59 protein-coding genes (1 of these 59 only partly in view) are annotated in these 55,470 nt (G+C 73.7%); 25 read left to right on the top strand and 34 right to left on the bottom strand.

Annotated elements, in window-relative coordinates:
• The 3 genes from PKE99_RS31305 to PKE99_RS31295 all read left to right on the top strand — a co-directional run.
• Positions 1–32, top strand: partial view of an SDR family NAD(P)-dependent oxidoreductase gene (locus PKE99_RS31305; protein ID WP_037051720.1) — the 3' portion only. Its footprint begins 766 nt before the window's first position; 32 of the gene's 798 nt are visible here — the last part of the coding sequence; its start codon lies beyond the left edge, outside the window; it ends in the stop codon at positions 30–32.
• 24 nt (positions 33–56) lie between these two features.
• Complete coding sequence (locus PKE99_RS31300; RefSeq protein ID WP_037051722.1) at positions 57–854, top strand: SDR family NAD(P)-dependent oxidoreductase; 798 nt, start codon at positions 57–59, stop codon at positions 852–854.
• Between the two features lie 150 nt (positions 855–1,004).
• Positions 1,005–1,178 carry a hypothetical protein gene (locus PKE99_RS31295; protein WP_156068028.1) on the top strand — a complete coding sequence of 58 codons (174 nt, stop codon included), beginning with the start codon at positions 1,005–1,007 and terminating at the stop codon, positions 1,176–1,178.
• A 39-nt stretch (positions 1,179–1,217) separates the two neighbouring features.
• Here PKE99_RS31295 and PKE99_RS31290 read toward each other — a convergent pair whose 3' ends face one another.
• The 3 genes from PKE99_RS31290 to PKE99_RS31280 all read right to left on the bottom strand — a co-directional run bounded on the left by PKE99_RS31290 (position 1,218) and on the right by PKE99_RS31280 (position 4,038).
• Positions 1,218–1,604: a group I truncated hemoglobin gene (locus PKE99_RS31290; RefSeq protein WP_037051725.1), complete on the bottom strand. Its 387-nt coding sequence runs from the start codon at positions 1,602–1,604 to the stop codon at positions 1,218–1,220.
• Positions 1,605–1,702: 98 nt separating this feature from the next.
• On the bottom strand, positions 1,703–2,281 hold the full coding sequence (locus PKE99_RS31285; RefSeq protein WP_037051727.1) for a helix-turn-helix domain-containing protein: 579 nt from the start codon (positions 2,279–2,281) through the stop codon (positions 1,703–1,705).
• 92 nt (positions 2,282–2,373) lie between these two features.
• A complete protein-coding gene (locus PKE99_RS31280) occupies positions 2,374–4,038 on the bottom strand; it encodes a CocE/NonD family hydrolase (RefSeq protein WP_231498389.1) in 1,665 nt (554 codons plus the stop codon).
• Positions 4,039–4,159: 121 nt separating this feature from the next.
• On the opposite strand from PKE99_RS31280, the gene PKE99_RS31275 reads away from it, so the two are divergent.
• Complete coding sequence (locus PKE99_RS31275; protein ID WP_037051730.1) at positions 4,160–4,558, top strand: hypothetical protein; 399 nt, start codon at positions 4,160–4,162, stop codon at positions 4,556–4,558.
• Positions 4,559–4,597: 39 nt separating this feature from the next.
• Here the strand turns inward: PKE99_RS31275 and PKE99_RS31270 are convergent, their stop codons facing one another.
• Positions 4,598–5,626 carry an AraC family transcriptional regulator gene (locus PKE99_RS31270; protein WP_037051732.1) on the bottom strand — a complete coding sequence of 343 codons (1,029 nt, stop codon included), beginning with the start codon at positions 5,624–5,626 and terminating at the stop codon, positions 4,598–4,600.
• A 97-nt stretch (positions 5,627–5,723) separates the two neighbouring features.
• Between PKE99_RS31270 and PKE99_RS31265 the strand changes: the two genes are divergently transcribed.
• Together PKE99_RS31265 and PKE99_RS31260 are read left to right on the top strand one after the other, a co-directional pair.
• A complete protein-coding gene (locus PKE99_RS31265; protein WP_037051734.1) occupies positions 5,724–7,175 on the top strand; it encodes a flavin-containing monooxygenase in 1,452 nt (483 codons plus the stop codon).
• Entirely contained in the window at positions 7,175–8,032 is an 858-nt protein-coding gene (locus tag PKE99_RS31260; protein WP_051738098.1) for an SDR family NAD(P)-dependent oxidoreductase, read from the top strand. Before PKE99_RS31265 ends, PKE99_RS31260 begins: the two co-directional genes overlap by 1 nt.
• Here PKE99_RS31260 and PKE99_RS31255 read toward each other — a convergent pair.
• The 4 genes from PKE99_RS31255 to PKE99_RS31240 form a co-directional block, all read right to left on the bottom strand.
• The gene (locus PKE99_RS31255) at positions 8,029–8,511 is read right to left on the bottom strand and encodes an SRPBCC family protein (RefSeq protein ID WP_037051737.1); all 483 of its coding nucleotides are present in this window, start codon (positions 8,509–8,511) and stop codon (positions 8,029–8,031) included. The genes PKE99_RS31260 and PKE99_RS31255 overlap by 4 nt on opposite strands.
• Positions 8,489–8,842 (bottom strand): ArsR/SmtB family transcription factor, encoded by a 354-nt coding sequence (locus tag PKE99_RS31250; protein WP_037051739.1) that lies wholly within the window; start codon positions 8,840–8,842, stop codon positions 8,489–8,491. Before PKE99_RS31250 ends, PKE99_RS31255 begins: the two co-directional genes overlap by 23 nt.
• Before the next feature lie 68 nt (positions 8,843–8,910).
• Positions 8,911–10,068 carry a globin domain-containing protein gene (locus PKE99_RS31245; protein ID WP_037051741.1) on the bottom strand — a complete coding sequence of 386 codons (1,158 nt, stop codon included), beginning with the start codon at positions 10,066–10,068 and terminating at the stop codon, positions 8,911–8,913.
• Positions 10,069–10,360: 292 nt separating this feature from the next.
• Positions 10,361–10,981 carry a carboxymuconolactone decarboxylase family protein gene (locus PKE99_RS31240; protein ID WP_271214949.1) on the bottom strand — a complete coding sequence of 207 codons (621 nt, stop codon included), beginning with the start codon at positions 10,979–10,981 and terminating at the stop codon, positions 10,361–10,363.
• A gap of 126 nt (positions 10,982–11,107) precedes the next feature.
• On the opposite strand from PKE99_RS31240, the gene PKE99_RS31235 reads away from it, so the two are divergent.
• Complete coding sequence (locus tag PKE99_RS31235) at positions 11,108–11,695, top strand: acid phosphatase (RefSeq protein ID WP_037051745.1); 588 nt, start codon at positions 11,108–11,110, stop codon at positions 11,693–11,695.
• Positions 11,696–11,718: 23 nt separating this feature from the next.
• On the opposite strand, the gene PKE99_RS31230 is transcribed toward PKE99_RS31235, so the two are convergent.
• On the bottom strand, positions 11,719–12,231 hold the full coding sequence (locus PKE99_RS31230) for a L,D-transpeptidase (RefSeq protein WP_081924621.1): 513 nt from the start codon (positions 12,229–12,231) through the stop codon (positions 11,719–11,721).
• 110 nt (positions 12,232–12,341) lie between these two features.
• Between PKE99_RS31230 and PKE99_RS31225 the strand changes: the two genes are divergently transcribed.
• Positions 12,342–12,830, top strand: a complete 489-nt coding sequence (locus PKE99_RS31225) for a GNAT family N-acetyltransferase (RefSeq protein ID WP_037051747.1) — start codon at positions 12,342–12,344, stop codon at positions 12,828–12,830.
• On the opposite strand, the gene PKE99_RS31220 is transcribed toward PKE99_RS31225, so the two are convergent.
• A complete protein-coding gene (locus PKE99_RS31220; protein WP_037051749.1) occupies positions 12,816–13,253 on the bottom strand; it encodes a hypothetical protein in 438 nt (145 codons plus the stop codon). The two genes, PKE99_RS31225 and PKE99_RS31220, sit on opposite strands and share 15 nt — an antisense overlap.
• 36 nt (positions 13,254–13,289) lie before the next feature.
• On the opposite strand from PKE99_RS31220, the gene PKE99_RS31215 reads away from it, so the two are divergent.
• Both PKE99_RS31215 and PKE99_RS31210 read left to right on the top strand, forming a co-directional pair.
• Positions 13,290–14,240, top strand: coding sequence for a diacylglycerol/lipid kinase family protein (locus PKE99_RS31215; protein WP_037051751.1), 951 nt, complete (start codon positions 13,290–13,292; stop codon positions 14,238–14,240).
• A 437-nt stretch (positions 14,241–14,677) separates the two neighbouring features.
• Positions 14,678–14,929 (top strand): WhiB family transcriptional regulator, encoded by a 252-nt coding sequence (locus PKE99_RS31210; protein WP_037051753.1) that lies wholly within the window; start codon positions 14,678–14,680, stop codon positions 14,927–14,929.
• Positions 14,930–15,158: 229 nt separating this feature from the next.
• On the opposite strand, the gene PKE99_RS31205 is transcribed toward PKE99_RS31210, so the two are convergent.
• Positions 15,159–16,658 carry a sensor histidine kinase gene (locus PKE99_RS31205; protein ID WP_037051756.1) on the bottom strand — a complete coding sequence of 500 codons (1,500 nt, stop codon included), beginning with the start codon at positions 16,656–16,658 and terminating at the stop codon, positions 15,159–15,161.
• Between the two features lie 63 nt (positions 16,659–16,721).
• On the opposite strand from PKE99_RS31205, the gene PKE99_RS39655 reads away from it, so the two are divergent.
• Positions 16,722–16,796 carry a 50S ribosomal protein bL37 gene (locus PKE99_RS39655; RefSeq protein WP_370467464.1) on the top strand — a complete coding sequence of 25 codons (75 nt, stop codon included), beginning with the start codon at positions 16,722–16,724 and terminating at the stop codon, positions 16,794–16,796.
• A 71-nt stretch (positions 16,797–16,867) separates the two neighbouring features.
• Here the strand turns inward: PKE99_RS39655 and rsrA are convergent, their stop codons facing one another.
• Both rsrA and PKE99_RS31195 read right to left on the bottom strand, forming a co-directional pair.
• Positions 16,868–17,203, bottom strand: a complete 336-nt coding sequence (rsrA, locus tag PKE99_RS31200) for a mycothiol system anti-sigma-R factor (RefSeq protein ID WP_037051758.1) — start codon at positions 17,201–17,203, stop codon at positions 16,868–16,870.
• Positions 17,200–17,823, bottom strand: coding sequence for a sigma-70 family RNA polymerase sigma factor (locus PKE99_RS31195; protein WP_037051817.1), 624 nt, complete (start codon positions 17,821–17,823; stop codon positions 17,200–17,202). The genes rsrA and PKE99_RS31195 overlap by 4 nt, the downstream gene beginning before the upstream one ends.
• A 256-nt stretch (positions 17,824–18,079) precedes the next feature.
• On the opposite strand from PKE99_RS31195, the gene ybaK reads away from it, so the two are divergent.
• Positions 18,080–18,559 (top strand): Cys-tRNA(Pro) deacylase, encoded by a 480-nt coding sequence (ybaK, locus tag PKE99_RS31190; protein ID WP_037051761.1) that lies wholly within the window; start codon positions 18,080–18,082, stop codon positions 18,557–18,559.
• A gap of 75 nt (positions 18,560–18,634) precedes the next feature.
• On the opposite strand, the gene PKE99_RS31185 is transcribed toward ybaK, so the two are convergent.
• The gene (locus tag PKE99_RS31185; protein ID WP_197040832.1) at positions 18,635–19,327 is read right to left on the bottom strand and encodes an alpha/beta family hydrolase; all 693 of its coding nucleotides are present in this window, start codon (positions 19,325–19,327) and stop codon (positions 18,635–18,637) included.
• Positions 19,324–20,136, bottom strand: a complete 813-nt coding sequence (locus PKE99_RS31180) for an SOS response-associated peptidase (RefSeq protein ID WP_037051764.1) — start codon at positions 20,134–20,136, stop codon at positions 19,324–19,326. The genes PKE99_RS31185 and PKE99_RS31180 overlap by 4 nt, the downstream gene beginning before the upstream one ends.
• A 184-nt stretch (positions 20,137–20,320) precedes the next feature.
• Here PKE99_RS31180 and aroA point away from each other — a divergent pair, with 184 nt between their 5' ends.
• The 5 genes from aroA (at position 20,321) to PKE99_RS31155 (ending at position 25,496) form a co-directional block, all read left to right on the top strand.
• Positions 20,321–21,532, top strand: coding sequence for a 3-phosphoshikimate 1-carboxyvinyltransferase (aroA, locus tag PKE99_RS31175; RefSeq protein ID WP_425566526.1), 1,212 nt, complete (start codon positions 20,321–20,323; stop codon positions 21,530–21,532).
• The gene (rsgA, locus tag PKE99_RS31170) at positions 21,529–22,554 is read left to right on the top strand and encodes a ribosome small subunit-dependent GTPase A (protein WP_037051766.1); all 1,026 of its coding nucleotides are present in this window, start codon (positions 21,529–21,531) and stop codon (positions 22,552–22,554) included. The genes aroA and rsgA overlap by 4 nt, the downstream gene beginning before the upstream one ends.
• A gap of 35 nt (positions 22,555–22,589) precedes the next feature.
• Positions 22,590–23,429, top strand: coding sequence for an SCO4651 family lipoprotein (locus PKE99_RS31165; RefSeq protein ID WP_037051768.1), 840 nt, complete (start codon positions 22,590–22,592; stop codon positions 23,427–23,429).
• 37 nt (positions 23,430–23,466) lie between these two features.
• Positions 23,467–24,888 (top strand): serine/threonine-protein kinase, encoded by a 1,422-nt coding sequence (locus PKE99_RS31160; protein ID WP_051738100.1) that lies wholly within the window; start codon positions 23,467–23,469, stop codon positions 24,886–24,888.
• Positions 24,889–24,977: 89 nt separating this feature from the next.
• A complete protein-coding gene (locus tag PKE99_RS31155) occupies positions 24,978–25,496 on the top strand; it encodes a DUF1707 SHOCT-like domain-containing protein (RefSeq protein ID WP_051738101.1) in 519 nt (172 codons plus the stop codon).
• A gap of 19 nt (positions 25,497–25,515) precedes the next feature.
• Here the strand turns inward: PKE99_RS31155 and PKE99_RS31150 are convergent, their stop codons facing one another.
• Genes PKE99_RS31150 through PKE99_RS31135 form a run of 4 tightly spaced genes read right to left on the bottom strand, consistent with a single transcriptional unit; the run spans position 25,516 to position 29,553 of the window.
• Positions 25,516–26,412, bottom strand: a complete 897-nt coding sequence (locus PKE99_RS31150) for a crotonase/enoyl-CoA hydratase family protein (RefSeq protein WP_037051829.1) — start codon at positions 26,410–26,412, stop codon at positions 25,516–25,518.
• A gap of 17 nt (positions 26,413–26,429) precedes the next feature.
• Positions 26,430–27,227, bottom strand: a complete 798-nt coding sequence (locus PKE99_RS31145; RefSeq protein ID WP_037051770.1) for an enoyl-CoA hydratase/isomerase family protein — start codon at positions 27,225–27,227, stop codon at positions 26,430–26,432.
• 11 nt (positions 27,228–27,238) lie between these two features.
• Positions 27,239–28,339 carry an acyl-CoA dehydrogenase family protein gene (locus PKE99_RS31140; protein WP_037051772.1) on the bottom strand — a complete coding sequence of 367 codons (1,101 nt, stop codon included), beginning with the start codon at positions 28,337–28,339 and terminating at the stop codon, positions 27,239–27,241.
• Complete coding sequence (locus PKE99_RS31135; RefSeq protein ID WP_051738102.1) at positions 28,336–29,553, bottom strand: acyl-CoA dehydrogenase family protein; 1,218 nt, start codon at positions 29,551–29,553, stop codon at positions 28,336–28,338. The genes PKE99_RS31140 and PKE99_RS31135 overlap by 4 nt, the downstream gene beginning before the upstream one ends.
• A 105-nt stretch (positions 29,554–29,658) precedes the next feature.
• Here PKE99_RS31135 and PKE99_RS31130 point away from each other — a divergent pair, with 105 nt between their 5' ends.
• Positions 29,659–30,279: a TetR/AcrR family transcriptional regulator gene (locus PKE99_RS31130; protein WP_051738103.1), complete on the top strand. Its 621-nt coding sequence runs from the start codon at positions 29,659–29,661 to the stop codon at positions 30,277–30,279.
• A 105-nt stretch (positions 30,280–30,384) separates the two neighbouring features.
• Positions 30,385–31,527 carry an acetyl-CoA C-acetyltransferase gene (locus PKE99_RS31125; RefSeq protein ID WP_037051774.1) on the top strand — a complete coding sequence of 381 codons (1,143 nt, stop codon included), beginning with the start codon at positions 30,385–30,387 and terminating at the stop codon, positions 31,525–31,527.
• A 122-nt stretch (positions 31,528–31,649) separates the two neighbouring features.
• On the opposite strand, the gene PKE99_RS31120 is transcribed toward PKE99_RS31125, so the two are convergent.
• From PKE99_RS31120 to PKE99_RS31105, 4 genes are read right to left on the bottom strand one after another with little or no spacing between them, the layout of a single operon-like run.
• Positions 31,650–32,681: an ABC transporter ATP-binding protein gene (locus tag PKE99_RS31120; protein ID WP_037051775.1), complete on the bottom strand. Its 1,032-nt coding sequence runs from the start codon at positions 32,679–32,681 to the stop codon at positions 31,650–31,652.
• Entirely contained in the window at positions 32,678–33,670 is a 993-nt protein-coding gene (locus PKE99_RS31115) for an ABC transporter ATP-binding protein (RefSeq protein WP_037051777.1), read from the bottom strand. The genes PKE99_RS31120 and PKE99_RS31115 overlap by 4 nt, the downstream gene beginning before the upstream one ends.
• The gene (locus PKE99_RS31110) at positions 33,667–34,560 is read right to left on the bottom strand and encodes an ABC transporter permease (protein WP_037051791.1); all 894 of its coding nucleotides are present in this window, start codon (positions 34,558–34,560) and stop codon (positions 33,667–33,669) included. The genes PKE99_RS31115 and PKE99_RS31110 overlap by 4 nt, the downstream gene beginning before the upstream one ends.
• Positions 34,557–35,501 carry an ABC transporter permease gene (locus PKE99_RS31105; protein WP_037051794.1) on the bottom strand — a complete coding sequence of 315 codons (945 nt, stop codon included), beginning with the start codon at positions 35,499–35,501 and terminating at the stop codon, positions 34,557–34,559. Before PKE99_RS31105 ends, PKE99_RS31110 begins: the two co-directional genes overlap by 4 nt.
• A 438-nt stretch (positions 35,502–35,939) precedes the next feature.
• Between PKE99_RS31105 and PKE99_RS31100 the strand changes: the two genes are divergently transcribed.
• From PKE99_RS31100 to PKE99_RS31085, 4 genes are read left to right on the top strand one after another with little or no spacing between them, the layout of a single operon-like run.
• Positions 35,940–37,523, top strand: a complete 1,584-nt coding sequence (locus PKE99_RS31100; protein WP_051738104.1) for an ABC transporter substrate-binding protein — start codon at positions 35,940–35,942, stop codon at positions 37,521–37,523.
• Positions 37,520–39,046 (top strand): ABC transporter substrate-binding protein, encoded by a 1,527-nt coding sequence (locus PKE99_RS31095; RefSeq protein WP_037051796.1) that lies wholly within the window; start codon positions 37,520–37,522, stop codon positions 39,044–39,046. Before PKE99_RS31100 ends, PKE99_RS31095 begins: the two co-directional genes overlap by 4 nt.
• A complete protein-coding gene (locus tag PKE99_RS31090) occupies positions 39,043–40,590 on the top strand; it encodes an ABC transporter substrate-binding protein (protein ID WP_051738105.1) in 1,548 nt (515 codons plus the stop codon). The genes PKE99_RS31095 and PKE99_RS31090 overlap by 4 nt, the downstream gene beginning before the upstream one ends.
• Positions 40,587–42,143, top strand: coding sequence for an ABC transporter substrate-binding protein (locus PKE99_RS31085; protein WP_051738106.1), 1,557 nt, complete (start codon positions 40,587–40,589; stop codon positions 42,141–42,143). Before PKE99_RS31090 ends, PKE99_RS31085 begins: the two co-directional genes overlap by 4 nt.
• Before the next feature lie 49 nt (positions 42,144–42,192).
• Here the strand turns inward: PKE99_RS31085 and PKE99_RS31080 are convergent, their stop codons facing one another.
• The 11 genes from PKE99_RS31080 to PKE99_RS31030 form a co-directional block, all read right to left on the bottom strand.
• Positions 42,193–42,810: a GNAT family N-acetyltransferase gene (locus PKE99_RS31080; RefSeq protein WP_037051797.1), complete on the bottom strand. Its 618-nt coding sequence runs from the start codon at positions 42,808–42,810 to the stop codon at positions 42,193–42,195.
• Between the two features lie 55 nt (positions 42,811–42,865).
• Positions 42,866–43,156: a DUF7661 family protein gene (locus PKE99_RS31075; protein WP_051738107.1), complete on the bottom strand. Its 291-nt coding sequence runs from the start codon at positions 43,154–43,156 to the stop codon at positions 42,866–42,868.
• Positions 43,157–43,245: 89 nt separating this feature from the next.
• Positions 43,246–44,295, bottom strand: coding sequence for a phosphotransferase family protein (locus PKE99_RS31070; protein WP_231498390.1), 1,050 nt, complete (start codon positions 44,293–44,295; stop codon positions 43,246–43,248).
• Entirely contained in the window at positions 44,292–45,083 is a 792-nt protein-coding gene (locus tag PKE99_RS31065) for an enoyl-CoA hydratase/isomerase family protein (protein ID WP_037051798.1), read from the bottom strand. The genes PKE99_RS31070 and PKE99_RS31065 overlap by 4 nt, the downstream gene beginning before the upstream one ends.
• The gene (locus PKE99_RS31060; protein WP_051738108.1) at positions 45,080–46,756 is read right to left on the bottom strand and encodes a class I adenylate-forming enzyme family protein; all 1,677 of its coding nucleotides are present in this window, start codon (positions 46,754–46,756) and stop codon (positions 45,080–45,082) included. The genes PKE99_RS31065 and PKE99_RS31060 overlap by 4 nt, the downstream gene beginning before the upstream one ends.
• On the bottom strand, positions 46,753–47,715 hold the full coding sequence (locus PKE99_RS31055; protein ID WP_051738109.1) for an SMP-30/gluconolactonase/LRE family protein: 963 nt from the start codon (positions 47,713–47,715) through the stop codon (positions 46,753–46,755). Before PKE99_RS31055 ends, PKE99_RS31060 begins: the two co-directional genes overlap by 4 nt.
• A gap of 64 nt (positions 47,716–47,779) precedes the next feature.
• The gene (locus PKE99_RS31050) at positions 47,780–49,330 is read right to left on the bottom strand and encodes a class I adenylate-forming enzyme family protein (RefSeq protein ID WP_037051799.1); all 1,551 of its coding nucleotides are present in this window, start codon (positions 49,328–49,330) and stop codon (positions 47,780–47,782) included.
• Between the two features lie 65 nt (positions 49,331–49,395).
• Positions 49,396–50,793, bottom strand: coding sequence for a phosphotransferase family protein (locus PKE99_RS31045; protein WP_081924626.1), 1,398 nt, complete (start codon positions 50,791–50,793; stop codon positions 49,396–49,398).
• Positions 50,794–50,809: 16 nt separating this feature from the next.
• Positions 50,810–51,451 (bottom strand): TetR/AcrR family transcriptional regulator, encoded by a 642-nt coding sequence (locus tag PKE99_RS31040; protein WP_037051800.1) that lies wholly within the window; start codon positions 51,449–51,451, stop codon positions 50,810–50,812.
• A gap of 87 nt (positions 51,452–51,538) precedes the next feature.
• Positions 51,539–52,465, bottom strand: a complete 927-nt coding sequence (locus PKE99_RS31035; protein WP_037051801.1) for a cyclase family protein — start codon at positions 52,463–52,465, stop codon at positions 51,539–51,541.
• The gene (locus PKE99_RS31030) at positions 52,465–53,721 is read right to left on the bottom strand and encodes an acyl-CoA dehydrogenase family protein (RefSeq protein WP_037051803.1); all 1,257 of its coding nucleotides are present in this window, start codon (positions 53,719–53,721) and stop codon (positions 52,465–52,467) included. The genes PKE99_RS31035 and PKE99_RS31030 overlap by 1 nt, the downstream gene beginning before the upstream one ends.
• 63 nt (positions 53,722–53,784) lie before the next feature.
• Between PKE99_RS31030 and PKE99_RS31025 the strand changes: the two genes are divergently transcribed.
• Both PKE99_RS31025 and PKE99_RS31020 read left to right on the top strand, forming a co-directional pair.
• The gene (locus tag PKE99_RS31025) at positions 53,785–54,552 is read left to right on the top strand and encodes an enoyl-CoA hydratase/isomerase family protein (RefSeq protein ID WP_037051804.1); all 768 of its coding nucleotides are present in this window, start codon (positions 53,785–53,787) and stop codon (positions 54,550–54,552) included.
• A gap of 12 nt (positions 54,553–54,564) precedes the next feature.
• Entirely contained in the window at positions 54,565–55,377 is an 813-nt protein-coding gene (locus PKE99_RS31020) for a crotonase/enoyl-CoA hydratase family protein (RefSeq protein WP_081924629.1), read from the top strand.
• The last annotated feature ends 93 nt before the right edge of the window (positions 55,378–55,470 follow it).

The raw sequence follows: 55,470 nt of genomic DNA, 5'->3' as shown, positions 1-55,470 counted from the left end.
TCACCATCGACGGCGGCTACACGGCGCCCTGATCCGTTCGGAGAGGAAGGCACGACATGGCTCGTCTGCAGGACAAGGTCGTCATCGTCACCGGCTCCGCGTCCGGGTTCGGCCGCGGCATCGCCGTCGCCTGTGCCCGGGAGGGCGCGAAGGTCGTGGTCTCGGACGTCCACGAGAAGCCCAACACCGGCGGGTTCGAGACCGACGGGAACCTCACCACGGTCGAGGCCGTCGAGAAGGCCGGCGGCCGGGCCGTCTACGTGGGTGCCGACGTCACGAAGTCGGACCAGGTCGCGAACCTCGTCGCCCGGACCGTCGAGACGTTCGGCCGGCTCGACGTCATGGTCAACAACGCCGGCGTCTACCGGAACGGGAAGCGCCTGCACGAGTTCAGCGAGGAGGACCTCGACGTCTGCTTCGACGTCAACGCCAAGGGCACCTTCTTCGGTGCGCAGGAGGCGATCAAGCAGTTCCTCGCGCAGGGCGACGGCGGCGTGATCATCAACCTCGTCTCCACCGCCGGCCTGCAGGGCCACCCCAACCAGTCGGTCTACAACATCTCCAAGGGGGCCCAGGCCAACCTGACCCGGTGCCTGGCGATCGAGTACGGCCAGGACAAGATCCGGGTCAACGGCATCTGCCCCACCTACGCGAAGACCTCGCTGACCCGCGAGCTGTTCGACGACAAGGACTTCGACCAGGTCTTCACCGAGTCCATCCCGCTCAAGCGGTGGGGCGAGGTCGAGGACATCGCGAACCTCGCGGTGTTCCTGGCCAGCGACGAGTCCAGCTACATCCACGGCGACCTGATCAAGGTCGACGGCGGGGAGACCCTCTGCCGCTACTCCGTCTGACCTGATCCGCTCCTCGCCGGCCGGTCGGTGCCGCTCCCCGTTCCCGGGACGCCACCGATCGGCCGGCACCCGCGGTCGACGGTCTGGTGCACCCGGACGAGGTGGACGAGACTGACGACGGCGGGGCCCTGCGAGTGGTCGGAGGTCGTCATGGCGCGCGAACCCGGCGAGCCGCCCCGCGACACCGTGCCGGAGCCCGATCCCCCACGGCCACCGCTGATCCGCCGGGCGTTCGGCGGCGGGTGGCGGGAGATCGGCGCGCTGCTGTTCGTGCTGGCCCTCGTCGCCGTCTCGGTGGCGATGTGCCGGTACGTCCCGGGGTGAGACGGGGCCGGGCTCGCTGCTGAACCCGGCCGGGCCGGGTCAGGAGGCGAGCGCGTTCTCCGGCGGGGCGATGTCCGCCTTGAGCGGGGCGAGGGTCTCGCCGATGGTGCCGATGGTCTCCGCCGGCACGCCGAGCTCGGTCAGCGTGGCCACGAGGTGGCCGACGACCAGGTCGAAGTGCGCCGGCTGGATGCGGAAGCGGGCGTGCGCCTCCTTCATCGGGCGCCCCGCGTAGAGCTCGGGGCCGCCGATCGCGGCCGCGATGAAGCTGCGCTGGTGGGCCTTGAGCCGCTTCATGTCGATGTCGGTGAAGTAGCCGACGAGCGCGGGGTCGCCCAGCACGCGCTCGTAGAACCGGTCGACGGCGGCGGCGACCGCGTCCGCGCCGCCGAGGGACTCGTAGATGGTGGTTCGGGAAGAAGTCACGTGCGGTGTTCTACGGACCAGCCGTTGCCTCCGAATGACGCATCGGAGAGCCGGCCGTCACCGACTCCTCACCGCGTGAGGGAGTCCGCTGTGAGGAGTCAACGGCCCGCGCGGGCGCGGACGTGGGCGCGCTCGCCCTGCGTCCCGAAGAGCGACAACAGCTCGACGGGCCGCTCGTCGGCGCTGCCGAACCAGTGCGGCACGTGCGTGTCGAACTCGGCGGCCTCACCCGGCTTCAGCACCAGGTCGCGGTCGCCGAGCACGAGCCGCAACCGGCCCTCCAGCACGTAGAGCCACTCGTAGCCCTCGTGCGTCCGCGGGTCCGGCTGCTCGTCCCGGCTCGGCGGACAGATCATCTTGAACGCCTGCAGGCCGCCCGCCCGGCGGGTCAGCGGCACGAAGGTGCGCCCTGAGCGGTGCACCGGCTTGAGGTGCACCCGCGGGTCGCCGGTCTGCGGCGCGCCGACCAGCTCGTCGAGCGGCACGCCGTACGCCCGGGCGAGCGGGAGCAGCAGCTCCAGGTTGGGCCGCCGCCCGCCGCTCTCCAGCCGGGACAGGGTGCTCTCGGAGATGCCGGTCTCGCCGGACAGCTCGGCCAGGGTCATCTGCCGGTGCGTGCGCAGCGCGCGCAGCCGGGGGCCGACCCCGGCGAGCACCGCCTCCAGCTCGTCGTCCATTCCACCAGCATGCCGGACCGGCACGAGAACGTGCCGGTCCGGCAGGGATGTGGCTCGTGAGTGGCAATAGTCGCCAGAGCGACTATTGCCACTCACAGGACGGGCAGGACGATCCGCGACGGGTGGGCGGCGTCGTGCAGCACCTCGACGGCGCCGGGCTTGCCGCGGGTCGCGACGCCGAACGGCTCGCCGGTGCCGACGTTGCGGGCGAACCGCGGGAAGGCGCCACCGGCGACCTGCACCCGCAGCCGGTGCCCGGCCCGGAACCGGTACGCCGTGGGGAACAGCTCGATCCCGACGGCGAGCACGCCGTCCTCCCCCGCCGTGACGTCCGGGGCGGGCACGGTCCGCGGGTCCAGCCGCCGGATGCCGTCGACGACGTTGCGGGAGACGCCGCGCTCGTCGACGTCGCAGACCCGGACGAAGACGTCCGCGTGGTCCAGCTCGGGCCGGACGTGCACGACCGCCGTGACCGGCCCGACCACGTCGAGATCGGCGGGCAGCGGGTCCCCGGTGAACACCAGCACGTCCGCCCGGGCCTCGACCGGGGACTGGTCGATCTGCTCGCCCGGCGGCTGCAGCAGCGGCCCGCCGATGCTCGGCGTGGGGTCCGCCGGGTCGTAGACGTAGGTGCTCACGCCCGTCCCCGGCTCCTCCCCCAGCCGGCCCGCGGCCTGCAGGTGGACCTCCCGGGCGGTCGCGGGCGGCGGCCACTCCTCGAACTCCAGCCACTGGTCGGCCTGCTGGAGGAACAGCCGCACCGGCGCGCCCTCGGGCTCGGGGCCGCCGCGCAGGTGGTGGTCCAGCCACGCGACGTCCGTCCGCAGGCTGGTCCGGACCTCCTCGAGGGCCCCGTGCAGCCAGGGCCCGACGACGATCCGCGCCGGCACCCCGGCCGCGCGCAGCGCCCGGTAGTCCCGCATCTGCTCCGCGACGAACAGGTCCCACCAGCCGGTGACCATGCTGACCGGGGGCATGTTCGCGAGGGAGCCCGGGCCCTCGCGGTCGAAGGCCGGCGACTCGCCGTAGGTGGCGTCCCAGTAGCCGTCGCCGGGCTCGGCGTGCTCCACGAAGTCCCGCCAGTAGGGCACGGGAGCCCCGGCGACCTCGACGTCCGCGGCCTGCAGCGGGACCCGGCGCAGGGCCTTGCCGAGCTTCGCCGCCCGGATCGGGTGCGGCAGCAGCGGGATCCCGCCGCGCTCCTGGGTCCCGATCATGGCGGTCCACGCGAGCGCGTTGAGCAGCGCCGGAGCGCCCTGCGCGTAGAAGGTGTCGGTCATGCGGGCGGCCGTGATGTGCGGGGACATCGCGGTGAGCGGCGGGTCGGCGTAGGGCGCGACGGCCCACTGCGTGTAGCCGAGGTAGCTGCCGCCGGTCGTCGCGATCCGGCCGTCGCACCAGGGCTGCTGGCGCAGCCACGCGACGGTCGCGAGGCCGTCCTCGCGCTCACTGGTGAAGGGCCGGAAGTGGCCGCCGGACCCGAAGGTGCCGCGCGTGCTCTGCAGCACGACCTGGAAGCCGCGGCGGGCCAGCGGGGCCGCGAACACGATGCCGGCCGAGCGCGGGTCGTACGGGACCCGGATCAGGACCACCGGGAGCGGGCCGTCGGTGCGGGAGGGCCGGTACCGGGTGCCGACGAGCACGGTGCCGTCGGGCATCGGCACGTGGACCCGGGTGCGGTCGTACGGGACGGGCGGGGAGGTCAGGCCGAGGGCGCGGTCGGCCAGGGACCCGGCCGCGCGCAGCAGGGGGTGCACGTCCCCGAGGTTAGACACGATCCGCCGACGGGCCGTTCGGCCCGGTGCGGCCCGCGGCGCGCCGGGTCTAGCGTGGATCTCCCGACGGACGCTCGACGGCGACGACAACGAGGACGGCGACATGAGCGATCGGCCCGGCAGCGTCACCCTGGTGGTCGTGCTCACCTGGGTCTCCGCGGTCCTCGCCGTGCTGGGCGGACTGCTGCTGATCGTGGCGGGGAGCGTGACCGCCGGCGCCGCGGGGCTCACGCCGGGCGTGCTCGTCGGGATCGGCGTGGCCTACGTGATCCTCGGCCTGATCACCGGCGCGGTCGCGTCCCGGCTCGGCCGCGGCGGCAACGGGGCCCGGCTGCTGGTCTCGATCCTCGTGGTCCTGCAGATCGCGGGCGGCATCGCGGCGATCAGCGCCGTCGGCAGCGGCTCGACCGTCACCCAGGCACTGGTCAGCATCCTCGTCGGGATCGTGATCCTGCTGCTGCTCTGGAACGCCCGCGCCAACACCTTCTTCGCGTCCCACTGATCCGTGAGTGCCGACTGCCCCTAGAGGGGCAGTTGCCACTCACGACCCACGCCGACCTGCGCGGAGCCGGGTGGGCGTGGTGCCGAACCACCGCCGCACCGCGCGCGTGAGCCCGGACTGCGCCGCGAGCCCGAGCATCGCCGTGACCTGCGCGAACGGCAGGTCGGTCGTGGTGATCAGGCGGTGGGCGGCGTCGCGGCGCACCTCGTCGAGCACCGCTTCGAAGGTGGTGCCCTCGGCCGCGAGGTGCCGCTGCAGGGTGCGCGGGTGCAGCCGCAGGAGCCGGGCCACGTCGGCGACCTGCGGCGGGGCGGACCCCAGCGAGCGGGCCAACGCGCCCCGCACCCGTCCGGCCACGGTCTGCCCGGGCTCGGCGAAGTGGCTCTCCAGGTAGTCCAGTGCGAGGGTGCGCAGCAGGCGATCGCCCCCGGCCACCGGGGCCGCGGTGAGCGCCGCGGGCAGCCGGAGCACGGCGGCGGGCCGCTCGAACCGGACGTCGGAGCCGAAGAAGTCGGTGTAACGCGTCACCGGAACGAGTGGCGGATGGGCCAGGTGCGCCGATCTCAGCCCGTACGGCCCGCCGTGCAGGAGCAGGATGATCCGGTGCAGCAGCCCCAGCCCGAGGTCCGCGGCCTGCGGCGGGAGCGGCAGGGGCTCGGCGGCCCCGTCGACCGCCGCCCCGTAGCGCACCGCCAGCACCCCGCGCACCTCCTCGGGGTCGGCGACCTGCGCGATCGACAGCGCCGGGCTGTGCACGAACAGGAAGCGCGACGCGCTGGCCAGGGCCTCGCCGAGGGTCCGGGCGTTCTCGATCGCGACGGCGAGCGGGCCGAGCACCCCCGCGTCCTGCCGCTCGGCGAGCAGCAGGCCGAGGTCCGGCCGCCCGAGCTCGGCCGCCGCCGTCTCCAGGAGCAGCCCGGCGCTGCGCACGCCGATCACGGCGTCGTCGCTCGACACGGCCTCGCGGGTCACCCCGAACCGGGCGAGCAGCGCGGCGGAGTCGCCACCCAGCGCGTCGACCAGCGCGGGGAGGCCGCGCAACGACGCGGCGCGCACCACGGGCCCCATGTCGCGTGAGGATAAATCATTGTCGCGCAGGGATAAGCGCGGGTCCGGGCCGGGCGACGACACTGGGACCGGTCGCCAGCATCGAAGGGGAGCTGACATGAACGAGACCGACGTGCTGATCGTCGGCGCCGGCCTCTCCGGCATCGGCGCCGCCTACCGGCTGCAGCAGGAGCGACCGCGGGACCGTTACGCGATCCTCGAGCAGCGCGAGGCCATGGGCGGCACCTGGGACCTGTTCCGCTACCCGGGCGTGCGGTCCGACTCGGACATGTTCACCCTGAGCTACCCGTTCCGGCCGTGGCGCGGCGAGAAGTCGATGGCCGACGGCGAGAGCATCCGCACCTACATCCGCGACACCGCGCGCGAAGCGGGCATCGACCGGCACATCCACTACGGGACCACGGTGCAGAGCGCCTCCTGGTCGTCGGACGACGCGCGGTGGACGGTCACGACGTCCCGTGGCACGTGGTCCTGCCGGTTCCTCTACCTCTGCGCCGGCTACTACTCCTACGAGCGCGGCCACCAGCCGGACTTCCCCGGCCTCGCCGACTACGCGGGCACCTTCGTGCACCCGCAGGCCTGGCCCGAGAACCTCGACCACACGGGCAAGCGGGTGGTCGTGATCGGCAGCGGCGCTACGGCCGTCACCCTCATCCCGGCCATGGCGGAGAAGGCCGCGCACGTCACGATGCTGCAGCGCTCGCCGTCCTACCTGACCGCGCTGCCGCTGACGGACAAGCTCGCCGACACCCTGCGTCGCCGGCTGCCCGCCGGGCTCGCCCACAAGCTGGTCCGGGCCAAGAACATCGCCGTCACCCAGGGCTTCTACCAGCTGGCCCGGCGCCGGCCCCAGGTCGTGAAGAAGGTCCTGCGCGGGATCGCCCTGCGGTTCCTCGACGAGCAGGCCGTCGACGAGCACTTCACGCCGCGCTACGAGCCGTGGGACCAGCGCCTGTGCGTGGTGCCGGGCGGCGACTTCTATGAGTCGATCCGGGACGGCTCCGCGTCCGTGGTGACCGACCACATCGAGCGGTTCACCGAGAAGGGGATCCTGCTGAAGTCCGGGCAGGAGCTGGAGGCCGACGTCGTGGTCTCCGCGACCGGGCTGCGCATGCTCCCCCTCGGCGGCCTCGAGATCGGCGTCGACGGCGAGCCCGTGACGCTCGGCGACACGTTCTCCTACCGCGGCCTGATGCTCTCCGGAGTGCCGAACCTGGCCTACTGCATCGGCTACACGAACGCCTCCTGGACCCTGCGGGCCGACCTGTCGTCGCGGTACGTCTGCCGGCTGCTGAACCACATGGAGAAGCGCGGCTACGCCGCGGCCGCCCCGACCGCGCCCGCCTCGGCCGAGCGCCGCCCGCTGCTCGACCTGACCTCCGGCTACGTGCAGCGCTCGATCGACGCCTTCCCGAGCCAGGGCACGAGCGAGCCGTGGCGCGTGCAGCAGAACTACGTGGCCGACGCGCTCAAGATGTCCCGCGCCGACCTCACCCGCGACATGCGCTTCACCCCCGCGACCGCCCGCAGCCTGCAGGAGGCCTCCTGATGCCCGCGACACGGACGACACTGCAGCCCTACCGCTTCGCCGGCAACACCGCCGTCCTCACCGGGGCCGCGAGCGGCATCGGCGAGCAGCTCGCGTACGGCCTCGGCGACCGCGGCAGCGACCTGGTCCTCGTCGACCGGGACGCCGCCGGGCTCGAGGCCGTGGCCGGCAAGATCCGCGGCGCGCACCCGGCCCGGACCGTCGAGACGCACGTCGTCGACCTCGCCGACCGGACCGCGACGACCGCCCTCGCCGAGCGGATCGCCGCGGACCACCCGCGCCTCGGCCTGCTCATCAACAACGCCGGCGTGGCCCTCGGCGGCCGTTTCCGCCAGCTGACGCTCGACGAGTTCGAGTGGGTCATGGACATCAACTTCCGCGCGCCCGTGATCCTCACCCACCACCTGCTGCCCGCCCTGACCGCGACCCCGGGCGGGCACCTGGTCAACGTGTCCAGCCTCTACGGGCTGATCGGGCCGGCCGGGCAGTCGGCGTACTCGTCGAGCAAGTTCGCCATCCGCGGGTTCTCCGAGGTGCTGCGGCACGAGCTGGTCGAGACCGGCACGGGCGTGACCCAGGTCCACCCCGGCGGGATCCGCACGAACGTGGCGTCGAGTGCCCGGATCGGGTCCGGCGTCGACCCGGCGGAGATCGCCCAGCACCAGGCCGCGTTCGCGAAGCTGCTGAGCTATCCGCCGGAGAAGGCCGCCGCGGAGATCCTCGACGGCGTCGAGAAGCGGAGGACCCGGGTACTCATCGCCTCCAGCGCCAAGGTGCCCGACGTCCTGGCCCGCGTGCTGCCCGGCTCCTACGGCCCGGTCCTCGAGAAGCTGACGGCCCTGCTGGCCCGGCGTTAGAGCGAGACCGCGACGTCCTCCAGGGCGTCGAGCGAGGTCTGCATGCCGCCCTCCATGCCCGACTCGATGTGGGCGTCCCGGTGCTCCTGGTTCTGGTGCTGCACCAGCACGGTGAGCGTGGTGCGGCCGTCGGACTCGGTGAAGTCCAGGGTGTTCACGGCGTAGGCGTCGGGCATTCCCTCGAACACCTCGGTGGTCACGATCCGCCCGCCGGGCACCAGCTCGCGGTATTCGCCGTGGAAGGCGACCTCGAACCCGCCGTTCGCCTCCATGACCCAGCGCCAGCCGCCGCCGACCCGCAGGTCGATCTCGGCCGACGTCACCGTGCCCATCGTGCCCGCCCACCAGCGCTTCACCAGCTCGGGCTCGGTCCAGGCGCGGTAGACGGCGGCGGCGGGCGCCGCGAACTCGCGCACGATCAGGATCTGGTCGTCGGCGGGCAGCGTGACGACGGCGCTACCCCTCGTGGTCGTTCCCATCGGTCTCCCCCGTGATCTCCGCCAGTACGGCGTCCAGTGCGCCGAACCGGTCCTCCCAGTGCCGCGCGAAGCCGGCCACCCAGTCGTGGATCGCCTTGAGCCCGCGGCCCTCCAGCCGGTAGAGCCGGCGCCGCCCGTCCTCCCGGACGGCCACCAGCCCCACCTCGTGCAGCACCTTCAGGTGCTTCGAGACCTGCGGCTGGGCGAGGTCCAGTGCCGCGACGAGGTCGGTCACCGACCGCTCGCCCCGGGCGAGCACGTCGAGGATCTGCCTGCGCCGCGGTTCGGCCACCGCGTTGAACGCGTCGGTGGTGGTCGCCGCCCGTGCCACGCCACCATCGTATTCCCATATGGGAATACGTCAAGCCCTCGACGACGACGACTCGCTGGCAAGGGGATTCAGTCGGCGACGAACGGGTCGTAGTGGATCTGCTCGGGCGCCGCGCCGGCGACCCGCAGCGCCCGCACGGTCGCGGTCAGCATGGCCGGCGACCCGCTGACCACGATCTCGCAGTCGCCCCACGACCCGAACCCGGTGACGACCTCGGCGAGCCGGCCCACCAGCGGGCCGGGGTAGGGCGGCTGCTCCTCGACGACGGGGACGACGTCCAGCCAGACGTTGCGGTAGGTCATCCGGCGCAACTCGTCGAGCGCGTACAGGGCGTCCCACGACCGTGCCCCGTAGAAGACGACGACCCGCTCGGGGCGCCCGCCCTCCCGCTCCAGCTGCTCGAGCAGGGCGCGGATCGGGGTGATGCCGGTGCCGCCGGCGATCATCAGCAGTTCCCGGCCCGGGCGGACGGCGCGGTCCAGCGCACCCATCGCCGGGCCGATCCGCCAGCGGTCCCCAGGCCGGGCGGAGGCCACGATCCCGCGGCTCACGCTGCCGTAGCCCAGCGCCTTGACGTGGAACTCCAGCACACCCGCGGGGTCCGGCGCGTTCGCCGGGGAGAGGTAGCGCCACAGCCGCGGGTGCTGCGGGGTCTCCACGCCGACGTACTGCCCGGCGCGGTACGGCACGGGCCCGTCCTGGCCCTCGACCTGCACCCGCAGGATCGCCGTGTCCCGGTCGACCCGCTGGTGCTCGACGACCACGCCGGACCACCAGGCGGGACCGGCCTCCGCCCGCGCCGCCTTCTGCATCGTCCCGGCGAGGAACGCGAAGGTGTACTCCCAGGCCTCGGCGACCTCGGGCGTCCAGGCCTCGCCCGCGGTCTCGGCGAGGGCGGCGAGGAAGGCCTGCCCGACGACGGTGTAGTGCTCGTCCCGGACGTCGAACTTCCGGTGGTCCCGGCCCAGCTGGGCCAGGAACGGCACCAGCGACGCCGGGTCGTCCAGCCCGTCGATCAGGTGCACCAGCGCGCGGCCGAACCGGGCGTACTGCGTGGTCATCGACAGCGGGAACAGCCCGCGCAGGCCCGGCGCGTAGCCGAAGAGCGTGCGGTAGAAGCGGGGGACGAAGTCGTCGACGTCGAGCTCGAACTCCCCGGCACTGCGGCGGGCCCGCTCCAGGTAGGGCGCGAGGGAGCCGGGCAGCGCGCGACTCTCCGTCGTCATCGCCGGGACCGGGGAGCCGCCACCACGGGCGGAAGCGTAGCCGCCGCCGCGGAACGGGTGAGCCCGGCCTGCCCTGTCCGGCGGCGGGCTGCGCTCAGGCTGCGCCGGGATGCGCGGCTTCCGTCCTGCGGCGCGCCGGCCGGGCAGCGTGATCACCGATCGGGGAGCGGGACGGTCGGAGAACGGCCCTACCCGTCCACGATCCGCCGTCCGCGATCATGGTCGCAGGACGATGCTGCTGGCCCACGACCGACGATCGAGGCTCCGGCGATGCGGGACTGCGGCGAGTCGCTCAGACGTGGGCGTTGCGCAGGGCGGCATTGCGCTCCTTGACCGCGCGGTCCTTGTTGACCGGGTTCTGCGCCTCGTCCGGCTCGGTGCAGCCGGCCTCGACGGCGATCCGGTTCATGGTCCCGAACATGCGGACCAGGTGCGCGAGGCGCATCTCCTCGCCGTCGACGGGCTGCTGGTCGCCGTGCAGCAGGCCGATCGTGGTGTCCACCCACATCGCCTCGGCCTGCATCCCGGCCGCGCGCAGCACGTCCTGCACCCGGTCGGCGAGCAGCCGCGGCGGCAACCCGATCCACCCCTCCAGGGTCCGCGCGTCGAGCGGGAAGAGCCGGTCGCGATCGCGCAGGTAGAGCAGCTCGAGGGCGTAGCCGTGCGCGTAGGCGCAGTAGAGGCAGCCGTTGTAGAGCGAGATGACCATGCCGGCCAGGTGCGTGCGCTGGTGGCCGAGGACCCGCATCGAGACGAGGTAGCGCGGCATGTTCGCGGCGAACCAGCGGACGGCCCCGCCCGCGCCCATCCGGGCGACGATGTGCGGGATCATCCGGGGCGCGAAACCCCACATCCAGCGGCATCCGGCCTGGAGAACGCGGACCGTCGCACGGTCGAGCGCCCCTCCGGCCATCGCGCACCCCTCGCTCACGGTCAGTGTTCGGATCATACCCCGCGGTGGCGGTCCCGGACAGCATCCGCGACGAGGTCGGGACGGAAGTCCTGCACGTCGGCCGCCGACCGGACTAGCCTCCGGCGCGTGGGACGCGTCTTCCTCCTCCGGCACGGCGAGACCGAGTGGTCCGCGACGGGCCGGCACACGGGCCGGACCGACATCCCGCTGACCGACCGCGGCCGCGAGCTGGCCACGCAGGCCGGCCCGACGCTGGAGGCGCTGCGCCGCGGCGACCCGCCGCCGGTGCGGGTGATCACCAGCCCGCGCAGCCGCGCCCAGGAGACCGCGAAGCTCGCAGGCCTGCAGCCCGACGCGGTCGACGAGCGGCTCTCCGAGTGGGACTACGGCGACTGCGAGGGCCGCACGACCCCGCAGATCCGCGAGGACGTGCCCGGCTGGACGGTTTGGACCCACCCCTGCCCCCACGGCGAGACGGCCGCGCAGGTCGGCGCGCGCGCCGACGCCCTCCTCACCGACGTCCGGGAGCTCCTCCCCCGGGGTGACGTCGTGCTCGTCGGCCACGGGCACTTCAGCAGGGTGCTCACCGCCCGCTGGATCGGCCTGCCGCCCGAGGGCGGCGTGCACATCGCGATGGACGCCGCCGCCTGGACGATCCTCGGCGACGAGCGCGGGGTCCCGCGCCTCGACGCCGTCAACCTCCGGATCCCGTAGCCCGGCCCTCCCCGCCCGGCGGGTCAGTGCACCTGCACCTCGTCGCCGACCTGCAGGGCGTTGAAGAAGGCGACGGCGTCGTCGTGGGCGAGGTGCACGCAGCCGTACGACGAGTTCTGCAGGCTGCCCTCGTGGAAGGCCACCCCGCCGTCGGCGAAGAACACCGAGAACGGCATCGGCGCGTGGTTGGGCATGTCGCTGACGTGGTTCTGGTCCTTCCACTGCACGTGGAAGGTGCCGACCGGGGTGGGGTCGGTGGCGTCGCCCGGCATCATCCGCACGGGCCCGCGGGCGACCTCGCCGCCGTCGAGCAGCCAGGCGCGGTGGGTCGCGAGGTCGACGCAGGCGTGCGCGGTGGCGGTGCAGGGGGTGCCGGCGACCGTGGCCGCGGTGCCGGTGTCGCCGCGGGGTGCGCTCTGAGCCGGGGCGGCCTGGGCGGGGGCGGCCACGAGTGAGCCGAGGCCGAGGACGGCCGCCGTCACCGCCGCGCCGCGGAGCCTCCCGGCCGCCGTCCGCTTCACGCTGTGTCTACCCACTCGTCACTCCTCGGTGTTCCTACCCCCACACGTATGACGAGCGGGAGCAGGAGAGGTTGCTCCGTTCGCCGGTGAAGATTCGGCCGCTGAGCAGCGGATATCGTGCAGACGTGACGGAGCGGTGGACGAATCGGGTGCGGCGGGTCGAACCGGGCGACGTCGACGCGGTGGTCGGGCTGGTGCGCGAGCTCGCCGAGTACGAGAAGGCCCTCGACCAGTGCCTGCTGACCCCGGAGCAGCTGCGGACCGCGCTGTTCGGCGAGGCGCCGGCGCTGTTCGGGCACGTGGCCGAGGTCGACGGCGCGGTCGTCGGCTGCGCGCTGTGGTTCCTGAGCTTCTCCACGTGGGAGGGCGTGCACGGGATCTACCTCGAGGACCTCTACGTGCAGCCCGCGCACCGCGGCTCCGGGCTGGGCCGGGAACTGCTCGCCGCCCTGGCCGCGACCTGCGTGGAGCGGGGCTACGCGCGGCTGGAGTGGTCCGTGCTCGACTGGAACGAGCCCTCGATCGGCTTCTACCGGTCCATCGGGGCGGTGTCGATGGACGAGTGGACGACCTTCCGGCTCACCGGCGAGCCGCTGGCCTCACTCGGCGCGTGAGCGCTCGTCGGCCCCCATCGACCAGCGCCGCGCGGGCTCGCTGACCAGTAGCAGGAAGGTGCCCACGACCAGCAGCAGGGCCACGACCCCGATCGCGAGACGGCCCTCGGCCAGCTGCGAGTAGACGAACGGGACCAGCAGCAGCTGGGTCACGATCGACGGCGTGCGGGCCCCGTGCTTCCCGCGCCAGAGCAGGACGGCGCACAGCACGAGGGCGCCGCCGAGCAGCACGAAGTACGAGGCCTCGCCGATCCGGTCGCCCAGGCCGCCCTCGGAGGCGACCCCGAAGACGACGGCCGCGCCGAGCCCGACGAGCCCCTCCAGCCCGACGACGGCGGCCGCCGCGCGCACCTGGACGGGCGGGGCGTCCGGTGCGGTGCGGCGCGCCTTCCCGCCCGGCTGCTGACTCGGCTCGGAGGTCACGACGACGAGGATACGGGCCCGGTTACGCTCGGGAACGTGCGCGCGCTCCTCGTCGTCAACCCCCGGGCGACGTCGACGACCCCGGCGGGGCGGGACGTCCTGACCCACGCCCTGGCGAGCGAGCTCAAGCTGGACGTCCTGGAGACGGCCTACCGCGGGCACGCGGCCGAGGCGACGGCGGCGGCCTGCGCCGCGGGCGTCGAGCTGATCGTGGCGCTCGGCGGCGACGGCACGGTTAACGAGGTCGTCAACGGCATGCTGGTCGACCGCGAGGCCACCGGCCCGCGAGCACCCGACGGCAGCGATCCCGACGCCCCCGCGCTGGCCGTGGTGCCCGGTGGCTCGGCCAACGTCTTCGCCCGGGCCCTCGGCATGCCCCGCGACCCCGTGGAGGCCACCGGGGCGATCCTGGCGGCCCTGGAGCGGCGCAGCAGCCGACTGGTGGGGCTCGGCCGGGCGGACGACCGGTGGTTCACGTTCAACGCCGGGATGGGCTGGGACGCGGACGTGGTCGCCGCGGTGGAGCGCGCCCGCGCGGCCGGGCGGGAGGCCACCCCGATCCGCTACGCCAACACGGCCATCGCGGAGTACCTGCGCCAGCGGCGCCGCCCGCCGTCGATGACCGTGGAGGTGCCGGGGGCCGGCCCGCTGGAGGAGATCCGGCTGGCGTTCGTGAGCAACACCGATCCGTGGACCTTCCTCGCCGGCCGCGCGGTCCGCACCAATCCGGGCGCCACGTTCGGCACGGGGCTCGCCCTCTTCGCACTGCGCCATCTGGGTCTGCCCACGATCGGACGCACGTTGCGCCACATCCTGTCCCCGGACGGAGATCCGCACGGGCGGAACATCGTGCGCCAGGATGCCGTTCCCTCCGTACGGATCCGCAGCGCGGAGCCGCTGGCCCTCCAGCTGGACGGTGACCACCTGGGCTCGAGGACGGACGTCGAGTTCGTTTCCGTGCCCGGAGCGTTACGCGTCGTCGTGTGAGAGGCGCCCCTCGTCGCAGTTCGGGCGGTGTCGTGACCCGGTCGAGTGACACGTGGTGGCCATTCACCGATGCTCGGCGACCACCGAGCAGCTAGGGGCTCGCACCTGCGCGGACCGTGATCCAAGGTAGGTCCTGCGAAAGCGAGGGACTACGTCGGGGTCACCCGGCATGGTCCGCGGGAATCGGGGTAACCCGGCTCCCGTTGGGCAGGGACACTGTCGATCGCACCTCGCGACGGCGTGCGGCACGGATCGATGCAGTAACCGAACGTGTCGGACTTCGTTGCGAAGTGTGGGTGAGGCTCCTCACCCGCCCGGACCTTGTCCCTTGAAGAGCGACGGCGCTCGTGAAATCATTCACAAGCGCGGAAACACCGTGACAGACAGACGTGCGATCGGCGCGACCCCGATCGCGAAGTACGAGGAGTAGGACGATCATGGATTGGCGTCACCGCGCTATCTGCCGCGACGAGGACCCGGAGCTCTTCTTCCCCGTGGGGACGAGCGGACCGGCCCTCCTGCAGATCGCCGAGGCGAAGAGCGTCTGCCGCCGGTGCCCGGTGGTCACCGAGTGCCTGGCCTGGGCCCTCGAGAGTGGCCAGGACGCGGGTGTCTGGGGCGGCATGAGCGAGGACGAGCGTCGCGCCCTCAAGCGCCGCAACGCCCGTACCCGTGCGCGCACTGCCTGAGAACCGAAGAACCGCAGTCACCGAAGAAGTGCCCTGAGGGTCATCCCCACCCTCACCCGAAAGCTCCCTCAGAAGACTCGGAAGAGCGGGCCCGAAGCCGGACGCCACCGGCGACGGGCCCGCTCTTCGTCGGTTCGGAGGAGTGTCACCGCACGCCCCGCGAACCCGTGACCGTCGAGCACGGCACCGGCGCGACCTCGGCACCGGGATCGGCGAACACGCTGCAAGGCTATCGCGCCGTCATCGGCACCGTGATAAGGGCCTCGGTTCCGCCGCCCTCACGGGGCCGCAGCGCCAGTTTCGAGTCGAGCTCGGCGAGCAGCGTGCGCACGATCTGCAGGCCCAGGCCGTCCGCGCGGTCGATGTCGAAGCCGTCCGGCATGCCCCGGCCGTCGTCGGCGATGATCAGCTCCAGGGTGTGCGCCGAGCGGTTGGCCTTCACCACGACCTCCCCCGCCTGGCCCGGCTCGTAGGCGTGCGCCAGCGCGTTGTGCACCAGCTCGGTCAGCACCAGGACCAGTGGGGTCGCCAGCGCCGAGCCCAGGGTGCCCAGCGAGCCCTCCCGGCGCACCTTGGCCCGCACCTCGGCCGTGGCGCCGTCGCCGATCGCGGGCAGCACGGTGTCCACCAGCTCGTCGAGGTCCACCATCTCGGCCACCGAGTAGGCCAGCGCCTCGTGGACCAGCGCGATGGAGGTCACCCGGCGCACGCTCTCGGCGAGCGCCCGGCGGGCCTCCGGGATCTGGGTGCGCCGGGCCTGCAGCCGAAGCAGCGCGGCGACCGTCTGCAGGTTGTTCTTGACCCGGTGGTGGATCTCCCGGATCGTCGCGTCCTTGCTCAGCAGCGCCTGGTCGCGGCGGCGCAGGTCGGTGATGTCACGGACCAGCACCAGCGCGCCGGCGGCATCCCCGCGCGGACGCAGGGGCAGCGACCGCACCAGCATCGTGGCGCCCCGGGTGCGGATCTCCATCCGCAGCGAGGTCCGGCCGTCGAGGGCCGCCTGGATGCGCGCGGCCACCTCACTGGCGTCGAACGGGTCCCGGGTCAGGCTCTTGGTCAGCGACGCCAGCGGGACGCCCACGAGGTCCGTGTCGTGCCCCATGCGGTGGTAGGCGGACAGGGCGTTGGGGCTGGCGTAGGCCACGAGGCCGTGCGCGTCGAGCCGGATCAGCCCGTCCCCCGCTCGCGGGCTCGTGTCGGCACCGGCCGCGGCCGCCGTCGTCGGGAAGGTGCCGTCGGCGATCATCTGGCAGAGGTCCGACGCGCTGCCGAGGTAGGCGATCTCCAGCGGGCTCGGCACCCGCGGCATGGCGAGGTTGGTGTCCCGGGACAGCACGGCGATGACGCGCCCGTGGTGGCGCACCGGGATCGTCTCGCGGCGCACCGGCACCTCCAGGTGCCAGCGCGGCTCCTCCTCGCGGCAGATCCGCCCCTCGACGACGGCCCGGCGCAGCTGCGGGTTGTCCAGCGGGTTCACCCGGGCGCCCACGGCGTCCTCCGGGTGGGCCGTGGGGGCCGTGGTGGGGCGGGCCTGGGCCACGCAGAGGAACTCCTCCGGGCCGCCCGCCATCTCGACGTCGGCGTCCTGCGGCAGCGGGATCCAGAGCAGGAAGTCGGCGAACGACATGTCCGCGAGCAGCTGCCACTCGGCGACGACCCGCTGCAGGTGTTCGACGGCGTCCCCGGGGAGGCTCGTGTGCTCGGCCAGCAGTTCGCTCAGGGTCGACACGGGCTCATCCAATCACGTGGGACACTGGGTCCAGTCCTGCGTACTTGTGAAGGAGGGACGAGCATGTCGAAGCGCGCGCGCAAGCGTCGCGACCGCAAGAAGGGCGGCGCGAACCACGGCAAGCGGCCCAACACCTGAGGCCCTGCCCCTGGCACGCGAACGGCCCCTCCGCTCCGCTCGGAGCCGAGGGGCCGTTCGTGTGTGGTCGATCAGGCGCGACGTTCGATCCGGGTGGTGCGGACCTCGACGGTCGTGCCGCCGGGCCCGGACTCCACGCTCACCTCGGCCTGCTCCAGCACCGCGGTGCGGATCTGCCGGCGCAGCCGGTCCTTCAGCCCGTCCGGCGCGATCTCGCCGCTGCACTTGCGGGCGAGGAGCTGCTTGAGCTTCTCGTCGATCCCGTACTCCTGCAGGCACGGCGCGCACTCGTCGAGGTGCTGCACGAGCTGGCGCTTGCGCTCCTGGTCGCACTCGCCGTCGAGATACAGCCACACCTCCGCGAGCACCTCGGAGCAGTCGGTGTCGTGGTGGTTGCCGCAGCTCATGAGCTCGTCACCTCCTGCTCACCCCGGATGAAGCCGCGCTCCCGAGCCGTGTCGGTGAGCATGTCGCGGAGCTGCCGGCGCCCGCGGTGCAGGCGGGACATCACGGTGCCGATCGGCGTCCCCATGATCTCGGCGATCTCCTTGTAGGCGAACCCCTCGACGTCGGCCAGGTATACCGCCATCCGGAAGTCCTCGGGAAGCCGCTGCAGGGCTTCCTTCACGTCCGAATCGGGAAGGTTGTCCAGCGCCTCGACCTCGGCCGAGCGCAGCCCCGTCGACGAGTGCTCACCGGCCTGGGCGAGCTGCCAGTCCGTGATCTCGTCCGTGGGCGCCTGGATCGGCTGACGCTGCCGCTTGCGGTACCCGTTGATGTAGGTGTTCGTCAGGATCCGGTACAGCCACGCCTTGAGGTTCGTGCCCTCGCGGAAGGTCCGGAACGCCGAGTACGCCTTGAGATAGGTCTCCTGGACCAGGTCCTCGGCGTCGGCCGGGTTGCGGGTCATCCGCAGGGCTGCGCCGTAGAGCTGGTCGAGCATCGGCATCGCGTCCCGCTCGAACCGGGAGGCGCGCTCGGCCTCGGTCTCCTCCGGGGCCCGGTCCAACGAGTCGCTCTCGTCCACCCGGTCCGGGTCCTGCCCCGGGTCCTGCCCCGTCTCGGCCGCCGTCTCGTCCGGCACCGCGCTCCTCTCCCCCGCGACCGTCTCCACGATCGTCCGTGAGCCTGCGGGGGTCGAGCGTACGCGCCCGCGACGTGACGGGCGCGGCCGAGCCGGTCGGGCCGCGACCGGGGCGTCCATCAGTGCTGAGGTCACGTACGGTCTCAACACCTCCGGCCGGACACCGATTCCCGGCCGGTCCGTGAGGAGGGCGGGACGAGTGGCAGGGCGGGGCACCCCGGCGACGGCGCTGCTGACCAGGAAGAAGATCGACCACACACTGCACTCGTACGAACACGCGGGCGGCGCCGCCTACGGGCAGGAGGCCGTCGACGCCCTCGGGCTCGCGGCCGGGCGGGTGTTCAAGACCCTCGTCGCCGAGGTCGACGGGAACCTCACCGTCGGGGTCGTGCCGGTCGACGCCACCCTCGACCTCAAGGCCCTCGCCGCCGCCGTCGGCGGGAAGAAGGCCCGCATGGCCGAGGTCGCCGACGCCGAGCGCGCCACCGGGTACGTCGCGGGCGGGATCTCGCCGCTCGGGCAGAAGAAGCGACTGCCCGTGGTGGTCGACGCCTCTGCGACCTCCTGGAACACCGTGTTCTGCAGCGCGGGGCGGCGGGGGCTGGAGGTGGAGCTGGCGCCGGGCGACCTGATCGCGGCGGTCGACGCCCGCACCGCCCCCATCGCGGCGCGGGGGTAGGCGGACTCCCGGTCGCCCGGCTACCTGCGCAGCCGCTGCGGCGCGGGTGGGTGGGCGGCCTTCCGGTCGCCCTCGCTACGGGAGGTGGCGGGACAGCCAGTCCGCGACCGCCTTCTCGACCGCCGGGACGTCCTTCTTCAACGAGTGGTCGCCCGCCAGCAGCACGACCTCCCGGGTCGCGGTGGGCTCGGGCCGGCCGAAGGGGTCCGACTCCCCCTGCACCACGAGCACCGGCACCGCGACGCCGTCGATCTCGGCCATCCGGTGCTTCTCCGGCCTGCCCGGCGGGTGCACCGGGAAGGCGAGGCACACGATCCCGACCGCCCCGCCCGCGGCGGCACACCGGCAGGCCACCCGGGCCCCCGAGCTGCGGCCCCCGAACAGCAGCGGCAGCCCCGCGAGCAGCCCGCCGACCTCACCCGCGCCCTGGACAGCGGCACCACCGGCACCTGCGGCCCCGACGCCCGCACCGCCGGTCCCCCGCAGCACCCCGACCACCGCCTCCCAGGCGGCGTCGAGCTGCGCCGCCGGGGCGGGGGCGCGGCGGCCCGCGACCCGGTACGGCTGTTCGACCAGCACGACGTGGAGGCCGGCGTCGAGCGCGGCGCGGGCGGCGGCGCGCAGGTCCGGCGCGTCGACCCCGCCCCCGGCCCCGTGCCCCATGAGCAGCGCCCCGCGCGGGGTCGCCGGCGTGCGCCGGACGTGCACGCGGGCGGGCCCGTGCGGCGTGGGGATCTCGGCGATCTCCGCGGGCCGGAGGTTCGTCACCCGAGCAGGTCCAGCTGGATCGGCTCCTCGACCTGCGACGGGTCGAGCGGCTCGAGCAGCTCCTTGCCGTTGTTCCGGACGCTGTTGACCTTGTCCGACACCGGCACGATGTCGAGCCTGCCCACCAGGTCGGTCGACGGCGGGGCGAGCCAGCGCCTCACCGCGTCCGCCTGCGCGTCCGAGTCCGGGTCGAGCCACGCGTCCCACGCCTCGGGCGGCAGGACGAGCGGCATCCGGTCGTGGACCTGCGCGAGCGGGCCGACCGCCTCGGTGGTCAGCACCGTGCAGGTGACGAGTCCCTCGGGGAACTTCTCGAGGAGCTCGCCCTCCTTGGGCCGCCAGAACTCCCAGAGCCCGGCCATCGCGAGCGACCGGCCGTCCTTGTAGTGCGTGAAGTAGGGCTGCTTGCTCGCCTTGTGGTCCTTGGTGGCGGCCCGGCGCTGCCACTCGTACCAGCCGTCGGCCGGGAGCAGGCAGCGGCGGGCGGCGAGGGCGCGGCGGAACGCGGGCTTCTCGGCGGCCGTCTCGCTGCGCGCGTTGATCATGCGGGCGCCCGCGGACGGGTCCTTCGCCCACGACGGCACCAGCCCCCAGCGCACGAGCCGCAGGCTGCGCTCGGTGGTGTCCGGGTCGGGGTTGCCGTCCGCATCCCGCGGGTGGCGCTGCACCACCGCGATCACGTCCCGCGTGGGGGCCACGTTGTAGTCCGGCCGCCGGTCCTCGCCGGCCTTCTCCGTGACGGCGTCGACGGCGGTGAACTCCTCCGCCAGGTCCGTCGGCGCCTTCGTCGAGGCGTACCTCCCGCACATGCCTCCATCGTGGCACGTCCCACCGACAGTCCGGCCGGACACGATCTCGGGGTCGCGTCCCGCCGCGGGCGCCATGCGGAATCATGGGGTCGTGGCTCCGTCCAGTGCCCCGTCCAGTGCCTCTTCCACCACTCCGACCAGCCCCTACGCCGCGCCGACGGCGAGCGGACCCGTACGCGGGACGGTGTCCGTCCCCGGCTCGAAGTCCGTCACCAACCGCGCGCTGCTGCTGTCCGGGCTCGCGCAGGGGCGCTCGGTGGTGCACGGCGTGCCCGCCACCCGGGACTCCGCGCTGATGTGCGGCGCGCTCCGGTCGCTGGGCGTCGGGGTCCACGTCGACGGCGAGACGGTCACCCTCGACGGGGGCACCCTCGTCGGCGGGGGCGCGGTCGACTGCGGCCTGGCCGGCACCGTGATGCGGTTCGTCCCTCCCGCAGCGACGCTGGCCGACGGCCCCGTGGTCTTCGACGGCGACCCGCACGCCCGCGAGCGCCCCATGGGCACCGTCCTCGACGCCCTGCGCGCCCTCGGCGCGGTGATCGACGGCGACCGCCTCCCCTTCGTCCTGCACGGTGCGGGCGGGCTCCCGGGCGGCGCGGTGACGATCGACGCCTCGGCGTCGAGCCAGTTCGTGTCCGGCCTGCTGCTCTCCGGCGCCCGCTTCGACAAGGGCGTGACCGTGCACCACGACGGCAAGCCGGTGCCGAGCCTGCCCCACATCGACATGACCGTCGCGATGCTTCGCGAGGCGGGCGTGACCGTCGACGACGCCGAGGCCGACACGTGGCGGGTCGAGCCCGGCCCGATCGCGGCGCGGACCTGGGCCGTCGAGCCCGACCTGTCCAACGCGTCGGTCTTCCTCGCCGCGGCCGCGGTCACCGGCGGGGAGGTGACGGTGGCGGGCTGGCCCGCGGGGTCCACCCAGCCCGGCGCCGAGATCCTCGGGGTGCTGGAGCGCATGGGCGCCACCGTCACGGCGTCGGGGGCGGGGATGACCGTCGCCGGCCCGGACCGGCTGCAGGGCGTCGACGTCGACCTCCACGACGCCTCCGAGCTCACCCCGACCGTCGCCGCGCTCGCCGCGCTGGCCGAGGGCCCGAGCGTGATCCGCGGCGTCGCGCACATCCGCGGGCACGAGACGGACCGGCTGGCCGCGCTGCGCACCGAGCTCGCCGCTCTCGGCGGCGCGGTCACCGAGACCGAGGACGGCCTGGAGATCCGGCCCGCCCGGCTCACCGCCGGCGAGCGGCCCTGGGGCGCCTACGCCGACCATCGGATGGCGACGGCCGGCGCGATCGTCGGGCTCGTCGTCCCCGGCGTCCGGATCGACGACGTGACCTGCACCGACAAGACCATCCCGGACTTTCCCGGGCGCTGGGCCTCCTTGATCGCGTGAGCCGGCCGCGCCAGTACGACGAGTCCGACGTCCGGGTCCGCCCGGGCCGCGGCTCCCGCCCGCGCACCAAGCGCCGGCCGGACCACGCGAACGCCGAGGAGGCCATGGTCGTCGCGGTCGACCGGGGCCGCTGGACCTGCGCCCCGGGCGGCGAGGCGGACCGGCCGCCGGTCACGGCGATGCGGGCCCGCGAGCTCGGCCGCACGCCGATCGTCGTCGGGGACCGGGTGGGGCTGGTCGGGGACCTGTCGGGCGCGCCGGACACCCTCGCGCGGATCGTGCGGGTCGAGGAGCGGCGGACCGTCCTGCGCCGCACCGCGGACGACACCGACCCCTACGAACGCCTGGTCGTGGCCAACGCCGACCGGCTCGTGATCGTGACGTCGCTGGCCGAGCCGGAACCGCGCACCGGGTTCGTCGACCGCTGCCTGGTGGCGGCCTACGCGGGCGGGCTGGAGCCCGTGCTCTGCCTGACGAAGGCCGACCTCGCCGACCCGGCGCCCTTCGCCGCGCACTACGCGGAGCTGGAGTTCCCGGTCGTCGTGACGCGGCGCGGGGAGTTCCCGACCGCGCTGGCCGAGCTGCTCGAGGAGCGGGTGTCCGCGCTCGTCGGGCACTCCGGCGTCGGCAAGTCGACCCTGGTCAACGCCCTGCTCCCGGACGCCGCGCAACGCACCGGTCAGGTCTCGGGCGTCGGCAAGGGCCGGCACACCACCACCGCCGCGCTCGCCCTCCCGCTCTCCGACGGCCACGGCTGGGTGGTCGACACACCCGGGGTGCGGTCGTTCGGGCTCGCCCACGTGACGCCCGACGACGTCATCGCCGCCTTCGACGATCTCGCCGCGGCCGTCGAGGACTGCCCCCGCGGCTGCGGCCACCTCGGGCCGCCCGCCGATCCGGAATGCGCGCTCGACGCGCTGGTCGGCGACGGCGCGCTGCGCCCGGGGCGGCTCGCCGCTCTGCGCCGTGTGCTCGTCGCACTGCGGGCTGCTCCGCCCGGTGCACTCGCGGCGGACCGATAATCTCGGAGCCTTCGGCGGTGTGGAGGAGGCGGAAGGTGCCGCACGGGAGAGCGTCGGCAGCGGGGCCGGTCCGCACGCCGCTCGCCCTGGTGCTCGCGGCGATCGCTGTCCTCGTGGTGCTGGTGGCGGTGGTGTCCTGCGCCCGCGGCAACTCCGAGGACGCCGGCCGGACACAGCGCCTGCCCAAGTACTACTCGGCCGCGGACCTGCTCACGGCCGTCACCCAGCGCCAGCACACGGACCGCACGGCGCACCTCCGCCTGTCCGGCCAGGTCGATGCCGCGGACGGCGGCCCGACCACGCTGGGCGGGGACGGCGCGCTGCGCGTCGAGCAGGGCGGCGGGATCTCCGCCCAGTTCACCCAGACCCTGAGCCCGCCCGGGCGGGACCCGCAGAGCACGGCGTTCGTGGTGCTGCACGGCGGGCAGGTGTGGCGCCAGGACGGCACCGGCTGGACCCGGGTCGACGAGGCGGCCACCGGCACGCCGGAGAAGAACCTGGCGACCACCGCGGCCAACGTCGTGGCGGGCGCCGATCCCACCGCCCACCTCAGCCGCTACCGGGACGCCGCGCTGGTCGCCGACGCCGCCGACGACACGGTCGACGACGTGCCGACGGTCCGGTACCTGGTGGTCGTCGACGTGGTCCGCGCCGCGGAACTGGAGCAGGACCCCGAGGTGCGGGACGCGCTGCGCGCCCAGGCCGCGGCCGGCGTCACCCGGATCTCCTCCACGCTGTGGATCGACGCGGCGAACCGGCCCCTGCGCAGCGAGACGCGCCAGACCATGCCGGGCATCGGGACCCTGGCCCTGACCTCGGACTACCGCGACTGGGGCGCACCCGTCGCGATCGCCTCCCCCGGGGCTGCCGCCTGATCGAATGCCGCCCGACCGGATGCGGTTGACTGGGCGCGTGCCCGGCTCCCGCCTCGATCCGCGCAGCATCGGCGGCTTCACGATCACGCGCCTGCTCGGCGAGGGCGGGATGGGCCAGGTCTACCTCGGACGTCGGGGCGGCGTGCAGGCGGCGGTCAAGGTCGTCCGGTCGGACCTGGCGGGCGACCCGGAGTTCCGCGCCCGGTTCGGGCACGAGATCGAGGCCGCGGCCCGCGTGTGCAGCCCCTACACGGCCGCGCTGCTCGGGGCCGACGCCGACGCGGACCCGCCGTGGATGGCCACGGAGTACGTGCCGGCGCCGTCGCTGCGCGAGGCCGTCGGGGTCCACGGCCCGATGCCCGTCGAACAGGTCCGGCTGCTCGGTATCGGGCTGGCCGACGCGCTCGCCGCGATCCACGGCGTCGGGATCGTGCACCGCGACCTCAAGCCGGGCAACGTCCTGCTCGGTGCCGACGGGCCGAAGGTGATCGACTTCGGGATCGCCCGGGCCGCCGACGCGACCGTGCTGACCCGCACCGGCGCCGTCGTCGGCTCGCCGGGGTTCATCGCGCCGGAGCAGATCACGCACGCCCGGTCGGAACCGGCCGGCGACGTCTTCGCCCTCGGCGGGGTCCTCGCCTACGCGGCGACCGGCCGCGCGCCCTTCGGCACCGGCGACGTCAACGCCCTGCTCTACCGCACGGTCCACGGCGAGCCGGACCTCGCCGGGATCCCCGAGCCGGTGCTCGGGCTGGCCCGGGCGTGTCTGGACCGCGACCCCGCCCGACGACCGGGAGTCGAGCGGATCCGCGGCACCCTCTCCTCGGGACCCCAGGACCGGCCGACGGGCGGCTGGCTGCCCGCCGTGCTGGAGCCGACGCCGCCGCGGCCGGTCGCGCGGGCGCCGCGCTGGAGGGTGCCGGTGGCGATCGGTGCGACCGTGGCGGTGCTCGCCGCGGCCGCGGTGATCGGGGTGATCGCGCTGCGGGAGGCTGGGGGCGGGGCCGATCCGACCGCGGCCCCGCCGACCGCGGTTCCCAGCAGCGCGGTCCCTTCGAGCGCGGTCCCGGCCAGGACGACCACGGCGCCGTCCGACGTCCGGGTCTCCGCCGAGCCGGCCGGGTTCAGCAGCCCGAGCGGCAACATCGCCTGCTACCTGCAGCCCAACTCGGTGCGCTGCGACATCGCGCAGGCCGAGTGGGATCCGACGACGGTCCCGGACCGGCCCGCCGGGTGCGAGGGCGTGTGGGGCGACTCGCTGCAGATCACGGGTACCGGCCGCGCCGACTTCGTGTGCCACTCCGACACCGTCTTCGGCACCGGCCCGGTGCTCGACTACGGCCGCTCGCTGCAGGTCGGGGACGTCACCTGCACCAGCCGCCAGACGGGGATCGAGTGCCGGGTCGGGGCCGGCGGACACGGCTTCACCCTCTCCCGCACCGCCTACCAACTCTTCTGACAGGCGCTCCGACGCCCCAGGCCGGCGTCATGGATCCATGACGTGCACAGCGACCCCGCCCCGAAGCGTTCTGGATCCATAATGCGGTCATGACCACGGGGGGCAACGGGAAGCTGCGCATCGGCACGGCCGAGCGCGAGGCCGCGGCGGCGGCGCTGAACACGCATCTGGAGGCCGGCCGCCTCGGCGTCGAGGAGTACGCGGACCGCTCCGCGGTGGCGGCCAACGCCGTGACCGCCGACGAGCTGACCGCCCTGTTCACCGACCTGCCCGAGCCGCACCCCCGCCTCCCCGGCGGAACGGGCGCAACGGGCGGAACGAGCAGCACCCCCGCCGTCCGACCGCAGGCCGCCGTGTCGCAGAGACGCTTCGGCAGCAGCTGGGGCACCCGGATCGCGGCGGCCAGCCCGATCGTCGCGTTGATCCTCTTCCTTGTGCTCAACGCGGCGGGCGTGCCGATGGCGTGGCTCGCCTTCCTGCTGATCCCGCTGGTCGGGGCCCTCGGGTTCTCGAAGGACCGGCAGGACCAGCGGGAGCTGGAGCGCGAGGACCGCCGCGAGCTGCCCGACGGACGGGGCGACGAGCGGGACGAGCGCCGGGACGGCTGACCCGCCCCGGCGCGCACCCTCAGTCCATCCCAGCCGGGCGGCTCGGCCAGCGCTCCAGGATGTCCGGGTAGTCGGCGCTCACCGTGTTCGGGAAGGCGGGCGCCCGCTTCTCCAGGAAGGACTGCACGCCCTCGACCACGTCGGCACTCTGGCCGAGCCGGTAGATCGCCTGCGAGTCGACGCGGTGCGCCTCCCACGGCGTGTCCGCGCCGAGCATCGCCCACAGCATCTGCTTGCTGAGCGCGACCGACACCGCGGAGGTGTTCTCCGCGATCTCCTGCGCGATCCCGTAGGCGTAGGGCAGCAGCTCCTCGGGCGGGAGGACCTTCGACACCAGCCGGCCGGCGAGGGCCTCCTCGGCGCCGAACACCCGGCCGGTCGCCACCCACTCCATGGCCTGCGAGATCCCGACGATCCGCGGCAGGAACCAGCTCGACGCCGCCTCCGGCACCAGGCCGCGGCGGGCGAACACGAAGCCGAACTTCGCGGTCTCCGAGGCCAGCCGGATGTCCATCGGCAGGGTCATCGTGGCGCCGATGCCCACGGCCGGCCCGTTGATCGCGGCGATGACCGGCTTGCGGCACGCCGCCGTGGTCAGCGAGGTGACACCGCCGCCGTCCCGCGGGGCCCCGCCGATGGTGCCGATGTCGCGACGCTCCGCGGCCCGGCCCGGGTCCTCGGCGTTGAACGTCGACCCGCCCCGCTGCAGGTCGGCGCCGGCGCAGAAGCCCCGCCCCCGCCCCGTGACGACGACGGCGCGCACGGCGTCGTCGGCGTCGGCCGCGGCGTAGGCCCGGACCAGCTCGCGCATCATCGTGGTGGTGAAGGCGTTGAGCCGGTCCGGCCGGTCGAGCGTGATCGTCGCGACGCCGTCGGAGACCTCGTAGGCGATCTCCGTGTACGCCTGCTCCGTCACGGGATCCTGGGTGCTGGTCACTTGACCGCCCACTCGCCCGTGAACACCGGGTCCCGCTTGGCCATGAAGGCCTCGAAGGCGGCCGGCGCGTCCGTGCCCGCGAAGTTGATCGTCTGCGCGCGGGCCTCGCTCTCGAGCGCCTCGCGCAGCGTCTTGTCGGTGTTCTCGTTGAGCATCCGCTTGGACTGCGCGAGGGCCATCGGGGCCCCGGCGGCCAGCGTCTTGGCCAGGTCGGCCGTGAACGCGTCGATCGTCCCGGGCTCGACGACGTAGGTCACCAGCCCGAGCCGCTCGGCCTCCTCCGCGCCGATGATCTCGGCGAGCAGAGCCAGCCGCTTGGCCTGCTGCAGCCCCACGATCTTGGGCAGCAGCCAGGAGCCGCCGAAGTCCAGCGACAGGCCGCGCTTGGCGAAGATCTGGGAGAAGCGGGCGTCGCGCTCGGCCACCACCAGGTCGCAGCCCAGCGCCAGGTTCCAGCCGGCCCCGACGGCCACGCCGCTGACCTTCGCGACAGTCGGCATCGGCAGGCTGTGCAGCGCCATCGCGATCTCGTTGATGCGGTGCATCCGGCTCAGGGGGTGGCCCCCGGCCGGGCCGCCGGACAGGTCCGCGCCGGCGCAGAAGTCGCCGCCGGCGCCGGTCAGCACCAGCACCCGGACGGACGGGTCGTTCGCCGCGTCGGCGAAGGCCGCCTGCAGCCCGTCCCAGGACCCCGCGTTCAGGGCGTTCTTCCGCCGCGGCCGGTTCAGGGTCACCGTGCGGATCCCGTCCGCCGTCTCGACGAGTACGGGGTTCTCGGTCGTGCTCTCGGTCATGTCGCCCTTCCTCAGACGCCGAGCCGGTCGGCGAGCCGCGCCCGGTCGCGCCCGGGCGCCCCGAACAGCAGTTCCGTGCTCTTGGCGCGCTTGTAGTAGAGGTGCGCGTCGTGCTCCCAGGTGTAGCCGATGCCGCCGTGGTACTGCACGCACGCCTCGGCGGCCTTGAAGTAGGCCGGCCCGAAGAACGTGGCCACGAGCGCCGCCGCGACCGGCACCTCGTCCGGGGCCTCGTCGGCGGCCCACGCCGCGTAGCGCAGCGCGGACAAGCCCAGCTCCCAGTCCGAGTGCACGTCGGCCAGCCCGTGCTTCACGGCCTGGTACGAGCCGATCGCGCGGCCGAACTGCACCCGCACCTTGGCGTAGTCCGTGGCCATCTCCAGGACCCGCTGCAGCCCGCCGAGCTGCTCGGCGGCCAGCGCGATCGTGGCGAGGTCGGCGACCCGCTCGAGCGCGCCCGCGGGATCGGCCGACTCGAGCCTGCGCGCCGGCGTGCCGCGCAGCACGACCTTGGCGAGCCGCCGGGTCGGGTCGAGCGTGGTCAGCGTGGTCCGCTCGACGTCCGCGGCGTCGACCCGGAACCAGGCCGGCCCGTCCGGCGTGGTCGCGACGACGAGCAGCACGTCGGCGAGGTCGCCGGCGACCACCGGCGTCTTGGTCCCGTCGAGGGTCCAGCCGTCCCCGGACGCGGTCGCCGTGGTGGCGCCCGGCCCCCACGGCGTACCGGGCTCGGCCACCGCGACGGTCGCGATCAGCTCGCCGGAGACCAGGCGCGGCAGCAGCTCGCGGCGGGCCTCCTCGTCGTCGAGCGCGAGCAGCGCGTCCGTGGCCAGGACCGCCGAGCCGAGGAACGGCGTGGGCGCGAGCGCCCGGCCGAGCTCCTCCTGCACCACGGCCCGCTCGACGTGCCCGGCCCCGGCACCGCCGTACTCCTCCGGCACGACGAGCCCGAGCACGTCCAGGTCACGGCCGAGCCGGGTCCACAGGTCCCGGTCGATCCCGGTCTCGGACTCCATCGCCGCGCGCACCTGCGGCGACGCGGCCCGGTCGGTCAGCAGGTCGCGCACCGCCGCGCGCAGGGCCTGCTGCTCCTCGGTGAGCACCAGTCTCACTTCTGCGTCCCCACCTTCAGCTCGCGGAACGGCACGCCCTTGTCCACCGACGGCTCCTTCGGCAGGCCGAGGACCCGCTCGCCGATGATCCCGCGCTGGATCTCGTTGGTCCCGCCCGCGATGCTCGACGACGGCGTGGAGTTGATCCCCAGCGCCACCGCGGCCCCGGTGGTGTCCTCCGGGTCCCAGGCCACGATCTCCGGCCCGGCGATCTCGCCGACGGTGTCGACGGCCAGTCGCGCCAGCATCGAGCCGGCCAGCTTCGCGACGGAGCCGCGGGCCCCGGGCGCGATGCCCGCCGCGGCCTCCTGGCGCAGCCGGACGTTGAACAGCTCCAGCACGCGCTCGCGGGCGTACAGCTCGGCCAGCCGCTCCCGCGTGGCCGGCTCGCCCGACACGCCCAGCCGCTGCGCCAGCGCGGCGATCGCGGTGAAGTCGAGCGGGTTGGTCTTGGGCCGGCGCCGCGACCCGATGGAGACGCGCTCGTGGCCCAGCATCGTCACGGCGGCGTGCCACCCGCCGTTGACCTCGCCGATCACCGCGTCGGCGGGGATCCGGACGGAGTCGAAGTAGATCTCGTTGAACGGCGCCCGGCCGGACATGTCCTTGAGCGGCCGCACGGTGACGCCCGGCGCGTGCATGTCCACCACGAACATCGTGAGCCCGGAGTGCTTGGGCCGGTCGGGGTCGGTGCGGGCGAGGAGCGCGCCGAAGTCCGCCCACTGGGCGTTGGTGGTCCACACCTTCTGCCCGTCGACGACCCACGAGTCGCCGTCGAGGACCGCGCGAGTCTGCAGGCTCGCGACGTCCGACCCCGCGCCCGGCTCGGAGAACAGCTGGCACCAGATGTCCTCGCCGCGCAGCAGCCGCGGCAGGTAGCGGGTGCGCTGCTCGGGCGTGCCCAGGTCGTTGACGGTGGGGCCGCACATGCCCATCCCGATCGTGAACGGGTAGGTCGGCAGCTCGTACTCGGCCTCCTCGTCGGAGAAGGCCTGCTGGTAGGCCGTGGAGAGGCCGCGGCCGCCCACGTCCTGCGGCCAGGTGATGCCGGCGAACCCGGCGTCGTACAGCGCGGCCTGGAAGGCGCGCGCGGCCTCGATGTCGGTGACCGGCGACGGGGCCGGCGCGTGCTCGCGCAGCCAGGCTCGCGCCTGCTCGCGGAACGCGTCGAGATCGGGGGGGCTCCCCGTCGCGATGGTGGTCGCCGCAGTCATCCGCTTACCTCCCGGCGTCGCTGGCGGACCTTTGAACGATCACTCGTTAAGTTAACACCGCCGTGGAGCCGCCAGAAGGGGCATCCGGGCCTTATCCTCTCCGATGTGAGCACCGCAGTAGACCGATCGCCCGAGGGCGGACCGATCCCCCGTGGCGGCGGCCGCGAGGCGATCGCGGCGGCCGCGCGCGAGGTCTTCGAGCAGCGCGGGTACCACGGCGCGTCGATCCGGGACATCGCCAAGCGCGCCGGGTTGTCCCTGTCGGCGCTCTACTACTGGCACCCGAGCAAGCAGGACCTGCTCGCGGCGCTCATCGAGGAGAACACCCTCGACTACTTCCGCCGCTGCGACGAGGCGCTCGCCTCCGCCGGGGAGGATCCGGCGGAGCGGCTGCGCGCCCTGGTCAAGGCCACGGTCGAGTACCGGGTGCAGCGGCAGACGGAGAGCAACATCTCCTCCCGGGAGTGGCGCAACCTCGAGCCCGCCCACGAGGAGCGGCTCGCCGGCCTGCGCACCAAGGCCAGCACGATCTGGTCGGACATCGTCGACGCCGGCGTCGAGCAGGGCACCTTCCGCTGCGAGCACCCCGCCGACGCCCGGCGCGCCGCGCAGGCCGCCTGCAACGCGATCGCCCAGTGGTACGACCCCGGGGGCCCGGTGACGATGGAGGAGCTCGTCGAGCACTACACCCTCATCGTCATGCGGATCGTCGACCACCCGGCCTGATCCCGGTCCATCGAGGACGTCACAGCTCCGGGGACTCCCGATCACCGGCGAACTGAATGTACGATCGTTCAGTTCGCCGAATCCGCAGCGCAGGGGAGTCCTCCGGTGGCAGAAGCCTTCATCGTCGGTGCCGTCCGCACACCCGTCGGGACACGCAAGGGAGCCCTCGCCGGGGTGCACCCGGCCGACCTCGGCGCACACGTGCTGCGCGAGCTCGTCGAGCGGACGGGCGTCGACCCGGCCGCCGTCGAGGACGTGATCATGGGGTGCGTCAGCCAGACGGGCGCCCAGGCGGGCGACATCGCCCGCACCGCCTGGCTCTCGGCCGGGCTGCCGCAGAGCGTGCCCGGCGTGACCATCGACCGGCAGTGCGGCTCGTCGCAGCAGGCGCTGCACTTCGCCGCCCAGGGCGTGATGTCCGGGACCCAGGACCTGGTCGTCGCCGCCGGCGTCGAGCAGATGGCCATGGTCCCGATGACGGCCAACGGGATCGTCAACAAGGAGCTGGGCACCTCCACCAAGGGCCAGGGCTGGATCGACCGCTACGGCGACCAGGAGATCTCGCAGTTCCGCGGCGCCCAGCTGATCACCGAGAAGTGGGGCTTCACCCGCGAGGACCTCGAGAAGTTCTCGCTGGAGAGCCACCGGCGCGCGATCGCCGCGATCGACGAGGGCCGCTTCCGCGACCAGATCGCCCCGCTCGCCGGGCTGGACACGGACGAGGGCGCCCGCCGCGACACCTCGCTGGAGAAGCTCGCCGGGCTGAAGCCGCTCCGCGAGGGCTGGGCGATCACCGCCGGCGTCGCGAGCCAGATCTCCATCGGCGCGGCCGCGCTGCTGGTGGCGTCGGAGGACGCGGTCCGCCGCTTCTCGCTCACCCCGCTCGCCCGGGTGCACACCCTCGCCGTGGTCGGCGACGACCCGGTCTACATGCTGACCGGTCCGATCCCGGCCACCCAGGCGGCGCTGAAGCGGTCCGGGCTGGGCATCGACGAGATCGACACCTTCGAGATCAACGAGGCCTTCGCGCCCGTCGTGCTCGCGTGGGCGCAGGACACCGGCGCCGACCTGGCGAAGACCAACCCCAACGGCGGCGCGATCGCCCTCGGCCACCCGCTCGGCGGCACCGGCGCGATCCTGGCCACCAAGATGATCCACGAGCTGCACCGCACCGGCGGCCGCTACGGCCTGCAGTCCATGTGCGAGGGCGGCGGCCAGGCCAACGCCACCATCCTCGAGCGCGTCTGACCCGGACCCCGACTCGGCGAACGGCGCTCTCGCTCGGATCTGCCGAGCGGGAGCGCCGTTCGTGCGTCCAGGCCTCGTGAGTGGCGATAGTCGCCATAGCGACTATCGCCACTCACAGGGGCTCAGGTGTGGAGGTGGCAGCGCACCGTGCCGCCACCGGGGGCGGTGACGACGGGCGGGGCCTCGACCTTGCAGACGTCCATCACGTGGGGGCAGCGGGTGTGGAAGGCGCAGCCCGACGGAGGGTTGGCTGCGTCGGGCACCTCGCCGCGCAGCACGATCCGTTCCCGCTCCCGCTGCCGGCGCGGGTTCGGCACCGGCACGGCCGAGAGCAGCGCCTCGGTGTAGGGGTGCGCCGGCCGGTCGAAGAGCCGGTCGGTCGGCGCCGTCTCGACGATCTCGCCGAGGTACATCACCGCCACCCGGTGCGCGATGTGCCGGACGACGGCGAGGTCGTGCGCGATGAACAGGTACGACAGCCCGAACTCGGCCTGCAGGTCCTCGAGCAGGTTGAGGATCTGGTTCTGGGTGGAGACGTCGAGCGCGCTGACCGCCTCGTCGCACACCAGCAGCCGCGGGTTGAGTGCGATGGCCCGCGCGATCGCCAGCCGCTGCCGCTGCCCGCCGGAGAACTCGTACGGGTAGCGCTGGGCGTACGTCGCCGACAGCCCGACGTGCTCGAGCAGGTCCCCCACCCGGGTCGAGCGCTCGGACCGGGACAGCGACTCGTGGACGTCGAGCGGCTCGCCGATGCTCTCCCCCACCACCATCGCGGGGTCGAGCGACGAGTACGGGTCCTGGAACACCATCTGCATCCGCCGCCGGGCCAGCCGCAGGTCGCCGCGGCCGAGGGCGGTGATCTCCTCGCCGTCGAGCCGGACCGAGCCGGCCGTCGGCTCGACGAGCCGCAGCATGGCCCGCCCCGTCGTCGACTTGCCCGAGCCGGACTCGCCGACCAGCCCGAGCGTCTCGCGCTCGCCGATCTCCAGGCTCACCCCGCGCACCGCGCGCAGGGTGCCGCCGCGGCCGAGGATCCCGCCCCGCAGCCGGAAGTCGACGGTCAGGTCCTCCACCTCGGCGACCGGGCCGGCGGGGTCCGCCCGCGGCGAGACGGACCCAGACGTGGATTGGGACGCGTTCACCGCGTTCGTCATGCGCTCCCCTTCAGGGCCAGTTCGGACACGCGCAGGCACCGGCTGGTGCCGCCCTCGGCGAGCGGGTGCTCGGCGACGGCGGTGTCCCGGCAGGCGTCGACGACGTGCCCGCACCGCGGGTGGAACCGGCAGCCGGCGGGCATCGCACCCGCGGGCGGGGTGGAGCCGGGGATCGTGGCCAGCCGCCCCGACCGGGCCGTGAGCTGCGGCATCGCCGACAGCAGCGCCTCGGTGTAGGGGTGGCGCGGGTGCTCGTAGAGCGCGTCGACCCCGGCCCGCTCCACGACCTGCCCGGCGTACATGACCACGGCGCGGTCGCAGATGTCGGCGACCACCCCGAGGTCGTGGGTCACGAACACCACCGCGGTGCCGAACTCGTCCCGCATGGCGCGCAACAGGTCCAGCACCTGGGCCTGGATCGTCACGTCGAGGGCGGTCGTCGGCTCGTCGGCGATCACCAGCTTGGGCTCGCAGGACAGCGCCATCGCGATCATCACGCGCTGCCGCATGCCGCCCGAGAACTCGTGCGGGTAGCTGCGGGCGCGCCGCTCCGCGTGCGGGATGCCGACGGTCGAGAGCACCTCGACCGCGCGGGCCCAGGCGGCCCGTTTCGACCCGCCGCGGTGCCGCCGCACCACCTCCGCGATCTGGTCCCCGACCCGGAACGCCGGGTCGAGGCTGGTCATGGGCTCCTGGAAGATCATGGACAGCTCGTCGCCGCGGAGCGCCTCCATCTTCCGGCGCGGCAGCCCGACGAGCTCGCGGCCGTCGAGCCGGATGCTGCCGGCGGTGATCCGCGCGGACTCGGGGGGCAGCAGCCCGAGCACGGTGAGGCTGGTGACGGTCTTGCCGGAGCCGGACTCGCCGACCAGCCCGACCGTCTCGCCGCGGTCGACGGTGAACGACACGCCGTCGAGCACCTGTACCCAGCCCCGGTCGGTGGCGAACTCGACCTCCAGGCCCTCCACCACGAGGAGCGGTTCGGTCACGACCCCCTCCGGATCTCCCGGCCGAGCGAGTCCCGCAGGCCGTCGCCGAGGATGTTGAACGCGAGCACGGTCAGGGCGATGAGCAGGCCCGGGAACACCGTCAGCCAGGGCGCGGTGGCGGTGTAGCGGAAGCCGCGCTCGATCATCGAGCCCCAGCTCGCGTCGGGCGGCTGCACGCCGAGCCCCAGGAAGCTCAGGCTCGCCTCGGCGAGCATCGCCATCGCCGCCGTGAGCGAGATCTGCACGATCAGCGGCGAGAGCGCGTTGGGCAGCACGTGCCGGAGGATCACCCGCGGTGTCGGGGTGCCGATCGAGCGCGAGGCCTCGACGAAGGTCTCCTCGCGGATCGACAGCACCGTGCCGCGGACCAGCCGGACGAACCGCGGTGCGAAGATCACGCCGATCACGAACATCGCGTTGGTCAGGCTCGGGCCGAGCACGCCGACGAAGGCGATCGCGAGGATCAGCGGCGGGAAGCTCATCAGCGCGTCGGTGAGCCGCATGATCACCGCGTCGACCTTGCGGCCGGCGTATCCCGCGATCAGCCCCGGGATCACGCCGAGCACCACCGCGACGCCCACGGCCTGGGCCGCGGCGACCAGCGAGACCCGGCCGGCGTAGAGGGCGCGGCTGAACACGTCCCGGCCCAGGTCGTCCGTGCCCAGGATGTGCCCGCCACCGGGCTGCTGCAGCACCGAGCCCAGGTTCTGGGCCAGCGGGTCGTGCGTGGCCAGCAGCGGGGCGAGCGCCGCCGCGAGGACGACGAGGACCAGGTAGACCAGGGCGGCGAGGGCGAGCTTCTGCCGCCGGAAGCGGCGCACGAAGCGCGCCCGGGCGCTGGGTTCGGGCGGCGCGAGCGCCTCGCGCCGGTCGAGGGCGGTGGCCGTCACGCCTGCCTCACCTTCGGGTTGAGCCAGCCGTAGGACAGGTCCACGACCAGGTTCACGAGCATCACGATCAGGGCTGCGACGACGACGATCCCCTGGATCATCGGGATGTCCCGCTGCAGCACGGCGCGGATCGCCAGGTCGCCGAGCCCGGGCAGGCCGAACACCCGCTCGACGATCACGGAGCCGCCGAGCAGGAAGCCGACCTGGAAGCCGATCACCGTGACCACCGGCACGGCGGCGTTCTTCATCCCGTGCTTGAGGACCACGGCGCGCCCGCTGAGCCCGTTGGCCCGGGCGGTGCGGATGAAGTCCTGCTGGAGGGTGTCGGTGAGCGACCCGCGCAGCTGGCGGGTGATCTCGGCGGCCACCGCGGTGCCGAGGGTGATGCCGGGCAGGACCAGGCCGCGGGCCCAGGCGCCGACGCCCTCGGAGATCGGCGTGTAGCCCACCGCCGGGAAGATCGGGAAGGCCAGCGCGAACGCCATGATCAGCAGGATCCCGACCCAGAAGTTGGGCAGGGAGATGCCGACGGAGGCGAAGAGCGTGGCTCCGCGGTCCTGCCAGCGGCCGCGCCGCAGTGCCGCAACCACACCGGCCGGCACGGCGATCAGCAGCGCGATCAGCATGGCGGCCAGGGTGAGCGCGAGCGTGACGGGGAACCGGCCGGCGATCGCGCCGGTCACGGACTCGTTGCTGAACAGCGAGCTGCCGAGGTCGCCGGTCAGGGCGTTGCCGGCCCAGGCGGCGTACTGGACGAGGACGGGGTCGTTCAGGCCGAGGCGTTCCCGGGTGGCGTCGATCTGCGCTTCGGTGGCGTTCTCGCCGGCGATCGTGATGGCCGGATCGCCCGGGATCATCAGGACCAGCGCGAAGACGCCGAGGGACACGAGGAAGAGCAGCGGGACCATCATCAGGACACGCCGGACGGTGTACCGGAGCACGGGCGGGCACCCTCCCAGCGGACGGCGGTGTCGCGAGGGGAACTGCGACCGGGTGGTGGGGAAGAAGGATTCGGGATCGGTCGGGAAAAGGGCGCGGAGAATCGTCGTCCACGCCCGGGCACGCCCCCGTCGCGCGGCACCTCCGCACTAAACGATCGTTCGGAAAGGTAGCAAGCGCCACACGGTCCGTCAACCGGCTCTTTACCAGGAACGCCGTCTGAGCTGGGAACCTACTCGGGCGTATCGCCGCCCCTTGACCTCCGCTTGACCCGAGTGGCCCATCAAGATCACCTTAGCGGCCGCCGACAATGCGGGGAAACGACGACTTGTGAATCGCGGCGACTCGTGTTCAGAATGGCGCTGCGCCGGCACGTCCCCGGCGATCCCTCGTATTCTCGCGCCCCGCATCGTCGCGGGCCTGGAGAAGGTGGACCGCCCATGCCGATCCGTCGTGTCCCGGCCGTGTTCACGGCCCTGCTGACCGCGTTGCTCGCGGTCGCCCTGGCCGGCTGCGCCCCGATCTCGCCGTCGGAGGGCGGCGGCGGTGCCTCCACCGCACCGGTCGCCCGGGAGGACCTCGACCCCGAGGCGACGATCCGGTACGCCGACGCCGTCGGCCCCAGCCGGTTCGACCCGCACCGCTCCACGAACGGCCAGGACATCCGCTACCTCGCCCCCGTGTACGACCGGCTCGTGCACCTGTCCTCGGCGGGCGACCCGATCCCCGGGCTCGCCACGGCGTGGGAGTGGCAGGACGACGGCCTCGCGCTCCGGATGACGTTGCGGCAGAACGTCCGCTTCCACGACGGCGCCCCGTTCGACTCGGCCGCGGTCAAGGCCAACATCGAGCGGGAGAAGACCGTCGAGGGCTCCTCGGTGGCCGCGGACCTCGCGAGCGTGACCTCGGTGGAGACGCCGGACCCGAACACGGTCGTGCTGCGCCTGTCGAAGCGCAACAGCATGCTGCTCGGCCTGCTCTCCCACCGCGCCGGCGCGATGGTGAGCCCCACGGCGTTCGACAACCCCGATCTCGACCTCGCCCCGGTGGGCACCGGCATGTACAAGGTCACCTCGTACCGGCCGAACGACGTGATCGTCTACGAGCGCAACCCCGACTACTGGAACCGCGACGTCGTCGGCGCGAAGAGCATCGAGCTGCGCATCCTGCCCGACGAGGTCACCCGGATGAACGCGCTGCGCACCGGCGAGGTCGACGTCGCGCTGCTGTCGGGCCGGCTGGCCGGCGAGGCGAGCGGGCTGCCGGGCATGACGGTGCACCGCGACACCACGCTCACGTACCTGGTGCTGTACCTGAACCGGGCGCGCTCCGAGTTCGGCGACCCCAGGGTGCGCCAGGCGCTCAACTACGCGGTGAACCGCCAGGCGATCGCGCAGGGCATCTACTTCGGCGCCGCGCAGCCGACCGTGCAGCCCTTCCCGCCGGACTACTACGCCTACAACCCCGCCTACCCCGGTGACTTCTACCCGCACGACCCGGCCAAGGCCCGGCAGCTGCTCGCCGAGGCGGGCCTGCCGAACGGGTTCGAGTTCGAGATGCTGGTGACCGCGCTGTCGACCTACACCCAGGCCGGCGAGGCGATCCAGCAGATGCTGGCCGAGGTCGGCATCAAGGCCAACATCCGCAACGTCGAGGCGGCCCAGACGGCCGACGTCTACTACCGCCAGCAGCAGGGCGACGCCCTGGTCTCGCAGTGGGGCGGCCGGCCGGACCCGTCGATGACCATCGACCTGCAGTTCACCTCCACCGGTTTCTCCAACCCCGGCCGCGTCACCACCCCGCGGCTCGAGGAGCTGCAGCGCACCGCCCTCGACACCCTCGACCCGGACAAGCGCCGCGACACCATCCACCAGGAGGTCGGCGAGCTCGTCGACCAGGCCTTCCAGGTGCCGATCGTGCTCGACGAGTCGGTCATCGCGACCAACCAGCGGATCGCCGGCTTCGAGCTGCTGGTGACCGGGCAGGTCGACTTCCAGAAGCTGGCCGTGAGGAAGCAGCAGTGAGGCGCAGGACGTTCCTCGGCCTCGTCCCCGTCGCGGGCCTCGTCACGGTCGCGGGCTGCGCCCCGATCCCGTCCTCGGGCCCGGCGGCGCAGGGCCCGCCGGGCGTGTTCCGGTACGCCTACGAGCTCACGCCGAGCCGGCTGGACCCGCACCGGGCGTCGATCAGCCAGGACGGGGTCACCCTGTTCCCGGCCTACGACCGGCTGGTGCACCAGTCCCCCGTCGGCGAGCCGGAGCCGGGCCTGGCCCGGGCGTGGGCCTGGGAGGACCCGCTCGCGCTGCGCCTGGACCTGCGGCCGGGGGTGACCTTCCACGACGGGACGCCGTTCGACGCGGCCGCGGTCAAGGCCAACATCGAGCGGGCCAAGACGGTCCAGGGCTCGGCGGTGCGGACCGAGCTGGACCCGGTTGCGTCGGTCGAGGTCCGCGACGCCCTGACGGCGGTGCTGCGGTTGTCGTACCCATCGGCGTCCCTGCCCGCCGTGCTGTCCGACCGGGCCGGGGCGATGGTGAGCCCGAAGGCCCTCGCCGACGGCGTCGACCTCGACGCCGTCGCGGTCGGGGCGGGCATGTACCGGATGGTCGAGCACAACCGCGGGCAGATCACCCGCTTCGAGCGGCACCCCGGGTACTGGGATCCGGCGGCGGCCGCGGCGGAGAAGCTGGAGATCCACCACATCGCCGACGCCGCCACCCGGCTCAACGCCGTGCGCACCGGGGTCGTCGACGCGTGCCGGGTACCGCCCGCCCTGCTCGACCAGGCGAAGCAGACCGGGCTCGAGGTCAGCACCGCGGGCTCGCTGAACTTCAACTACTTCGTGCTCAACCGCGCCCGCTCCGCCTTCGGCGACCTGCGGGTGCGGCGCGCGCTCAACCACGCCCTCGACCGGGAGGCGATCCGGCAGGGCGTCTACCGCGGGCTCGCCACGGTCTCGGCGCAGCCGTTCGTCCCGGGCTACTGGGCCTACGACCCCGACCTCGGCGACGACGCCATCCGGTTCGACCCCGACCTCGCCCGCCGGCTGCTGGCCGAGGCCGGGCTCGGTGACGGGCTGCGGTTCTCGACGGTGATCCCGACCGGCTCGGACTACCAGCCGCTGGCCGAGGCGATCCAGGCCCAGCTCGCCGCCGTCGGCGTCACGATGGAGATCGCGCCGGCCGCGCCGGACACCATGGGCGACCTGATGTTCGTGCAGGAGCGGTACGACGCCATGCTCGCCTCCTGGGGCCCGCGGGCCGACCCCTCGATGACCGTCGCCACCCGGTACACCGCGAACGGCTTCGGCAACCCGGGCGGGCAGACCACGCCCCGGCTGGAGGAGCTGCACAAGCAGGCGCTCGCGACGACCGACCCGGCCGCGCGGTCCGCGGTCATGCACGACCTGGTCGACGAGGTGGTCGACCAGGTGCTGGAGATCCCCGTCGTGTTCCCCGAGGACGTCGTGGTGCAGTCGTCGCGCGTCGTCGGCCTCGTGCCGCGGCTGATGCACCGGCCGGAGTTCCGCGGGGTGACGGTCCGATGAGGACGGTCCGCGCCCTCGGCGCCGCACTGCTGCTTGTGCTGGTTGCGGCCTGCGCCCCGATCTCCCCGGCCGGCGGCGGGGCCGAGCAGGCCTCGGGGCCCGCCGACCCGACCGCGATCTTCCGGTGGGCCAACGCCGTGGGGCTCAGCCGGTTCGACCCACACCGGGCCAGCTCCAGCAACGACAACACCCACCTGTTCCTGACCTACGACCGGCTCGTCCACACGGACGCGGACGGCCGGGCCGTGCCCGGGTTGGCCACCGCCTGGGAGTTCGGCCCGGACGGGACCACCATGGACATGACCCTGCGGCAGGGCGTTACGTTCCACGACGGCACCCCGTTCGACGCGGCGGCGGTCAAGGCCAACATCGAGCGGGCCAAGACCGTGACCGGCAGCGCCGTCGCGCCCGAGCTGCGGCCGGTCCGCTCGGTCGAGGTGCTCGCGCCGGACCGGGTCCGGTTCGTGCTCACCGCGCCCACGGCGTCGCTGCCGCTGGTGCTCTCCGACCGGGCCGGGGCGATGATCAGCCCCGCCGCCTTCGACAACCCCGACCTCGACCAGAACCCGGTCGGCGCCGGCATGTTCCGGGTCACCGCCTACCAGCCCGGGGCGCGCATCGAGTACCGCGCGGCGCAGAACTACTGGGACCCCGCGGCGGTGCGGGTCGCCGGGATCGACATGCCGATCTACAGCGACTCCGTCACCCGGCTCAACGCCCTGCGCGGCGGGCAGATCGACGGGGCCGTCCTCTCGCCGGAGCAGGTCGCCGAGGCGCAGGCCGGGGGCGTCCGCGTCGAGCCGGGCCGGACCAGCAACTTCTGGTACTTCCAGCCGAACCGGACCCGCTCGGCGTTCGGCGACGTCCGGGTGCGGCGGGCGATTTGGCACGCGATCAACCGGCAGGCCCTGGTCGACGTGCTCGCCCGCGGCTACGGCGAGCTGTCCGCCCAGCCGCTGCCGGAGTGGAGTCCCGGCCACGACCCGTCGATCGGCCCCGACCCGTACCCGTACGACCCCGCGAAGGCGCGGCAGCTGCTGGCCGAGGCGGGCCTGGCGGGCGGGTTCACGTTCGAGGCGCTCGTCTCGACCAGTCCGGACGTCCAGCGGGTCGCGGAGGCCATCCAGGCCGACCTGGCGGCCGTCGGGATCACGATGACGAGCCGGGTGCTCGAGGGCGCGCAGATCACCGACGAGTTCTTCGTGCGCAAGCAGGGCGACCTCCTGCTCGGCCCGGGTGGCGGCCGCCCGGACCCCGCCCAGACGACCGGGCTGCGGTACCTGCCGGACGGCTTCAACAACCCCGGCGGCCACACCACCCCGGAGATGCAACGCCTGCAGGAGACCGTGCTGCGCACCGTCGACCCGGCCGCCCGCGCCGACGCCCTGCACGCCCAGATGCGCGAGTTCGTCGACCAGGCCTTCGAGGTGATCCTCTACTACGCGACGCCGCCGGTGGCGCTGTCGCCGCAGGTCCTGGACTTCCACCCCGGTCTCGCCGACCGGCCGGAGTTCCGCGGGGTCGCCAAGGCGGCGGCCCAGTGACGGCACAGCTGTCGCGGCGGTCGGTGCTGGCGGGCGCCGTCGCGCTCCCGCTGCTGGCCGCCTGCGCCCCGATCGGCTCCTCGGGCGCCTCGCGGCCCGCCGCGGGCCCCGCCGATCCCGGCGCCGTGTTCCGCTACGCCAACACCATCGGCGTGAGCCGCTTCGACCCGCACCGCGCCTCGTCGAGCACGGACAACACGCTGCTGTTCCTCACCTACGACCGGCTCGTGCACACCGACACCGAGGGCCGGGCCGTCCCGGGGCTCGCGACGGCCTGGCGCGCCACGGACGACGGACGCACGCTCGAGCTGGACCTGCGCGAAGGCGTGCGGTTCCACGACGGCACGCCCTTCGACGCCGCCGCGGTCAAGGTCAACATCGAGCGGGCCAAGACCGTGCAGGCCTCCGCGGTCCGGGCCGAGCTCGCGAGCATCGCCGCGGTCGAGGTCGACGGGCCGCTCCGGGTCCGGCTGCGGCTCACCGCGCCCAACGCCGCCCTGCCGTTGATCCTCTCCGACCGGGCGGGCGCCATGGTCAGCCCGGCGGCGTTCGACAACCCCGACCTCGACCAGGCCCCGGTCGGCGCGGGTATGTACCGCGTGACCGCCTACCGGCCGGGGGCGAGCGTCACCTACCGGCCTGCGGAGGGCTACTGGGACCCCGACGCCGTACGGGTGGCCGGGATCGACATGCTGATCTACACCGACGCGGTGACCCGGCTCAACGCCCTGCGCACCGGCGAGATCGACGCCACCGTCCTGTCGCCGGACCAGGTCGCCGAGGCGCAGGGAGCGGGCATCGCCGTGGCCGCGGGCCGCACGAACAACTTCTACTACCTGCAGCCCAACCGGGCGCGACCCTTCTTCGCGGACGTCCGGGTGCGCCGCGCCCTCTGGCACGCGGTGGACCGGCAGTCCCTCGTCGACGGGCTCGCCCGCGGCTTCGGCGTGATCGCCGCGCAGCCGGTGCCGGACTGGAGCTTCGCGCACTCGCCGGACGTCGGACCGGATCCCTACCCCTACGACCCGGCGCTGGCCCGGCGGCTGCTCGCGGAGGCCGGCTACCCGAACGGTTTCAGCTTCGAGGTCTTCGCGTCCGCGGGCAGCGACCAGGGCAGGCACGCCGAGGCGCTGCAGGACTTCTATGCCGCGGTCGGAATCGACATGCGCATCCGCATCATGGACAGCGCGCAGATCGCCGACGTCTTCTTCGTGCGCGAGGAGGGCGACGGCCTGCCGTCCGTGGGCGGCGGCCGGGCGGACCCCGCCCAGACCACCGCCCTGCGCTACACCGCGGACGGCTTCAACAACCCCGGTGGCGCGGCCCCGCCCGAGTTCGAACGGCTGCAGGCGGAGGTCGTCGCGGCGAGCGACGAGGCGACCCGGGCCGCGGCCTTCCACCGGATGATGAACGCGGTGGTCGAGCAGGCGCTCGAGGTGATCCTCTACTTCCCCACGCCCCCGATCGCGACCGGCCCGCTCGTGCTGGACTACCACCCGTTCCTCGCCGACCGGCCCGAGTTCCGCGGGGTGGCCAAGGCGGCCGCCTCCTGATCGTCGTGAGTGGCGATAGTCGCTATGGCGACTATCGCCACTCACGGGGTCAGGTCGGGCGGGGGTCGCGCCACATGGGCCAGAGGGGTGGGCTGTCGGCGACCGAGATCGGGGTGGCGGCGACGAAGCCCTGCCGCTCGTAGAGGGCCTTGCTGCGGGCGCTCGTCGCCTCCAGGTAGGCCGGATGGCCGGCGCGGTCGGCCCGGGCGAGGACGGGCGCCATGGTCGCGCTGCCGATGCCGAGGCCCTGCCGGCCCGGCCGGACGCCGACGAACCACAGGTACTCGTGGGGCTCGTGCGGGTGGTGTTCCTCCATCACGGTCATCAGCGCGAGAAGCCGTTCGGCGTCGGCACCGGCGCGTTCCGCGAGCGCGCCCCCGAACGCCTCGCCCTCCTCGTCGGACATCGGGGCGCTGCCGTGCGGCACCCACAGGGCGGCGCCGGCGACGTCCGGTCCGGCGGCCCAGGTGTCGTCGTGCTGCGCGAGCACCTCGACGGCGAGGTCGAAGAAGAACTGCGTCCGGTCCGCCCGCTCGACCGGGTCCGGGTGGATCCAGGCGAAGACGGGATCGTCCCGGAACGCTGCGGCGAGCGTCGCGGCCACGGCGGCGCGCTCGCCCTCCCCTGCGCGGCGGACGTGGAGGGTGTCGGGCTGGACGGTCGTCATCGGGTCTCCCCCGGCTCGGTGAGTGGGTCGGCGACGACGGTCCACGCGACCGGTGTCAGGCCCCTGTCGGCCCGCTGTCGGTCGAGCTGTCGGCCGCGCTGTCGGCCGCGTGCCAGCCGACGCGGCGCACGCTCGTGCCGGGGCGGGCGTACTCGTGGAAGAGCACGTCGAGGTGGTCGGCGAGGGACTCCGCGGGCGCCTCCGGCGGGAGCCGCACGTCCTCGGCGGGGCGCCGGCGGCCCTCGCCCACGTAGGAGGCGACCCACCGCCCGTCCCGCCGCTCGACCTCGATCACGGCGCGGCCGTACACGTCGAACCGCAGCCGGCCGCCGTCCGGTGTATCCATGTCGGGCAGTGTCGCGGGTCAAACCACCAGGCGTGGGCGGATGACGAGCGGCGCTCCGCTCACCAGGTGTGAGCGAGAGCGCCGTTCGCTCACCCCAATCCGGCCGCGACCAGCGCCTCCTTCGCAGACTCGCCGAGCAGCCGGCCGGTGGCGACGCGGGCGCGGACCTGGTCCGCGTAGCCGTCGTCGGCCATCACGCCCGCGAGGTAGCGGGCCTGCACGCCGGCGAGGATGCACGCCGAGCGCCAGCGGTTGAAGGCGATCCAGTAGGGCAGGTCGGACACGTCCCGGCCGGTGGTCCGGGCGTAGCGGTCGACCAGCTCGTCCCGCGTCGGGAAGCCGGGGACCGTGGTGGGCCCCGGGTCGGCGCCCTCGGGCAGCTCGTCGCCGGGTTCCTGCCACAGCGAGACCAGGTAGCCGAGGTCGGCCATCGGGTCGCCGAGGGTGGACAGCTCCCAGTCGAAGACCGCCCGGACCGTCCCGTCCGGGCCGAAGGTCATGTTCCCGGGCCGGAAGTCGCCGTGCACGATGCCGCGGGTCTGCGGCGGGACGTGCGCGGCGAGCGCGGCGTGGATCTCGTCGAGCAGCGCCAGCTCGGCGCCCTCGACCCCGGAGTTGCGGATCTGCTGGTGCCAGCGTGCGAGCTGGCGCTCGGCGAACCCCTTCCGCGAGCCCTCCAGCCCGACCGCGTCGGGATCCAGGGCGTGCAGCGCCGCCAGCACCTCGACGACGTGCTCACCCGCCCGGGCGCGCGCCGCGGGCGCCAGCGACTCCGCGGCCGCGGGGTCGGCGAGGACGGTGCCCTCCACGAAGTCCATGACGTAGAACTCCGCGCCGGTGACCGCCGGATCGGCGCAGTACGCGCGCGGCGGCGCCACCGGGACCGCGGTGGGCGCCATCGCGGAGATGAACCGCCACTCCCGGCTCATGTCGTGCGCGGTGCTGAGCACGCCTCCGAGGGGTGGGCGGCGCAGCGCGTAGGCGTGTCCCGCGGCGTCGTCGATCCGGTAGGTCAGGTTGGACCGCCCGCCCGCGACCAACGTGAACCGTGCCGGGCCGGCGAACCCGTCGACCTGCCCGGCCAGCCATGCCTCGACGGCTGCCGCGTCGAGGCCGGCCATCGTCGTCGAACTCGTCATCGCCCCACGTACCTCGGCTCCCGCTTCTCCAGGAAGGACCGCACGCCCTCGCGGTGGTCCTCGGTGGCGAACAGCTCGCCCAGCCGCGTGTTGACCCAGCGGCCCAGGTCGGACCAGTCCGGGTCGAGCGCCTCCCGCAGCCCCGCCTTCAGCGCGCCGACGGCCAGCGGCGGGTTCGCCGCGATCCGCCCGGCCAGCTCCAGCGCGGTGGGCAGCAGCTGCTCGTCGTCGACGACGCGCCCGACCAGCCCGATCCGGCCGGCCTCCTCGGCGTCGATGATCTCGCCGGTGAACAGCAGTTCCGCCGCCTTCTCCCGGCCGACGAGCTGGGCGAGCCGCGCGATGCCGGCGACGTCGCTGCACAGCCCGCGCTTGACGAACAGCTCGCCGAACTTCGCGCGCCGCGCCGCGACCCGGAAGTCCGCCATCAGCGCCAGCTCCATGCCCCAGCCGACCGCCGCGCCGTTGACGGCGGCGATCACCGGGACGTTCGACGTGAGCAGCGCGCCGGCCGCGGGGGTCAGCCGCGGGGCGGGCCGGGGTGGGCGCTTCTCCGGGTCGCCCCCGCCCATCAGCTCGCGGACGTCGTCGCCCGAGCAGAAGGAGCGGCCCTCGCCGGTGATCACCAGGACCCGGGCGGTGGTGGTGCGGACGAGGTCCTCCAGCTCGTCGTACGTCCTGCGGCGCAGGGCGTTGTGCACCTCCGGCCGGGCGATCGTGAGCACGCCGACGTGCCCGTCCTCCTCGTACCGGATGTCGGTGAGCGCCGTCCCCGGGCTCGCGGTCATGCCTGCACCTCCGTGCGCAGCTCGCGCTTCAGGACCTTGCCGCTGGGTGTGCGCGGCAGCGGCTCCGCGCGGAACACGACGTGCTCGGGCACCTTGAACTCGGCCAGCCGCTCGCGGACGTGCTGCTGCAGCTCCGCGGCGGTGACCTCGACCCGGGTGTTGACCACGGCCACGGCCTGCTCGCCGAGCCGCTCGTGCGGGATCCCGACGATCGCCACGTCGGCCACCGCCGGGTGCTCGAACAGCGCGGCCTCGACCTCCGCGCAGTAGATGTTCTCGCCGCCCCGGATGACGACGTCCTTCATCCGGTCCACGACGTACACCCAGCCGTCGCGGAAGAACCCCAGGTCACCGGTGTGGAACCAGCCGTCGGTGAAGGCCGCGGCCGTGCCCTCGGGGTTGTTCCAGTACCCGCGCACCACGTTGGGCCCGCGGAACCAGAGCTCGCCCACCCCCTCCGGCTCGGCGTCCTCCCCGGTCGCGGGGTCGACGACGCGGATGTCGGCGCCCGGGGCGAGCCGGCCGACGCTGTCCGGGTGGGTCACGTAGTCCAGCCCGGTGTTGGAGACGACGGCGCTGGTGGTCTCGGTGAGCCCGTAGCCGTTCGCCGGGGACACCACCGAGGCGAACTGGGTGTCGATCAGCCCGATGAGGTCCGGCGGGATCGGCGCCCCGCCCATGCTGAGCGCGGCCAGCGTCTGCAGCCCGCCGCCCTCGCGCGCGGCCTGCTCGACCAGCTGCCGCCCGACCGTCGGCACCCCCGACACACCGGTGAGCGCCTCGCGGCGGACCAGCTCGAGCGCCTCGACCGGGTCCCAGCGGTACTGCGTGACGAGCTTCCCGCCGGTCAGCGGGGTGTAGGTCAGGCTGGTGATCCCGGCGATGTGGAACAGCGGGAACGTGCACAGCGCGCCCGGCTGCGGCGCCGCCGGGTCCGGCTCCGGCGGGGTCCCGCCGTTCGCGACGATCGCCGCGACCCGGGCGCCGAGCAGCGTGTTGAGGATGTTCGTGCAGTGGTTGCGGTGCGTCCCGACCGCGCCCTTCGGCTTCCCGGTGGTGCCGGAGGTGTAGAGGATCGTGGCGTCGTCGTCGGGGTCGATGGTGACGTCGGGGAGCGCGGCGTCGCGGTCCAGCGCGGCCAGCACCTCGGCCCACGGCCGACCCCGGCCTTCGCCCCGGACCTCGATCATCGGGAGGTCGATGCCCTCGAGGATCGCCGCCCGCTCCCCGTCCGCCACGACGAGCCGGGCCTCGCAGTTGTCGAGGGCGTAGCGCAGCTCGGGCCCGGTCCACCAGGCGTTGAGCGGCACGAACACCAGCCCGGACACCGCGCAGGCGTAGAACCAGGGCGCCCACTCCGGGTAGTTCCGCATCGTGACGGCGACCCGGTCGCCCCGGCGCAGCCCGTACTCGTCGTGCAGCAGGCGGGCCAGCCCGGCGACGGTCCGGGCGTGCTCGGCATAGGTGACGTGCTCGTCCCGGTACACGGTGAAGACCCGGTCGCCCCAGGTCCGGCCGATCTCGAACAGCTCCCGCAGGGTGTGCGGGCCCCGCTCGTAGACCCGCCACGGAATCCCGCGGACCTCGGTGTCGACCAGCGCGAACTCCGCCCCGGGCGCGGTGAGGGCGGCGGTGGGCTCGGCCCGCACGCTCCCGCCCGACGTGACCGTCATGCCCGGAACGCCAGGTCGAGGCCCGGGTGGGGCCATTCCGTCGCGTACAGCTTCCCGCGCCCGGAGGAGGTGATGTAGGCGGTGCGGGAGTCGGCGCCGGCGAAGCAGATGTTCGTGACGAACGGGTCGGGCTCGGGCACCGGGACCTGCTGCTCGAGCGTGCCGTCCGGCCGGATGATGCTCACCGCGCCGGTGATCAGGGTGGCGACGCAGACGTTGCCGGCGCCGTCGACGGCCAGCGAGTCGAGCAGCTGGTAGCCGGGGAAGCCGTGCAGCAGGTTCGCCCCGCCCGGTCCGCGCGGCGGGTCGCCGGCCGGGCCCAGCCGCGCCGGGCCGAGGACCTCCCACTCCCAGACCCGGCCGGTCTGGGTCTCGGCGACGTAGAGCCGGGAGCCGTCCGGGGACAGCCCGACGCCGTTCGGCGTCATCAGCGGGTGCACGACCTCGGTGATCGACGACCCGTCCGGCAGCGCGTAGCAGAGCCGCCCGACGTCCATCTCCCGGCCGCGGTTCTTGCCGAGGTCGGTGAACCAGAAGCCGCCCGCGGAGTCGAAGACGATGTCGTTGGGCCCGCGCAGCGGCCGCCCGTCGACCTCCGTGTAGAGGTCCTTCACCTCGCCGTCGAGCGTGACGCGCTGGATCCGGCCGCCGCTGTAGTCCGCCGGCTGGTGCCCGGGCGCGACGATGCCCTCCGGCCGGTCGTGCCACTCGAAGCCGCCGTTGTTGCACACGTAGATCGCCCCGTCGGGACCGACGGCGGCGCCGTTCGGGCCGCCGCCCAGCTCGGCGACGACGTCGACCGACCCGTCCGGCCACACCCGTGAGAGCGTGCCGCGGCGGATCTCCACGAGCACCACCGAGCCGTCCGCGAGGGCGATCGGCCCCTCCGGGAAGCGCAGCCCGGAGGCCACCTCGCGGAGCACGGGAGCGGGGTCGGCAGCGGGGTCGACGCTGACCATGCGGTTCTCCTTCCGACGCTGGAAGACCGGGAACGAAGCGCGCTGAACGAGCGTTCAGCTCACGTTAGGAAGGGCTCGCCGCGGTGTCAACGGACTCGCGGACCAGGGTGCGCAGCTCGGGCTTGCGCACCTTCCCGCTCGTGGTCCGCGGCAGCTCGTCGACCAGCAGGACCCGGCGCGGGATCTTGTACCCGGCCAGGTGGCCGCGGCAGAACTCGCGCACGTCCTCCTGGGTGGGGGTGCGGCCCTCGCGCGGCTCCAGCACGGCCACGACGATCTCGCCCCACACCTCGTCCGGCTGCCCGACGACGGCCGCCGCGGCCACGTCGGGATGCTGGAACAGGACCTCCTCGACCTCGCGGGAGTACACGTTCTCCCCGCCGGTGAGGATCATGTCCTTCTTGCGGTCGACGATGTAGAAGTAGCCGCGGGCGTCCCGCCGGGCCAGGTCGCCGCTGTGGAACCAGCCGTCGCGATTGGCCTCCGCCGTCGCCTCGGGCCGGTTCCAGTACCCGGTGCAGACCTGGTCGCCGCGGATCAGCAGCTCGCCGACCTCGTCGTCCGCGGTGTCGTTGCCGTCGGCGTCGACGATCCGCACGGACGACAGCCACTGCGGCTTCCCGACGCTGGTGAGCAGGGACTCGTCGGACTCCAGCGCCCGCACGTGGTCGGCGGAGCCGTGCACGACGACGTTGCCCGCCAGCTCGGTCATGCCGAACCCGGTCTGCCACCTGACGTCCGGGAACGCGGCCATCGCCTCGCGCAGCACGGCGGCCGGCATCGGTGCCGAGCCGTAGCTGATCCGCCGCAGCGACGAGACGTCGAACTCCCGGAAGCGGGGATGGCGCAGCAGCATCGCGAGCATCGTCGGCGCCACGGAGGTCTGGCGGACCCGGTGGGTCTGCACGGCCTCCAGGAACCCGACGGCGTCGTAGCGGCGCAGCAGGACCATCGAGTCGCCCTTGACGTGGGCCATCGGCACGCCGTAGCCCGCGATGTGGCACAGCGGCCACGGCATCAGCGACACCCCGGGGTCGTGGTCGTGCTCCCAGCTGATCAACGAGTTCATGACGGCCGCGACGACGTTGCGGTGGCTCAGCACCGCGCCCTTGGCCCGGCCGGTGGTGCCGGAGGTGTAGATCAACCAGGCCGGGGAGTCCTCGTCGACCGCGGGGGGTTCCACCGGGTCGCCGAGGAGGTCCTCCCAGGTCAGCGCCCCGTCCGCAGGTCCGTCCACGCACACGACGCTCCGGATCGACGGCACGTCCGCCATCGCCTGCCGGGCCGTCTCCAGGTACTTCTGCTCGGTGATGAGCATCGTCGGCGTGGAGTCGTCCAGGTTGAGGGCGACCTCGCGCGGGCTGAGCCGGTAGTTGAGGAACACCAGCGCCATCCCCGCGGCCGGGACGCCGTAGTAGGCCTGGATGTACTCCGGGTTGTTCTCGGTGAGGATCGCGATGCGGTCCCCGGGGGCGGCGTACCGGGTGAGCCCGTTCGCCAGCCTGCGGACGTCGCGGTCCAGCTCCGCGAACGTCCAGGAGCGGTCCTCGAAGAGGAGGGCCGGTTCGTCCGCGCGCCGCGCGGCCGTGAAGGACAGCATGTCGCCGATCCGCATTCGTGCTCCTTCGCACGGGGTGGGAACTGCAGGGGGTCAGAACTGCACGGGCCGGAACTGCCGGATCACTCGCCCGGGTGGGCCAGGTACTTCGGGTTGGCCACGAGGAGCCGGTCGGTGATCCCCGCCCGGACCGCCGCGAGCAGCGCCGGATCCTCCGGGTCGACGACGCCGGCGCGGATCGCGGCGGCGAGGTCGGCCTGGTCGGCGCGGCCGAAGCGGGCGAGCCGCTCGCGGTGCCGGCGCTCCTGCTCCGGCCCGAGGGCGAGCTCCCGCGCGACGGTGTCGACGACGTTGGCCGCGACCCGGGCGTTGAAGCTCAGCCGGCCCTGCGTCCCGGGCATGACGTCCTCGCGCAGGTAGAGCGCGACCGCGTCGAGCAGCTCGCGGCTCGTGGGCCGGCCGTGCAGGTCCGACGGCGGGGCCTCGGGGGTCTCCGGCACGTCCCCGACCGGGAGGCCCAGCGCCAGGAACAGGTCGTGCTCCTGCTCGCACACCCGCCGCCCGATCGCGGCCAGCTCCACGGACGGAACGGCGCCCGAGAGGTGCCGCTCGGCCATGCCGCGGCAGCCGACGGCCCAGCGCGCGGTACCGAACACCTGCCACCAGCGCACCGCCTCGGGATCCGGGCGGTGCCCGGCGACCTCGGCGTACCCGTCGAGCAGCTGGTCGAGCGGGCCGAACCCGCCCACCGCGGGCGCGGCGCCGAACCGCCAGCACTTCACGCAAAGCCAGCCGAGGTCCTCGCGGGGGTCGCCGAGGTGCACGACCTCCCAGTCCAGAACGGCCTTCAGCCCGTCCGTCGCGACGATCATGTTCCCGTTGCGGAAGTCGCCGTGGACGACCGACTCGGGGACCTCGGCGGGGCGGTGCTTCTCCAGCCAGTGCAGCGCGATCTCGATCGACGGCAGCGGCTCGCCCAGCTCGTCGTAGGTCTGCCGCAGGTGCTCCAGCGGGTCCCGGCGCTCCAGCCCCGGGACGTCGGCCGGCGGGATCGCGTGCACCCGCGCGACCGCGCGGCCCAGCTCGGTGGCCAGGGTGCCGCGGACCTGCGCGTACTCCGGGTCGCGCAGCAGCCGGCGGGCGAGCGTCTCCCCGTCGACGTGCCGGGTGACCAGGTACGGCGCCCCGACGACGGCGGGGTCCGTGCCGTGGTCGACCAGCGGCGGCACCGGTACGCCGGCCCGCTCCGCGGCCGCGATCGCCCGCGCCTCGAGCGCCATGCCGTCCGGCCGGCCCGGCCCGGGCGGGTCGCGGCGCAGCACCAGCCGCTGCGTGCCCGCGTCGGTCCGGGCGCCGAACGACCAGGTCTCGCGGCTCGCGCCGCCCGTCAGCCGGTGCAGCCCGACGACCTCGACCGGGCCGTCGAGGACTTCGGTCAGCCGGACGGAGAGCAGCTCCGCGAGCACGGCCGGGTCGGCGGGGTCGCCGGTCGGCCTGCGGGTCTCCGCGGCGGCGGTCATGCCGCACCCCCACGCGTCAGGCGGGCGGGCGGTCCCAGGGACCGGGGTCCACGGCGTCGACCATGTCCAACGCCAGGCGCTGGTAGCGGCCCACCATCTCCTCCGGCGAGGCGGGCCCCTCCGGCGAGAACCAGCTCGCGACCCCCGTGCACATCACGACGATCGCCCGCGACGCCTCGTTGGGCAGCGGCGTGCGGAAGGCCCCGAGCTCGACCCCCCGGGCCACCACCTCGTCGAACATCCGCTGCTGCGCGTGCCGCTTGGCCAGGTGCGGGGTGCGCACCGGCTCCTCCAGGGCCCGCAGCTCGCTGGTGCCCAGCAGGGTGCCGCGCTGGTCCTCGAGGTGGAACAGCACCTGCACCTCGACCAGCGCCCTGAGCTGGTCGGCCGGCTCGTCCCCGGCCCGCTCCAGCGCCTCGCGGGTCCGGGTCAGCAGCGCCTCGATCCCGCGCTCCATGATCATCGCGAGGACGGCCTGCTTCGATGGGAAGTGGTGGTACAGCGCGGCGGGGCTCAGCCCGGCCCGCAGCGCGATGTCCCGCACCGACGTCCCGTGGTAGCCGTGCTCGGCCATGGTCGCGATCGACGCCTCGAGGATCGCCGCGTCGCCCGGCGGCGCGTTCGGGGGCCGCGTGGCGGGCTGGTGTGCTCGCGCCATCGATCCCTCCCCAGCTCACCGGTCCGTCCGGGGCCCCGGACGGTTCCGGGAAGGCTACCGGGCTGCGCCGCAGGAGGTCCGCGCGCGTCACTTGATCGCCAACGGGTTGATGGGCGAGCCCAGGGCCCGCTGGAACTTGATGGGCGGTGCGGTGAGGAAGAAGTCGTACCGGCCGTCCTCGGCGCAGTCCGCGGAGAGCTCCTCGAAGTCGAGGATCTCGCCGAGCGTCATGCCCATGTCGCGGATCAGCACCATGTGCACCGGCAGCTGCTCGTCGGGCAGCTCGCCCGGGAGCACCTCGATCGCCCAGTTGTCCGAGCAGACCGCGGCGACCTCGTGCTCGTGCAGCCACTCGCAGCAGTCCAGGCCGAGCCCGGGCTCGCCGGCCATGAACGCGGCGGCGTCGGCCTCCACGAGGAACTTCCGCCGCCAGCCGGTGCGCACGAGCAGGATGTCCCCGCCCTGCAGCGCGACGCCCTGGGCGGCCATCGCCGCCTCGAGCTCGGCCGGGGTGATCACCTCGCCCGCCTCCAGCCACTCGACGCCGCGCTGCCGGGCGACGTCGACCAGCACACCGCGTCCCGCGATCCCCTTGGCCTGGTGCTCGATCGAGTTGGCGGTGGTGCCGTGCGGGCTGACCGACGAGGCGGGGAACCCGTTGTAGAGCTGGTCGTCGTAGAAGACGTGGGCCAGCCCGTCCCACTGCGAGGCGCTCTGCAGCGGCATGAACACGTAGTCGTCGGCGTAGTGGAAGGCGCCCGGGTAGTTCTGGTCCGCGCCCGTCTCCGACACCAGGATCATCGGGTTGATCCGGCCCCCGCCCGGCTGCGGGCCCCCGCGGCCGAAGGGGATGCCGAGGTCGAAGATCCGCCCGTCACGCACGAGCCCGGCCGCCGCGGCGACCCGCTCGGGCGTGAGGAGGTTGGTGGTGCCGCGCTGGTCGCGGACGCCGTCGCGGTCCCATCTCCCCCAGTTCGACAGGCGCTTGCCCAGCTCCCTGAAGTCCCGTGTCATCAGCGCACCTTGTTGGGCCCGGCGAAGCCGAAGAGGTAGCCGGCGACCTTGCGCATCTGGATCTCCTCGGCGCCCTCGGTGATCCGGTAGCGGCGGTGGTGGCGGTAGATGTGCTCGAACGGGGTGTGCCGGGAGTAGCCGAGGCCGCCGTGGACCTGCATGGCCCGGTCGGCGGCCTCGCAGACGAACCGGTTGGCCCGGTAGTTGCACATCGAGACCTTGTCGCTGATCTCCATGTGCGGCACCCGGTCGAGCTCCCAGGCGGTCTTGCGGACCAGCCCGCGCAGCATCTCGGCCTCGGTCTGCAGCTCCACCAGCGGCCACTGGATGGCCTGCCGAGTGGCCAGCGGCGCCCCGAACGTGACCCGCTCGCGGGCGTAGGCCACGGCGCGGTCGATGCAGAACTGGCCCGCGCCGACCCCGGAGGCGGCCTGGCGGATCCGGTTCTCGTGCACGAAGGTCTGCGCCACCGCCAGGCCCATGCCCTCCTCGCCGAAGATCGCCGAGTTCGGCACCCGGACGTCGGTGATGGTGACCTCGGCGTGGTCGGTGGGCATGTTCAGCGTCCACCAGTGGAAGTCCACCGAGAACCCCGGGCTGTCGGTCGGGACGAAGAACGCGGTGATCCCGCGGGCGTCGCCGTCCTTGCCGCTGGTGCGGGCGAACACGACGTCGTGGGTGGCCGAGTGCATCCCGGAGTTCCACCGCTTGGCGCCGTTGATGATCCAGTCGTCGCCGTCGCGGACCGCGCGGGTCTCCATCCAGGTCGCGTCGGAGCCGTGGTCGGGCTCGGTGAGCCCGAACCCGATCCGGGCCTGCCCGGTGAGCATCGGCTCCATGTACTCGTCGAGCTGCTCGGGGGTGGCGAAGCCCAGCAGCATGTGCGCGAACGGGAAGTTCCCCACCACGCTCGACTCGTTCTGCAGGTCGTTGTGCAGCCCCAGGCCCTTGCGCGCGAGATGCTCGCGGATCACGGCCATGTCGAAGTTGCTGCCGTCCTGCCCGCCCACCTCCTTGGGCAGGGCGTAGCGCAGCCAGCCGGCGGCGTCGGCGCGGCGGCGCATCTCGCGCAGCAGCTCCTCCCACTCCCGGCGCGGGGTGCCACCGGCCTCGAAGTCGGTCCGCGCCCACTCCCTGCGGTGGTCGAAGAACCGCTCGTTGTCGTCCTGCGCCTGCAGCGGGACGATCTCCCGCTCGATGAACGCGTCGAGCTCGTCGAGCTTCTGGGTCAGCTCCACCGGCAGTGCGAAATCCACGGGCCCTCCTTAACGATCGTTCAGCTAGGATGCATCGGCACGGGCGCCGAGGGAAGGGGTCGGATGCAGGAGATCCGGTACGAGGTGGCGGAGCGCGTCGCCACACTGACGATCGACAGGCCCGCGAAACGCGGGGCCATGACGTACGCCATGCTGGAGGAGTTCACGGCGCGGATCGACGAGGCCGGCCACGACCCCGAGGTCGCAGTGCTGCTCGTCACAGGGGTGCCGGGCAGTTTCTGCGCGGGGATCGACCTGGCCGATCTGGCAGGTCGCTCGCCCGACGAGCGCGGCGCCGTCCGCTCGCGGGAGATCCCGGCCCTGATGGAGTGCCCGAAGCCCGTGCTCTGCGCAGTCGACGGGATGGCCGTCGGCATGGGCGCGGAGTTCGCCACGCAGGCCGACCTGCGGCTCGTCTCCACCAGGGCGCGGTTCCGGTGGAACTTCGTGCACCGCGGGCTCGTCTCCGACACGGGCGCGGGATCCTGGCTGCTGCCGCGCCAGATCGGCACGCCCGCGGCCCTGCGGCTGCTCTACACCGGGGACGACCTCGGTGCGGACGAGGCCGTGGCGCTGGGGTTCGCGGTGTCGTCGCACGCGCCCGAGGAGCTTCCGGACGCGGCGCGGGCGCTGGCGGTGAAGATCGCGACGGCGTCGCCCTTCGCGCTGGCCCGGACCAAGAAGCTCGTGCTCGACGGCGCCGGGATCGGGATGGCCGACCACGTCGCCGCGACGCGGGAGGCGCTCGCCGAGTGCTTCGCGTCGGAGGATCATGCCGAGGGGGTCGCGTCGTTCCTGGAGCGGCGGCCGGCCCGGTTCACGGGGAGGTAGGAGTTGACCGAGGTGTCCGACACGTCCGCGCAGCGGGTCACCGTCGAGATCACGGACGGGGTGGCCGACGTCCGGCTGGCCCGGCCGGAGAAGCGCAACGCCCTCGACCCGGCGATGTTCGCCGCCCTCGTCACCACCGGCGAGCGGCTGCGGACCGAGCCCGGGCTGCGAGCCGTCGTGCTGTCCGGCGAAGGGCCGGACTTCTGCGCCGGCCTCGACTTCGGGTCCTTCCAGGCAATGCGGGACGGGCAGCGGCTCTCCGCCACCGCCGACCTCCCGCCCGGCGACGGGCCCGCCAAGGCCACCGGGCAGCGGGCGGCGTCCGTCTGGGCGCAGGTGCCGGTCCCGGTCATCGCGGCGATCACCGGCAACGCGCTGGGCGGCGGGCTGCAGGTCGCGCTCGGCGCGGACATCAGGATCGTCGCGCCCGACGCGTCGCTGTCCGTGCTCGAGGTCAAGTGGGGCCTGATCCCGGACATGACCGGCACGCAGGTGCTGCCCGAGCTCGTGGGCCGCGACGTCGCCAAGGAGCTGACGTTCACGGGCCGTAAGGTGCGGGGCGAGGAGGCGGTCGCGCTCGGCCTCGCCACGCGGGTCGACCCCGACCCCCGGAAGGCGGCCCTCGAGCTGGCCCGGGAGATCGCGGGGCGCAACCCGCACGCGGTCCGCGCGGCCAAGCGCCTGCTGGAGAGCTCCGGCCGGGTCGACGCCGCCACCCAGCTCGCCGCGGAGCAGACCGAGATCGGCGCGCTCATCGGCAGCCCCAACCAGGTGGAGGCCGTGACCGCGTCCTTCGAGAAGCGGGCCCCAAGGTTCACGGACTGACTGTGAAGGTGGCGCTACCGGCCCGGTGATGGTGGGTTGGTGGTCGACAGCGGCGGGTGTGGCTCTCCGTCTGACTGGCCCCTCGGTCATGGG

The sequence above is a fragment of the Pseudonocardia halophobica genome, assembly GCF_027922425.1.
Lineage (GTDB): Bacteria > Actinomycetota > Actinomycetes > Mycobacteriales > Pseudonocardiaceae > Pseudonocardia > Pseudonocardia halophobica.
This window is presented reverse-complemented; position numbering and strand designations above follow the sequence as displayed.

Coding starts and splice junctions, on each gene's coding strand:
- PKE99_RS31300 (WP_037051722.1), top strand. CDS start 57: ATGGCTCGTCTGCAGGACAAGGTCGTCATCGTCACCGGCTCCGCGTCC.
- PKE99_RS31295 (WP_156068028.1), top strand. CDS start 1,005: ATGGCGCGCGAACCCGGCGAGCCGCCCCGCGACACCGTGCCGGAGCCC.
- PKE99_RS31285 (WP_037051727.1), bottom strand. CDS start 2,281: ATGGACGACGAGCTGGAGGCGGTGCTCGCCGGGGTCGGCCCCCGGCTG.
- PKE99_RS31275 (WP_037051730.1), top strand. CDS start 4,160: ATGAGCGATCGGCCCGGCAGCGTCACCCTGGTGGTCGTGCTCACCTGG.
- PKE99_RS31270 (WP_037051732.1), bottom strand. CDS start 5,626: ATGGGGCCCGTGGTGCGCGCCGCGTCGTTGCGCGGCCTCCCCGCGCTG.
- PKE99_RS31265 (WP_037051734.1), top strand. CDS start 5,724: ATGAACGAGACCGACGTGCTGATCGTCGGCGCCGGCCTCTCCGGCATC.
- PKE99_RS31260 (WP_051738098.1), top strand. CDS start 7,175: ATGCCCGCGACACGGACGACACTGCAGCCCTACCGCTTCGCCGGCAAC.
- PKE99_RS31255 (WP_037051737.1), bottom strand. CDS start 8,511: ATGGGAACGACCACGAGGGGTAGCGCCGTCGTCACGCTGCCCGCCGAC.
- PKE99_RS31245 (WP_037051741.1), bottom strand. CDS start 10,068: ATGACGACGGAGAGTCGCGCGCTGCCCGGCTCCCTCGCGCCCTACCTG.
- PKE99_RS31240 (WP_271214949.1), bottom strand. CDS start 10,981: ATGGCCGGAGGGGCGCTCGACCGTGCGACGGTCCGCGTTCTCCAGGCC.
- PKE99_RS31210 (WP_037051753.1), top strand. CDS start 14,678: ATGGATTGGCGTCACCGCGCTATCTGCCGCGACGAGGACCCGGAGCTC.
- rsrA (WP_037051758.1), bottom strand. CDS start 17,203: ATGAGCTGCGGCAACCACCACGACACCGACTGCTCCGAGGTGCTCGCG.
- PKE99_RS31180 (WP_037051764.1), bottom strand. CDS start 20,136: ATGTGCGGGAGGTACGCCTCGACGAAGGCGCCGACGGACCTGGCGGAG.
- PKE99_RS31155 (WP_051738101.1), top strand. CDS start 24,978: ATGACCACGGGGGGCAACGGGAAGCTGCGCATCGGCACGGCCGAGCGC.
- PKE99_RS31145 (WP_037051770.1), bottom strand. CDS start 27,227: ATGACCGAGAGCACGACCGAGAACCCCGTACTCGTCGAGACGGCGGAC.
- PKE99_RS31135 (WP_051738102.1), bottom strand. CDS start 29,553: ATGACTGCGGCGACCACCATCGCGACGGGGAGCCCCCCCGATCTCGAC.
- PKE99_RS31120 (WP_037051775.1), bottom strand. CDS start 32,681: ATGACGAACGCGGTGAACGCGTCCCAATCCACGTCTGGGTCCGTCTCG.
- PKE99_RS31100 (WP_051738104.1), top strand. CDS start 35,940: ATGCCGATCCGTCGTGTCCCGGCCGTGTTCACGGCCCTGCTGACCGCG.
- PKE99_RS31090 (WP_051738105.1), top strand. CDS start 39,043: ATGAGGACGGTCCGCGCCCTCGGCGCCGCACTGCTGCTTGTGCTGGTT.
- PKE99_RS31080 (WP_037051797.1), bottom strand. CDS start 42,810: ATGACGACCGTCCAGCCCGACACCCTCCACGTCCGCCGCGCAGGGGAG.
- PKE99_RS31075 (WP_051738107.1), bottom strand. CDS start 43,156: ATGGATACACCGGACGGCGGCCGGCTGCGGTTCGACGTGTACGGCCGC.
- PKE99_RS31070 (WP_231498390.1), bottom strand. CDS start 44,295: ATGACGAGTTCGACGACGATGGCCGGCCTCGACGCGGCAGCCGTCGAG.
- PKE99_RS31065 (WP_037051798.1), bottom strand. CDS start 45,083: ATGACCGCGAGCCCGGGGACGGCGCTCACCGACATCCGGTACGAGGAG.
- PKE99_RS31060 (WP_051738108.1), bottom strand. CDS start 46,756: ATGACGGTCACGTCGGGCGGGAGCGTGCGGGCCGAGCCCACCGCCGCC.
- PKE99_RS31055 (WP_051738109.1), bottom strand. CDS start 47,715: ATGGTCAGCGTCGACCCCGCTGCCGACCCCGCTCCCGTGCTCCGCGAG.
- PKE99_RS31050 (WP_037051799.1), bottom strand. CDS start 49,330: ATGCGGATCGGCGACATGCTGTCCTTCACGGCCGCGCGGCGCGCGGAC.
- PKE99_RS31045 (WP_081924626.1), bottom strand. CDS start 50,793: ATGACCGCCGCCGCGGAGACCCGCAGGCCGACCGGCGACCCCGCCGAC.
- PKE99_RS31040 (WP_037051800.1), bottom strand. CDS start 51,451: ATGGCGCGAGCACACCAGCCCGCCACGCGGCCCCCGAACGCGCCGCCG.
- PKE99_RS31035 (WP_037051801.1), bottom strand. CDS start 52,465: ATGACACGGGACTTCAGGGAGCTGGGCAAGCGCCTGTCGAACTGGGGG.
- PKE99_RS31025 (WP_037051804.1), top strand. CDS start 53,785: ATGCAGGAGATCCGGTACGAGGTGGCGGAGCGCGTCGCCACACTGACG.